Annotated in this window: 55 protein-coding genes (1 of these 55 running past the window's edge); 33 read left to right on the top strand and 22 right to left on the bottom strand. The window is 60.2% G+C overall.

Going from position 1 to position 56,270, the window contains the following annotated elements:
• Positions 1–551, top strand: partial view of a M48 family metalloprotease gene (locus tag QP884_RS08630; protein WP_284821721.1) — the 3' portion only. The gene continues 67 nt to the left of window position 1, outside the view; the window shows 551 of its 618 coding nt (coding positions 68–618); its start codon lies beyond the left edge, outside the window; its stop codon occupies positions 549–551.
• A 173-nt stretch (positions 552–724) separates the two neighbouring features.
• Positions 725–2,119 (top strand): GntP family permease, encoded by a 1,395-nt coding sequence (locus tag QP884_RS08625; protein WP_284821720.1) that lies wholly within the window; start codon positions 725–727, stop codon positions 2,117–2,119.
• On the opposite strand, the gene QP884_RS08620 is transcribed toward QP884_RS08625, so the two are convergent.
• Entirely contained in the window at positions 2,116–2,625 is a 510-nt protein-coding gene (locus tag QP884_RS08620; RefSeq protein ID WP_284821719.1) for a gluconokinase, read from the bottom strand. The two genes, QP884_RS08625 and QP884_RS08620, sit on opposite strands and share 4 nt — an antisense overlap.
• A gap of 133 nt (positions 2,626–2,758) precedes the next feature.
• Between QP884_RS08620 and QP884_RS08615 the strand changes: the two genes are divergently transcribed.
• Positions 2,759–5,341: an AAA family ATPase gene (locus QP884_RS08615; RefSeq protein ID WP_284821718.1), complete on the top strand. Its 2,583-nt coding sequence runs from the start codon at positions 2,759–2,761 to the stop codon at positions 5,339–5,341.
• The gene (locus tag QP884_RS08610; protein WP_350309248.1) at positions 5,325–6,446 is read left to right on the top strand and encodes a 5-methylcytosine restriction system specificity protein McrC; all 1,122 of its coding nucleotides are present in this window, start codon (positions 5,325–5,327) and stop codon (positions 6,444–6,446) included. Before QP884_RS08615 ends, QP884_RS08610 begins: the two co-directional genes overlap by 17 nt.
• Before the next feature lie 142 nt (positions 6,447–6,588).
• Here the strand turns inward: QP884_RS08610 and QP884_RS08605 are convergent, their stop codons facing one another.
• The 3 genes from QP884_RS08605 to QP884_RS08595 all read right to left on the bottom strand — a co-directional run bounded on the left by QP884_RS08605 (position 6,589) and on the right by QP884_RS08595 (position 9,324).
• On the bottom strand, positions 6,589–7,530 hold the full coding sequence (locus QP884_RS08605) for a nucleoside hydrolase (protein WP_284821716.1): 942 nt from the start codon (positions 7,528–7,530) through the stop codon (positions 6,589–6,591).
• A 9-nt stretch (positions 7,531–7,539) separates the two neighbouring features.
• Positions 7,540–8,964: an MFS transporter gene (locus QP884_RS08600; RefSeq protein WP_239229089.1), complete on the bottom strand. Its 1,425-nt coding sequence runs from the start codon at positions 8,962–8,964 to the stop codon at positions 7,540–7,542.
• A 141-nt stretch (positions 8,965–9,105) separates the two neighbouring features.
• A complete protein-coding gene (locus QP884_RS08595; RefSeq protein WP_284821715.1) occupies positions 9,106–9,324 on the bottom strand; it encodes a hypothetical protein in 219 nt (72 codons plus the stop codon).
• Between the two features lie 466 nt (positions 9,325–9,790).
• Here QP884_RS08595 and QP884_RS08590 point away from each other — a divergent pair, with 466 nt between their 5' ends.
• The 3 genes from QP884_RS08590 (at position 9,791) to QP884_RS08580 (ending at position 13,597) form a co-directional block, all read left to right on the top strand.
• Positions 9,791–11,341 carry an alkaline phosphatase D family protein gene (locus tag QP884_RS08590; protein ID WP_284821714.1) on the top strand — a complete coding sequence of 517 codons (1,551 nt, stop codon included), beginning with the start codon at positions 9,791–9,793 and terminating at the stop codon, positions 11,339–11,341.
• Positions 11,342–11,362: 21 nt separating this feature from the next.
• Positions 11,363–12,268 carry a polysaccharide lyase family protein gene (locus QP884_RS08585; RefSeq protein WP_284821713.1) on the top strand — a complete coding sequence of 302 codons (906 nt, stop codon included), beginning with the start codon at positions 11,363–11,365 and terminating at the stop codon, positions 12,266–12,268.
• 135 nt (positions 12,269–12,403) lie between these two features.
• Positions 12,404–13,597, top strand: coding sequence for an amidase (locus tag QP884_RS08580; RefSeq protein ID WP_284821712.1), 1,194 nt, complete (start codon positions 12,404–12,406; stop codon positions 13,595–13,597).
• Here the strand turns inward: QP884_RS08580 and QP884_RS08575 are convergent.
• A complete protein-coding gene (locus tag QP884_RS08575) occupies positions 13,594–14,103 on the bottom strand; it encodes a 2'-5' RNA ligase family protein (protein WP_284821711.1) in 510 nt (169 codons plus the stop codon). The two genes, QP884_RS08580 and QP884_RS08575, sit on opposite strands and share 4 nt — an antisense overlap.
• A 104-nt stretch (positions 14,104–14,207) precedes the next feature.
• Here QP884_RS08575 and QP884_RS08570 point away from each other — a divergent pair, with 104 nt between their 5' ends.
• The 6 genes from QP884_RS08570 to QP884_RS08545 all read left to right on the top strand — a co-directional run bounded on the left by QP884_RS08570 (position 14,208) and on the right by QP884_RS08545 (position 22,216).
• Positions 14,208–16,106, top strand: coding sequence for a fructose-specific PTS transporter subunit EIIC (locus QP884_RS08570; protein WP_284821710.1), 1,899 nt, complete (start codon positions 14,208–14,210; stop codon positions 16,104–16,106).
• A 529-nt stretch (positions 16,107–16,635) separates the two neighbouring features.
• Positions 16,636–17,208, top strand: coding sequence for a CAP domain-containing protein (locus QP884_RS08565; protein WP_284821709.1), 573 nt, complete (start codon positions 16,636–16,638; stop codon positions 17,206–17,208).
• Between the two features lie 212 nt (positions 17,209–17,420).
• Positions 17,421–18,182, top strand: a complete 762-nt coding sequence (locus tag QP884_RS08560; RefSeq protein WP_239234953.1) for a LamB/YcsF family protein — start codon at positions 17,421–17,423, stop codon at positions 18,180–18,182.
• Entirely contained in the window at positions 18,182–19,756 is a 1,575-nt protein-coding gene (locus tag QP884_RS08555; protein ID WP_284821708.1) for a 5-oxoprolinase/urea amidolyase family protein, read from the top strand. Before QP884_RS08560 ends, QP884_RS08555 begins: the two co-directional genes overlap by 1 nt.
• A complete protein-coding gene (locus QP884_RS08550; protein ID WP_284821707.1) occupies positions 19,746–21,527 on the top strand; it encodes an acetyl/propionyl/methylcrotonyl-CoA carboxylase subunit alpha in 1,782 nt (593 codons plus the stop codon). Before QP884_RS08555 ends, QP884_RS08550 begins: the two co-directional genes overlap by 11 nt.
• Positions 21,528–21,595: 68 nt before the next feature.
• On the top strand, positions 21,596–22,216 hold the full coding sequence (locus QP884_RS08545) for a GntR family transcriptional regulator (protein WP_284821706.1): 621 nt from the start codon (positions 21,596–21,598) through the stop codon (positions 22,214–22,216).
• On the opposite strand, the gene QP884_RS08540 is transcribed toward QP884_RS08545, so the two are convergent.
• The 3 genes from QP884_RS08540 to QP884_RS08530 form a co-directional block, all read right to left on the bottom strand.
• A complete protein-coding gene (locus tag QP884_RS08540) occupies positions 22,213–22,983 on the bottom strand; it encodes a putative hydro-lyase (protein WP_284821705.1) in 771 nt (256 codons plus the stop codon). The two genes, QP884_RS08545 and QP884_RS08540, sit on opposite strands and share 4 nt — an antisense overlap.
• Positions 22,983–24,146, bottom strand: a complete 1,164-nt coding sequence (locus tag QP884_RS08535; RefSeq protein WP_284821752.1) for an NRAMP family divalent metal transporter — start codon at positions 24,144–24,146, stop codon at positions 22,983–22,985. The genes QP884_RS08540 and QP884_RS08535 overlap by 1 nt, the downstream gene beginning before the upstream one ends.
• A gap of 187 nt (positions 24,147–24,333) precedes the next feature.
• Complete coding sequence (locus QP884_RS08530; protein WP_284821704.1) at positions 24,334–25,236, bottom strand: DUF559 domain-containing protein; 903 nt, start codon at positions 25,234–25,236, stop codon at positions 24,334–24,336.
• A gap of 251 nt (positions 25,237–25,487) precedes the next feature.
• Here QP884_RS08530 and QP884_RS08525 point away from each other — a divergent pair, with 251 nt between their 5' ends.
• Positions 25,488–26,531, top strand: a complete 1,044-nt coding sequence (locus QP884_RS08525; RefSeq protein ID WP_284821703.1) for an RNase H family protein — start codon at positions 25,488–25,490, stop codon at positions 26,529–26,531.
• Positions 26,532–26,683: 152 nt separating this feature from the next.
• Here QP884_RS08525 and galK read toward each other — a convergent pair whose 3' ends face one another.
• The 6 genes from galK to QP884_RS08495 all read right to left on the bottom strand — a co-directional run bounded on the left by galK (position 26,684) and on the right by QP884_RS08495 (position 32,422).
• The gene (galK, locus tag QP884_RS08520; RefSeq protein WP_284821702.1) at positions 26,684–27,883 is read right to left on the bottom strand and encodes a galactokinase; all 1,200 of its coding nucleotides are present in this window, start codon (positions 27,881–27,883) and stop codon (positions 26,684–26,686) included.
• Positions 27,876–28,970 (bottom strand): galactose-1-phosphate uridylyltransferase, encoded by a 1,095-nt coding sequence (galT, locus tag QP884_RS08515; protein WP_284821701.1) that lies wholly within the window; start codon positions 28,968–28,970, stop codon positions 27,876–27,878. Before galT ends, galK begins: the two co-directional genes overlap by 8 nt.
• Positions 28,970–29,212, bottom strand: a complete 243-nt coding sequence (locus tag QP884_RS08510; RefSeq protein WP_005322508.1) for a hypothetical protein — start codon at positions 29,210–29,212, stop codon at positions 28,970–28,972. The genes galT and QP884_RS08510 overlap by 1 nt, the downstream gene beginning before the upstream one ends.
• A 10-nt stretch (positions 29,213–29,222) precedes the next feature.
• Positions 29,223–30,872 carry a sodium:solute symporter family protein gene (locus QP884_RS08505; RefSeq protein ID WP_284821700.1) on the bottom strand — a complete coding sequence of 550 codons (1,650 nt, stop codon included), beginning with the start codon at positions 30,870–30,872 and terminating at the stop codon, positions 29,223–29,225.
• A gap of 11 nt (positions 30,873–30,883) precedes the next feature.
• The gene (locus tag QP884_RS08500) at positions 30,884–31,783 is read right to left on the bottom strand and encodes an aldose epimerase (protein ID WP_284821699.1); all 900 of its coding nucleotides are present in this window, start codon (positions 31,781–31,783) and stop codon (positions 30,884–30,886) included.
• Positions 31,784–31,978: 195 nt separating this feature from the next.
• A complete protein-coding gene (locus tag QP884_RS08495; protein ID WP_284821698.1) occupies positions 31,979–32,422 on the bottom strand; it encodes a YdcF family protein in 444 nt (147 codons plus the stop codon).
• 130 nt (positions 32,423–32,552) lie between these two features.
• Between QP884_RS08495 and QP884_RS08490 the strand changes: the two genes are divergently transcribed.
• The 7 genes from QP884_RS08490 (at position 32,553) to QP884_RS08460 (ending at position 38,803) form a co-directional block, all read left to right on the top strand.
• Complete coding sequence (locus QP884_RS08490; RefSeq protein ID WP_225745864.1) at positions 32,553–33,542, top strand: LacI family DNA-binding transcriptional regulator; 990 nt, start codon at positions 32,553–32,555, stop codon at positions 33,540–33,542.
• Positions 33,539–35,083, top strand: a complete 1,545-nt coding sequence (locus tag QP884_RS08485; protein ID WP_284821697.1) for a sugar ABC transporter ATP-binding protein — start codon at positions 33,539–33,541, stop codon at positions 35,081–35,083. Before QP884_RS08490 ends, QP884_RS08485 begins: the two co-directional genes overlap by 4 nt.
• Positions 35,080–36,021: an ABC transporter permease gene (locus tag QP884_RS08480; protein ID WP_150851164.1), complete on the top strand. Its 942-nt coding sequence runs from the start codon at positions 35,080–35,082 to the stop codon at positions 36,019–36,021. Before QP884_RS08485 ends, QP884_RS08480 begins: the two co-directional genes overlap by 4 nt.
• A 12-nt stretch (positions 36,022–36,033) precedes the next feature.
• The gene (locus QP884_RS08475; protein ID WP_284821696.1) at positions 36,034–36,948 is read left to right on the top strand and encodes a substrate-binding domain-containing protein; all 915 of its coding nucleotides are present in this window, start codon (positions 36,034–36,036) and stop codon (positions 36,946–36,948) included.
• Complete coding sequence (locus tag QP884_RS08470; protein ID WP_284821695.1) at positions 36,945–37,853, top strand: ribokinase; 909 nt, start codon at positions 36,945–36,947, stop codon at positions 37,851–37,853. Before QP884_RS08475 ends, QP884_RS08470 begins: the two co-directional genes overlap by 4 nt.
• Complete coding sequence (gene rbsD, locus QP884_RS08465; RefSeq protein ID WP_204610011.1) at positions 37,846–38,220, top strand: D-ribose pyranase; 375 nt, start codon at positions 37,846–37,848, stop codon at positions 38,218–38,220. The genes QP884_RS08470 and rbsD overlap by 8 nt, the downstream gene beginning before the upstream one ends.
• Positions 38,221–38,551: 331 nt before the next feature.
• Positions 38,552–38,803, top strand: coding sequence for a type II toxin-antitoxin system Phd/YefM family antitoxin (locus QP884_RS08460; RefSeq protein ID WP_040424847.1), 252 nt, complete (start codon positions 38,552–38,554; stop codon positions 38,801–38,803).
• Here the strand turns inward: QP884_RS08460 and QP884_RS08455 are convergent.
• From QP884_RS08455 to QP884_RS08445, 3 genes are all read right to left on the bottom strand, one after another.
• Entirely contained in the window at positions 38,800–39,354 is a 555-nt protein-coding gene (locus QP884_RS08455; RefSeq protein ID WP_284821694.1) for an endonuclease domain-containing protein, read from the bottom strand. The genes QP884_RS08460 and QP884_RS08455 overlap by 4 nt on opposite strands.
• Before the next feature lie 566 nt (positions 39,355–39,920).
• Complete coding sequence (purE, locus tag QP884_RS08450) at positions 39,921–40,421, bottom strand: 5-(carboxyamino)imidazole ribonucleotide mutase (RefSeq protein WP_284821693.1); 501 nt, start codon at positions 40,419–40,421, stop codon at positions 39,921–39,923.
• 24 nt (positions 40,422–40,445) lie between these two features.
• Complete coding sequence (locus QP884_RS08445) at positions 40,446–41,561, bottom strand: 5-(carboxyamino)imidazole ribonucleotide synthase (protein ID WP_284821751.1); 1,116 nt, start codon at positions 41,559–41,561, stop codon at positions 40,446–40,448.
• A 79-nt stretch (positions 41,562–41,640) separates the two neighbouring features.
• Between QP884_RS08445 and budA the strand changes: the two genes are divergently transcribed.
• The gene (gene budA / locus QP884_RS08440) at positions 41,641–42,372 is read left to right on the top strand and encodes an acetolactate decarboxylase (RefSeq protein WP_204610019.1); all 732 of its coding nucleotides are present in this window, start codon (positions 41,641–41,643) and stop codon (positions 42,370–42,372) included.
• Here the strand turns inward: budA and QP884_RS08435 are convergent.
• Positions 42,350–42,790: a hypothetical protein gene (locus QP884_RS08435; RefSeq protein ID WP_049378610.1), complete on the bottom strand. Its 441-nt coding sequence runs from the start codon at positions 42,788–42,790 to the stop codon at positions 42,350–42,352. The genes budA and QP884_RS08435 overlap by 23 nt on opposite strands.
• A 24-nt stretch (positions 42,791–42,814) precedes the next feature.
• Positions 42,815–43,684 (bottom strand): biotin--[acetyl-CoA-carboxylase] ligase, encoded by an 870-nt coding sequence (locus QP884_RS08430; RefSeq protein WP_225745872.1) that lies wholly within the window; start codon positions 43,682–43,684, stop codon positions 42,815–42,817.
• Between the two features lie 44 nt (positions 43,685–43,728).
• Here QP884_RS08430 and QP884_RS08425 point away from each other — a divergent pair, with 44 nt between their 5' ends.
• The 6 genes from QP884_RS08425 to treS all read left to right on the top strand — a co-directional run bounded on the left by QP884_RS08425 (position 43,729) and on the right by treS (position 49,758).
• On the top strand, positions 43,729–44,721 hold the full coding sequence (locus QP884_RS08425; protein WP_284821692.1) for an ABC transporter ATP-binding protein: 993 nt from the start codon (positions 43,729–43,731) through the stop codon (positions 44,719–44,721).
• Between the two features lie 166 nt (positions 44,722–44,887).
• Positions 44,888–46,138 carry an ABC transporter substrate-binding protein gene (locus QP884_RS08420; RefSeq protein WP_284821691.1) on the top strand — a complete coding sequence of 417 codons (1,251 nt, stop codon included), beginning with the start codon at positions 44,888–44,890 and terminating at the stop codon, positions 46,136–46,138.
• Between the two features lie 122 nt (positions 46,139–46,260).
• Entirely contained in the window at positions 46,261–47,265 is a 1,005-nt protein-coding gene (locus QP884_RS08415) for a carbohydrate ABC transporter permease (RefSeq protein WP_434736460.1), read from the top strand.
• Positions 47,265–48,086: a carbohydrate ABC transporter permease gene (locus QP884_RS08410; protein ID WP_086587903.1), complete on the top strand. Its 822-nt coding sequence runs from the start codon at positions 47,265–47,267 to the stop codon at positions 48,084–48,086. Before QP884_RS08415 ends, QP884_RS08410 begins: the two co-directional genes overlap by 1 nt.
• Positions 48,086–48,271: a hypothetical protein gene (locus QP884_RS08405; protein WP_284821690.1), complete on the top strand. Its 186-nt coding sequence runs from the start codon at positions 48,086–48,088 to the stop codon at positions 48,269–48,271. The genes QP884_RS08410 and QP884_RS08405 overlap by 1 nt, the downstream gene beginning before the upstream one ends.
• Complete coding sequence (treS, locus tag QP884_RS08400) at positions 48,268–49,758, top strand: maltose alpha-D-glucosyltransferase (protein ID WP_284766793.1); 1,491 nt, start codon at positions 48,268–48,270, stop codon at positions 49,756–49,758. Before QP884_RS08405 ends, treS begins: the two co-directional genes overlap by 4 nt.
• A gap of 112 nt (positions 49,759–49,870) precedes the next feature.
• On the opposite strand, the gene QP884_RS08395 is transcribed toward treS, so the two are convergent.
• Genes QP884_RS08395 through QP884_RS08385 form a run of 3 tightly spaced genes read right to left on the bottom strand, consistent with a single transcriptional unit; the run spans position 49,871 to position 52,326 of the window.
• Positions 49,871–50,449, bottom strand: coding sequence for a hypothetical protein (locus QP884_RS08395; RefSeq protein WP_005326721.1), 579 nt, complete (start codon positions 50,447–50,449; stop codon positions 49,871–49,873).
• A 2-nt stretch (positions 50,450–50,451) separates the two neighbouring features.
• Positions 50,452–51,024 carry a hypothetical protein gene (locus QP884_RS08390; RefSeq protein WP_198492602.1) on the bottom strand — a complete coding sequence of 191 codons (573 nt, stop codon included), beginning with the start codon at positions 51,022–51,024 and terminating at the stop codon, positions 50,452–50,454.
• A gap of 33 nt (positions 51,025–51,057) precedes the next feature.
• The gene (locus QP884_RS08385) at positions 51,058–52,326 is read right to left on the bottom strand and encodes a hypothetical protein (RefSeq protein ID WP_284821689.1); all 1,269 of its coding nucleotides are present in this window, start codon (positions 52,324–52,326) and stop codon (positions 51,058–51,060) included.
• A gap of 349 nt (positions 52,327–52,675) precedes the next feature.
• Here QP884_RS08385 and QP884_RS08380 point away from each other — a divergent pair, with 349 nt between their 5' ends.
• Genes QP884_RS08380 through QP884_RS08360 form a run of 5 tightly spaced genes read left to right on the top strand, consistent with a single transcriptional unit; the run spans position 52,676 to position 56,145 of the window.
• Positions 52,676–54,136, top strand: a complete 1,461-nt coding sequence (locus QP884_RS08380) for an acyl-CoA carboxylase subunit beta (RefSeq protein WP_284821688.1) — start codon at positions 52,676–52,678, stop codon at positions 54,134–54,136.
• An 8-nt stretch (positions 54,137–54,144) separates the two neighbouring features.
• Positions 54,145–54,354, top strand: coding sequence for an acyl-CoA carboxylase subunit epsilon (locus tag QP884_RS08375; protein ID WP_239280347.1), 210 nt, complete (start codon positions 54,145–54,147; stop codon positions 54,352–54,354).
• Positions 54,354–54,941, top strand: a complete 588-nt coding sequence (locus QP884_RS08370; RefSeq protein ID WP_284821687.1) for a Maf family protein — start codon at positions 54,354–54,356, stop codon at positions 54,939–54,941. Before QP884_RS08375 ends, QP884_RS08370 begins: the two co-directional genes overlap by 1 nt.
• 31 nt (positions 54,942–54,972) lie before the next feature.
• Positions 54,973–55,389: a DUF3151 domain-containing protein gene (locus QP884_RS08365; RefSeq protein ID WP_284821686.1), complete on the top strand. Its 417-nt coding sequence runs from the start codon at positions 54,973–54,975 to the stop codon at positions 55,387–55,389.
• Positions 55,390–55,404: 15 nt separating this feature from the next.
• The gene (locus QP884_RS08360) at positions 55,405–56,145 is read left to right on the top strand and encodes a hypothetical protein (protein WP_284821685.1); all 741 of its coding nucleotides are present in this window, start codon (positions 55,405–55,407) and stop codon (positions 56,143–56,145) included.
• Positions 56,146–56,270: the final 125 nt, after the last annotated feature.

The raw sequence follows: 56,270 nt of genomic DNA, 5'->3' as shown, positions 1-56,270 counted from the left end.
CACCGGCCGCTAGCGCTAAGAGCGACCCAGTTCGCTCCCTCATCTCCCCGAGCACCTGCAAGACCATCACCAAGCTGGCTAACGATGGCAAGCCGGTCCCGGATCCCTCCATCCTCCACGATGAGGACTCCGTAAAGCCCTACTTCCAGGACGGCGTACTGGAGTACAAGGTGGTCGGCGACTTCCCGTACCGCAAGCAGCTGGATGCCGCGGTAGCCGAGTGGAACAAGGCTCTCAAGGGCAAGGCTTCCCTGAAGGAAGTAAAGCCTTCCGAGGCTGACGATGACACCGTCGCCATCATCTACAAGCCGGACCCGAACGGCTACGTGCAGGGTGCCGCTTACCCGGACCACAAGATGGTCTTCATCAAGATTCCTAATGCCCAATACCCAGAGGCAGTCCAGGGCACCATCGCCCACGAGCTGGGCCACATGATGGGCGCGGGCCACTCCTGCGCCGGCGCGCTCATGGCCGGCGCCAACCAGAACCCTATCTCCTACCACGTGACCCCGCTGGATGCGGCGGCTGTCATCCAAGGCCAGTTCGACTAAACTGCCTGCACCCTCCCCTAGGTTCCTGCACCGGCGCCTAGGGGATTTTTATATACCCAGCCCCATCGGGGGTGTCGGCTGGGTCGCATTTGGAGGAAGGGGGCGTCGGCAAACGGGGCGGCTGCTAACGTTTCCGTTATTCAAAGGTTTGCATTAGAAAAGGAGCCCGCTTTATGGATACGTGGGAACCCACCCTGTCGACCGGCCCGCTGCTAGGCATTGCGGTGGCCGCCATCGCCGTGATTTTGGTGCTGGTCATCTATTTCAAGCTCCACGCTTTTCTCACCCTGCTGGTGGTCTCGGCGCTTACGGCGCTGGCCGCGGGCATTCCACTTGAGGGCATTGTGCCCACCATGACCGAAAGCTTTAGCTCCACTCTGGGCTCGGTGGCGTTGCTGGTGGGACTGGGCGCCATGATTGGCCGGTTGGTGGAAGCCTCCGGTGGCGCTAAATCGCTTGCCGACGCCATGGTTCACCGCTTCGGCGAGTCCAAAGCACCCCTTGCGTTGGGCTTGGCATCGCTGATCATGGGCTTTCCTATCTTCTTCGACGCCGGCCTGATTGTGATGCTGCCGGTGATCTTCGCCGTTGCTCGCCGTTTGGACGGCCCCGTCCTTGCCTTTGGTCTGCCGGCCGCCGGTGCGTTTTCTGTCATGCACGTGTACCTGCCGCCGCACCCAGGCCCTGTGGCGGCGAGCGAGTTCTACGGCGCTGACCTCGGCCTCGTCCTCCTCGTTGGTCTGCTGCTTGCGCTGCCTACTTGGTACATTTCCGGCTACCGCTTCGGCCTGCTTTCCGGCAAGAGATTCCCCCTCAAGGTTACTGATGCCATCGCCGGCCCGGTGCTTTCTGAGGAAGAACAGCCGCTTAAGCCGGCCTCTGCCCCAACGGTGATTGCCCTCCTGCTCATCCCGATGGTGCTCATCTTCTTCAACACCGGCCTCAATGCCTTGGCATCCTATGGCACCATCGATGCCGACGCCGCGTGGGTACGGTTCTTTGTCATGCTCGGCCAGACGCCTATCGCACTGCTCATCACCGTGCTCATTGCACTCGTGGTCCTGGGCCTGCGCCGCGGCGTGGAAAAGACCGCGCTGGAAAAGCTCATCGATTCCTCGCTTGGCCCCATCTGTTCCGTCGTGCTCATCACCGGTGCCGGCGGCATGTTTGGTGGCGTTCTGCGCACCTCCGGCATTGGCGACGCCCTGGCCGATTCGCTTTCCGGCCTCGGCATCCCCGTTATCCTTGCCTGCTACCTCATCGCCGTGGCGCTGCGCCTGGCCCAAGGCTCGGCGACCGTTGCGCTCACCACCGCTGCCGCCCTCATGGTTCCCGCCGTGGAGGCCGGCGGCTTCAACGAGCTACAGCTCGCCCTCATCGTCGTGGCCACCGCCGCCGGTTCCGTCTTCGGCTCTCACGTCAACGACTCCGGCTTCTGGCTCGTCGGCCGCCTGATGGGCATGGACACGGTCACCACCCTGAAGACCTGGACGGTCAACCAAATTCTGATTTCCGTCATCGGCTTTGCCTTGGTCTTGGTGCTCTACGGTGTAGCAGCGCTCTTTTAAGCACCAGCCTTAATCCAGGCCGCTGCCTCCTGGGCGATCTCCTCGACTGGCCGCGTCACCTCAAAGACGCGGCCAGTTTCGTCTTCTTCCAGCGGCTCCAAGGTATCGAACTGCGACTGCAAGAGCGATGCTGGCATAAAGTGCCCCGGCCGGTGCTGCATCCGCTCATGCAGCACATCAAAGTCGCCATGCACGTGAACGAACACCACGGCTGGACAGTACTCGCGAATCAAATCCCGGTACTTGCGCTTCAGCGCGCTGCAACCCACCATCGCACCTTCTGGCCTATCCGCCAGCCACTGACCAATCTGCTTCAACCACGGCTCCCGGTCCGCATCATTGAGCGGAGTACCCGCAGCCATCTTGTCGATATTGGCCTTGGGGTGCATATCATCGCCATCGCGGTACTCCAGACCTACCAACGGCGACAACGCCTCCCCCACCGTTGTCTTCCCCGAGCCGGATACTCCCATCACTACGATGTGGCGGAAACTGTGGTGGTTCATGGTGGCTCCTTGGGTTGGGGTTGTTCACTTCTAATTTTAGGCAGCCCAAATCTTCAGAGATGGACAAGTCTCAAATAGAGAGCTGTCCTACTATCATTGAAATTCCCCTACTCGAATTTCTAAGGATGCACTGATGACTACCCCGCAGCAATCTTTTTCTTGGAGAACCGTTCTTCCCGTCGTCTTAGAAACGATGCGGGGTACGTCAGTAGTCGCTTACCCTGAACTATTCGAACACGTTCAAGAAATTGCTGAAGTGGACTTTCCAGGACAAGCTCACCGCCAGCTCAAGAGCAGATCCGTTGTGGAGGACCGGACACGATGGGCAGTGTTCAATGCAAGAAAAATAGGTTTTGTCAGTTCCTCTAAACCGGGGTCCTTTTCCTTGACTGCCGAGGGCGCCACTTGGCTTGCTTCCAACCCATACCCTTTAGGAAAACATCAGATCCGAGAAATCGACGAGCTTATTTCCAAAGCGCATAAGCAACGAGAAGTCGATTCGGGCCCGCAAGAGGAACTTCCTGAAGAATCTAGTGCGGACTTTTTCTGGGTGCTACGCGCAGGCCGCAAAGGTGAACGAGAAAAGGAAGCCCTAGAGTCAAACTTAGGCATTCCCGGTATGGACTATGGCCCAGAGGTGAATAAGCAAACTACCTTAGACTCCATCAAGGCCTCGATGGTGCGAGAGCACCCAGATCTCAAAGCACAAACATCCACAAGCTACGCTTCTCAACTCAACCGGTTTAAGAACCAAATGCAGGTAGGCGACCTGGTTCTGATGCCGAGCAAGTTGCACAAAGGGCGAGTTTATTTTGGCTATGTCTCCGGCGATTACGAGTACCGCCCTCATGAGCCAAAAGAGATGCGGCACGTCCGACCGATCAACTGGTCAAGCGATTTCTTCAATCGCGATGACCTAGGAATAGACCTCCAACGATCTCTAACTTCACTGCTTACTATCTGCCAAGTTTCTCGGAACCATGCCTTTGACCGAGTAGAGTCCGTCATCCAAGGCATGGGAGATCCTGACTTTTCCTCTGAAACTCCATTGTCACCGTCGTTTGACTGGCCGGAATTTTTCGCAGAACTCGCCACCAAACTTCTTGCCTTCAAAAACAACCGCGCGGAGCTACTCGAAAAACTAAAAGAGACTGCTGAAATCTCAGGACGCCCGCTCCGGTTCAAGCACCTATGGAAATGGCACATAGATGATGAAGAAGTGCCCGCTACTGATATGGATCCTTTTACCATCCTCGGTGTTGCTAACCGGCAAATTTCGGCATCTAATAAGGTGGCAATTTGCCAAGCCTTTAAAACCGTCTTCGGAATTGAAGCCCCAGCACCAACGGATTTTTCGGGACTGCCCCAACTCAACAACTTACGCTCGTGCTTTGCTACGAAGCCGTCAGATGTTATTAATCTAAGTTTTTGGGAGAATAGCTGGAGCCTTTTCGCTTCGGCCCTCGCGGTGAGCCAATCGGATACGCCCGAAAATCGAGCTCAGTTTATACACGATTTCGACGTGATGACCAAAGACCGCCAGATCACGGCATACACCATGGCATTGTTCTGGGCACGTCCCCGCTATTTCCTCACTTTCGATTCAGTCATCACCAAGTATCTTGCCCAAGACTCCGCGCTTGGAATCAATATTCAGAAAAATGTTTCGACGGGTAAAGATTATTTGCTTACACTCGATGAAATCCGAGATTGGCTTACTACTGCCGAGATCGAACCGGCTAATTTTCCCCAATTGTCTTACGAAGCATGGGTTTTCAACCAAGAACCAACCGATGCTACTGCCCAAACCGTAGAGTCTTCGTCGGAAGAAGACATCTATACCATTTCTGCAATTATCGAAGACGGATGCTTTATCCCGAAAGACGATCTCGAACTAATGCTGGAACGCCTGAAGGAAAAGAAAAACCTGATTCTTCAAGGCCCGCCGGGTACGGGAAAGACTTGGCTTGCACGTCGCTTGGCATATATCTTGTGCAAGTCAGACGCAGAAGATGTAGTCACCTCCGTCCAATTCCACCCTTCTACTTCTTATGAAGACTTCGTTCAGGGCTTTCGTCCCAGCAGTAGCGGGAAGCTTGAACTAAAAGATGGCCCATTCCTCCAAGCAGTGGAAAAAGCTAAGGAGGACTCCAATCCACACGTAGTGGTGATTGAAGAGATCAACCGCGGCAATCCAGCGCAGATTTTTGGTGAGATGCTTACCCTCTTGGAAGCTGACAAAAGAAACCCTGAAAATGCGCTTACCACGCTTTATAGCAAAGAAGGAGAAGCAGTTTTCCTTCCCGATAACTTTTACGTCATCGGCACGATGAACCAAGCAGACAGGTCCCTTGCCATGGTAGATATGGCTTTACGTCGTAGGTTCGCTTTCATTAATCTCGTACCGCAGTTGGGATCCACTTGGCGGAATTTTTGTGTTTCCAACCGTAATCGCAATGACGAGGCTCTCAGTGAAATCGCGCGAAGGATCGAAAAGGTCAATCAATTGATCCGAGACGATTTCAATCTCGGTGATGACTACCTAATCGGACACAGCTTTGTTACTCCACGCCGAAAGCTTGCAGACAGTTCCTTCGATGCAACTATGGAATGGTTTGACCAGGTAGTAGCCTCGGATCTCAAGCCGCTCATAGCAGAGTATTGGTTCGACAATCCTGCGAAGCGAGAGCAGGCCCTCGATGTCCTCAACGGATAGTTCCCCTCAACCGGAAGACATATACGTTTCTATTCGAAGTGTATGGATGCTCCAGCTATACGCCTCGCAGTCTTTTATTGATGGGCATATATCCAACGCTTCGGTGGAAGACGCGGGTGTTGAGCTTCCAGAGCTGATCGGAACGATGCTGTGTGACGCTGTAGAAAGGCGTTTTCGGAGAGAATTGAGCATTGGTTTCACCCTTACCGAACGAAATATAACTCGGGTGCGAGGCCGAATTGACATGTACGAAACCACTCGCCACCAACTCCTTGAAAAGGGACTCATTGCCTGTGAGTTCAATGAACTCACCATCAATAGCAAAGTTAACCAATTCCTTAAGTACGCCCTCGAATATGCAGCACAAATGCTCTTAGACGTAAGCAGTTGCGATGCTGCGCACCGGTGCAAGGTGCTTGCTCGAAGACTTACTCAAATGGGAGTTTCCAAGCCGAAATCGACAGCCTTCCCTCGTGGAAGGCTCTCTCCTGCAGATAAGAAACCAGTTGCAGTAGCCAGACTGCTTTTGGAATTAGCCGTGCCCGCGCGTGGGGATGACGCCCATACTCGATTCAGCAGAAAGCACCTCACGCAACACGAGCTCCGAAAGCTTTTCGAAAAGGCTCTATTTGGTCTGTTTCAATACCACCTCAGCCCTATCGGTTGGAAAGTAAGCAGCGGAGAATGGTTGCACTGGGATGCTCAACAAACGCCCAGACAATTACCGAGTATGCAGACAGATATCATTCTGCGATCACCAGAAGGTGAAATTACAGTTATTGATGCCAAGTTCACGAATATGTTTATTGAGAATCGCGTAGGAAACGAATCCTTGAAGAGCCCGCACCTTTATCAGCTTTACGCCTACTTACGTAGCCAAGAAGCGCTCGGCGGAGAATGGAAAACCGCAAAGGGCATCATGCTCTACGCTTCTTCGGGTCGAAACTTACAGGATGAGACGATTTCATTCCTCCTCGACGGACACCCAGTAGCTTTCGCTAGCATCAGTCTCGAAACCTCAATTCGTGAGTTTCGCCAGGAAGCGCTTCACCTTGTGGCCCCGAGTCTCGAATTCCTTGGATTAGAACCACACGAAACTCCATAATGGCTTCCCAAAGACACAAGCCAAGGAGAGGTGAATCATTGGAGTACAAAGCAGCCACGTTGTGGCCCCAACCTGGTGGTTCAGGAGCCATAACGTGGCTGAAAGTTGGGTTCCCGCGCGGCGGAGGCGAGAAAAAGGCGGCCTAGGCGAGGTTTTTGAGGGCGTCGGTGACAAGGCGCCAGAAGCCGGCGTGGTCGAGGGTGGTGGCGACTTGGGTGTGGCAGGAGGCGTCGGCAGGCTCGCGCAAATCGGTGACGGTCATGCCGGTGGTCAGTGCACCAGCGAGCTCGACGTGGACGGGGGCCTTGCGGGTCTGGACGATGTCCGGATCGATGAGGTAGGCGATGGTGCACGGGTCGTGGACTGGTGGGTTATCAAAGCCCTGGTTGGCCTGGTAGGCCTTGCGGAAGAAACCGAAAAGGCCCACGACGAACTCCGAGACGGGAGTATTTAGCGCCTTGATCTCGGCTTCGACCTCTGGGGTGGCAAGCGCCTGGTGGGTGAGATCGAGGCCCACCATGGTGACGGGCCAGGGCTCTTCGAAGACGATGTGGGCGGCCTCAGGATCGATCTTGATATTGAATTCGGCGACTGGGGACCAATTGCCCTCGTGATAGCCACCGCCCATGAGTACTACTTCCTTGACGCGCTCGACGATGCGCGGCTCTTTGCGCGCGGCCATCGCGATATTGGTAAGCGGGCCGGTGGGCACCAGGGTGATGGTGCCGGGCTCATGGGACATGACGGTGTCGATGATGAAGTCGATAGCGTGGGCGTCGGCAAGCGCGGTGCTTGGCTCCGGAAGTTGGACGCCCTCGACGTCCATGCCGGTGGAGCCGTGGATGGCCTCGGCAACCTCGACCGGGCGCACGAGCGGGCGATCGCAGCCTGCGTACACCGGAACCTCCGGGTGGCCGACGATTTCCTTGACCACCAGGGCATTGTGGGAGACCTTATCCAAGGTCTGATTGCCGCCAACGGTGGTAATGCCCAGTAAGTCAATGGTGGGGTTGCCCAAAGCTAGAAGCAAGGCCACTGCATCATCGTGGCCGGGGTCGCAGTCCAGAATGATTTTTCGCGTCATGCCACGAGCCTACTTTCGGGCGTTGACGGCCGCCACGGTGTCATCGATGGACTCCGGGCGAGGAATGAGGAAGGACAGGGCAAGGGCCGCAAGCAGAATAATGACGCCGGCGATCATGCCCGCGCGGTAGCCGTGCTCGAAGGAACCAGAAACCGCAAACAACACGGCGAAGGACAGACCCGCGCCGAGGTTGAAGGCGCCGGCGTTCATGCCGGGCAGGTAGCCCTGGTTATCGGCCGGCGAAAGCACAATGCCCAGGCCGTTGAGCATGATATTGGCAATGCCGGCGTAGGTTACGCCCAAGAAAATGGAGACGAAGAGCAGGGTCCATGCGTTCGGGGCGCCGACCACGAAGATGGAAATAATCAGGCCGACGACGGTGCCAATGAGGCCGGTTTGCAGGACGTACTTATAGCCCAGCTTGGAGGCCATCCAACCGGCAATCGGGCCAAAGACCAGGCCGGCGAGAGCGTACGGGGTCAGGGTGACCCAGGAAATGGTGCTGGCGGAAATGCCGGCGCCGGCGTCTGGGTCTTGGCCGAGGTTCGGAATGAGGCCGTTCATTACGGCGAAGACGCCGGTCATGGTAAGCAGCGTGGTAGAAAGCAGTGCCCAGGTGCGGCGCTGCTTAAGGTAAGCCACCGGCACGAGCGGGTCGGCGACCTTCTTCTCCACATTCCAGAAGGCCCAGAAGCCGGCGGCACCGATAAGAAGAAGGATAATGACGAGGAACCAATTGGCCTCGGCAAGTTTGCCGGCCTCGTTGAATGCGGTGAGAACGCAACCCAGCGCCACGGCCAGGGGCAGCACACCCGCCCAGTCCATGCGCGGGGTTTCGGTGGCCGTGGATTCCTTGGTAAATACCTGCACTGCTACTACCGCGATGGCACAGAGTACTGCCATGGTCCAAAAGACCGAGCGGTAGCCAAAGTTGCCCGCCAGCCAGCCGCCGGCCAGGGCATCCACGCCCGCAATACCACCATTTACCGAGGTCACAATGCCCAGCAGCAGTGCGTATTGCTTCTCATTGAGCACCTGCTGGCGCAGCATGATGAGGCAGAGAGGGACGGTCGGCCCGGCCACGCCCTGGATGATGCGGCCGATGAGCAGCACGGCGACGTTGGGCGCGACGGCGGAAGCCACGCAGCCCAGCGCAGCAACCGCCATCATGCCGACGAGGACCTTCCTACGACCGATAAGGTCGCCCCAGCGCGGTAGGAAGAGCGAGAACAATGCCGCGGCCGTAAAGAAGGCCGTCTGCGTTAGGCCAATCTGTGCGGTGGTGGCACTCAGCTCATCCTCCATCGTCGCCAAGGCAGGCGAAAGCATCGACGCATTGAGCTGGAAGGCAAACACTGCCGTAAGCAGTGCGAACATCAATGGAATATAGGAGCTGGGCTGGAGCTTTGGCGGCTCGGAGGTGGTGGAAGTCATGGCTTTAAATGTAGTTGATGAATCCTGCGCTCCATAGTGGGAAGCATGCCTCAACTTCCTTGGTGTTGCGCAGGACACCCCACTTAGCGCCACCAGCTATTTTCTCATTGTCTACTATCCATAGATTATGAAGATTCTCTCCTACATCGCCGCTGTCGCAACGGTGATACTTTCTTTAGCTTCCTGTTCCTCTCCGGAGTCACAGCCGGAAGAAACGACGACGCCTAGCACCTCAAGCACGGCCGATAGTTCTACTATCAGCTCTAGTTCCACAAGTTCTGCCCCGGAAACGACCTCTTCGGAGCCACAGCCGACATCGGAAGCTGAGCCTTCGCTTGCCGACGCTCCCCTAACGAACACCGCCGAATCCACCGCAGAACCCACCCTTACCGAGTGCGTCTATGGCGGCGGTAGCTGGACCACCAACGGCTGGTACAGCGATGGAACTATCCGTTGGGCGCAAGAATGTCAGAACCTCCACGACGAGCAGATGTCAAAGTACCCCTACCGGTGCCCGCAAACGGATCACTACGTCTCCGATCCATCTCAGTGTTCCTCCCCGGCGGGCAGCGGGAACGGGGGTTCAGATTCGGATTTGCCCGCAGCGATGACACGAACCGGCGAGGTGGAAGAAGAGCACATGCGAGCACATAAATGGTGGGCGGATTGCGTGAACGCAAACTCCCCGGAGTACTGCCGAGAGAACGATCCATGGCAGCGAGGTGGTTACTGACGTTCTCTTACTATTGCCGCAGAATTAACCAGCGATTCACTGCGGCTATTTAGGCTGGAAAAGTTCCTTATAGACCTTTTAACGGAGCTTTGTATGCCTTATTCAAAAAGTCTTTCTTCTTTTAATCGTCGTAATTTCCTGCAGATTGCTGGTGTTTCGGCCGCAGCAGTGGCTGCGGGAATTAATGCACCGACCAAGGCGAGTGCACAGTCGAGTCTGAGTTCATGGGGATCGTCGCAAGGCGGTGAACTGCCGCAGGATTCGGAGCTTTTTGGCCTAGGTGTAGCGGCGGGCACGCCGCGGCACGATTCGATGATCTTGTGGACGCGCCTGGCCCCTGAACCGCTGGCCGAGGATGGCCACGGTGGCATGACCGACGGCGATGTTCGCGTGGGGTGGGAAGTTGCGAAGGATGAGGGGTTTGGGGACGTCGTCAAGCAAGGCGAAGCACTAGCCCAACGCGAGCTGGCGCACTCGGTGCACCCGCAAGTAACTGGGCTGGAGCCCGCCACTGAGTATTTTTACCGCTTCCGCGTGGATGGCAAGGTGAGCCCAGTAGGTCGGTTTAAGACTCTGCCCGCGCCCGACGCAAAGGTGGATAATTTCACCTTCACCGTAGCTTCCTGCCAGGCGTGGTACCACGGCTATTTCACCCCGTGGAAACACATTGCGCAGGAACCGGACCTGGATATGACGATTTTCGTGGGCGACTACATCTACGAATACGGCATTGTGGAAGGCGATAATCTCTGGCGCCAAGGCGCAAGCGTGCCTGATGTTTTCAAGGCCAAGGTGGAGACGCTGGAACAGTATCGCCTGCGCTACTCGCTCTTTAAGTCCGATGAGCACCTGCAGGCCGCTCACGCACGCGCCGCGATGGCGATTGTGTGGGATGACCACGAAGTAGAAAATAACTACGCCGGTAATTGGTCCGAGATTGGCACCAAAGCCGAGCACTTCCTTTACCAGCGCGCGGCTGCTTACCGTGCCTTTTACGAGAATCTGCCGGTTGCCCCGCCCGCGCTTCCCGAAGGCCCCAATAACCGCATCTATGATTCCTTCGACGTGGGCACGCTAATGCGTTTCAATCTGGTCGATACCCGCCAATACCGCGAAGAATCCGCAGAAGACGCCAGCATCTTGGGCGCGGAGCAGGAGCAGTGGCTCAACGATAAGCTCGCCACTTCCCCGGCACAGTGGAACGTGGTGGTCAACAGCGTTGTCGTCGTACCGATCGCCGATAGCACCGACCAGTGGGACGGCTTCCCCGCGGCGCGCCGCCAGCTTATCGAATCCCTATCCAACGTCAGCGACCCGATTGTTTTCACCGGCGATATTCATCAGCACTGTGCTGCTGAAATCCAATCCGAATCCGGCCAGCCTGTAGGCGTGGAATTGGTTGCTACTTCCATTGCTTCCGATGGCGATGGCTTCGCCGGCTCCAAGAGCACCGAGTGGCTGGAAAAGCCATATGTGAAGGCCATGGATAAGCGTCGTGGCTATATCAAGGTGCGCGCTTCCCGCGAACACCTCGATTCCGAATTCGTCGTCGTGCCCTGGATCGAGCGCGATGATACCGCCCCGCGTGAGACTGCTTTCTCCTTCCGCACCAATGCCGGCGAGCACACGCTGCGCTCCCTCTAAACCCCGAAAGGACAATTCATCATGGGACTTTTTAGCTCGCTTTCCTCTTCTTCCTCTCGCCGCGGTTCTTCCCGCAAGAGTTCTTCTGACCAGGATTCCTCTGCCCCAGCTCCTGGTGCGGTTGCTGCTCCGCCAGCCGCAACCGGTGTTCAGGCAGAGCCGCAGCTCATGGAAAATTACGTCACCTGGGAGCCTGCCTCCTGGGACGTCGTTTTGGATCACTACCGCGTCATTGGCACTGATCCCAATGGTGTAGACGTGTTGTTGGGCAAGACCATCTTTCCCTTCTTCCGCCACTCCCGGCGCGATGTTGCCGGTGAAAAGTGGTCTTATTATGTCAAGGTGGTTGATGCTGCCGGTGCTGAGTCCTCTCCTTCTGGCAAGGCGACGTTTACCTCCCTGCCTTCGGTCACTGCTGGCACAGCGCTAGCTACGATTGGTTCCTTTGACCGAAAGGGCACGGAGTTTCAGTACTCTCCAAAGGACTACAAGAAAATCGTCACCGCGCACCCAGACCAGACAATCACTGTTGGACCGGATGCTACGCCTGCCGACGTCCCCTATCTCCTCCCCGGCCCCGGGGATAAGTGGGCGGGAAGCAAGGCCTACACGCTGAAGTGGACGGTGAAATTGGATAAGCCCACCGGGAAGGCGGCACTGGCGCTATGGCTCATTGACACCACCAAGCTCGGCGGCATTCTCGACGTCACTGTTAATGACTTCCATAAACAAGTAGAGCTCCCACAGGGCGCAACGAAGGGATCACGCCAAGGCGATGCCAGCGGGGACCCGACCCCGCTGCGCCCCGCAGCAATCGAGTTTGATCTCGCCGAAGATACCCTAAAGGAAGGAGAAAACCAGCTGGTTTTCACTCTCCGCGAAGGAGGCTGGCTTGCGTGGGATGCACTGGGGATTTTTGTTAAGTGACACCACGCAGGCGGTGTTTTGCCTAGACTTGGAAAATTGTTCACCAGTTTCTGATGTACGGTAGTAACATCTGCATACTCTATCTACCCCGCTAGCATCGCTAGTCTCCGATGCTGAAAGGACTTAGCTCCCCTTATGCCTACTGTCTCTGATCGTCTAAACCGTGCCCAGCAGAATCATAATGCGGTGATTACCATCATCCCGTTTGATGAACACGCGGTGGATCTTTCGCCGACCCTCAAGGGGCTGCCGGTGGCGTTCAAGGACATTGTGGATGTGGCGTACGTACCAACCACCTGTGGCTCCAAGGTCAAAGCTGTCTGCACACCTGTGAAAGACGCGCCGGTGGTACAGCGTCTCACGGCCCAGGGCGCGCTGCCGGTGGCGAAGGCGAACCTGCAGGAGTTTTCCTATGGCATTTTGGGCGATGCCTCCGCGTACGGACGCGTTATCAACCCGCGCGATCCCGAAGTATGCGGCGGTGGGTCTAGCTCCGGGTCCGCCGCTTTAGTGGCGTGCGGTGCGCTCGACCTGACAGTTGGTTCCGATAGCGCTGGCTCGGTGCGCGTACCGGCCGCCTGCCAGGGCGTTTTGGGCTTTAAGCCCACCTTCGGGCTGATTCCGGTAGAAGGGGTCTTCCCCTTTGCCCCCAGCTTCGATTGCATTGGTTTCTTTGCCAGCTCCGTTGACCTAATTGAGCAGGCTTTTATCGCCACTGCGGATGAGGAACCGGCCACGGCGCAGGACATTTCATCTATTGATGTCACCGCGCTTAAGGCCAAAGGCGAACGCTTTGCTGAGCTCTTGGCGAAGCTGGAAACCTCGGACTTTGCACTCAGCGAGGGCGTAGATTTGGAAGAAACCATCGCCGCTACGGCCAAGCTCTATGAGCCGATGCGCCTGAAGGAAGTCTATGACGTCCACCGGCCGTTGCTGGATCAGCGCGATAAGTACCAAGACGTTATCTTGCAGCGCGTTCTGGGTGGAGAAGATATCAGCCAGGAAAACTATGACGCGGCTGCACAGGGCGTAGAGAAGCTGCGCGAGGAAGCACTTGCTCTGCTTGGCGACGCCTCCATTATCCTCACCCCTACCCTCGACTCCGGCCCCCTCAAGTGGTCCGATATCACCCCAGACAATACCGCAGAATCGGCCGCGAGCCTGCGGCGTTGGACCGAGCCGTTCAATGTGCTCGGATGGCCAGCTATTACCGTGCCGCTACGCGGCGAAGAGGAAGAAGGAGTGGGTGATGCGGTGCAGGTCGTCGGCAAGCCGGGCGAAGACCTGACCGTCCTGCGCGTTGCCCGCGCGCTGCAGGCCTTGCTCTAAGTCCCTGCTAGAAGGGTCTTTTCCTGCGTGCGCGGCCGCCAAAAGGCAGCCTCGACGGCGGTAAGTTCCTTGAAGTGCGCTGAGGTGAGCTCGTTCATCGCTTGGATATAGCCGGGGACCTCCTCGCGCGGCAGGCGCAAGCCCATGGTCAGGTGCGGGGTCCAGCGCGACCCTCGCCCGTCTGGGTTGGCGGCACTGATTTTTCTCGCAGCAATTTCTAGCTCATCAGTGGTCTCAAGGAGCCAGGCCACGGTCTGCTTGCGCTTGGTGCCAAAAATGACGTTTCCTACCCGGCGAAAATCTGCGGGGATGACTGCCGGCAGCAGCTGGGCCGCCAAGTCCACCACCTCCGGCTGCATTTCCGGGGAGAAAGTGATCGTGATGTGCGGGCGTTGCTGCTGGATTGGAAAGCCGCGCTCAGCAAGACCGGCAAAAATGTCGCGCACCTGATCTTCCTGCTTTTTCGGCAGGTAGAGCAAGATATTATCCGGCGATGCTTTACTCACGAGCGAGCGTTCCCTTTCTATAGCGGAGTGCCTCCAGCGTACCGGCCATCGAGTAGGCAACCTCCTCTTGTGTCAACGCAAACGATTGCCGTTTAATGAGAGTCATGAGCACTACAGAGTCATCGCCCCTCATCCTCGCCATCACGGCGTGTCCGACGGGCATCGCGCATACCTATATGGCGGCCGAGAACCTCGAGGCCGCAGCCCAAGAGCTGGGTTACCGCATCAAGATTGAAACTCATGGTTCCATCGGCGTCGAGGGAACCTTTAGCAAGCAAGACATCGACGAAGCCGACGCCATTGTCATTGGTGCCGATACGGTCATTTCCAAGGACCGCTTCCACGGCAAGCGTCTCGAGGCCACCGGCGTGGACGAGGCCATCAAACACCCAAAGGAACTGCTCAGCAGGTCCTTGAGTGCCTCGCGCTGGGAGGGCTCTTCCGAGAAGACGGAGGAAGAGACGCCTCGGAAAAATAGCGTAGGCCAAACCTTGTACAAGGCACTGATGAACGGCGTCTCGCACATGATCCCATTCGTGGTCACCGGTGGCCTGCTCATTGCGGTGGCACTGTCCATCGGCGGCACGCCCACGCCTGAGGGCATGGCAATTCCGGAAGATAGCTTCTGGAACACAGTCAATGAGCTCGGCGCTTTGGCGTTCTCTTTGATGGTTCCGGTGCTCTCTGGCTACATCGCGGTAGGCATCGCGGACCGACCAGGCCTCGCGCCTGGCCTTATTACCGGACTCATCGCCACCACCGGCTCGCTTTACGGTTCTGAGGCAGGTGCCGGATTCTTGGGCGGCATTGTCACCGGTATTTTGTCCGGCTATGTGGCTCTTGCCATTAAGAAGATTCCGGTGCACAAGTTCATCGCACCGATTTGGCCCATCATCGTTATCCCGATTTTCACCACGCTCATCGTGGGGCTCATCTTCATCTTGCTCATTGGTGCGCCGGTCTCGGCCGCGTTCGAGGCAATGACCAACTATCTCGCTGGAATGCAAGGCTCCTCCGTCATCGTGCTGGGCCTTATCCTGGGCGCCATGATCGCCTTCGATATGGGTGGCCCCTTCAATAAAACGGCCTTCCTCTTCGGCGGCGGTATGATCGCGGCCGGCAATGCGGCGCCGATGGGCATGGCGGCATGTGCGATTGCCGTACCTCCCCTCGCCGTGGGCGTAGCTACGCTCCTGCGCCGCCGCTGGTTTACCAAGGCCGAAAATGATGCGGGCATCGCCGCGTTGTTCATGGGATTCTTCGGCATCACCGAAGGCGCCATCCCGCTCGCGGCTGCACGCCCACTACAGGTCATCCCCGCCAATGTTGCCGGTGGTGCCGTAGCCGGCGCGCTCGCCGGTCTTTTCGGTGCACAAGACCACGTCATGCACGGCGGCCCGATCGTCGCGGTGCTCGGCGCGGTAGATAACGTCGTTGGCTTCTTTATCGCCATGCTTGCCGGCATCGCTGTCTGTGCTGGCCTTATTCTCCTGCTAGTGGGATTGACGCAGCGCAAGGATAAGCCGCTTGTTGCTGTCGATACGATTAGCCTCGATAAAGACCTGGGTTCTTCTAGCGAAGAGGTCATTCGCTCCATGGTGAAGCTTACTTCCTCCCGCATGTCCGATATGGAGGCGGTAGCTGGGGCTGCCTTAAAGCGCGAGTCAACCCGTTCTACCGGGGTAGGCCACGGCGTGGCCATTCCACACGCACGCTCGGCCGGCGTGAAAGTGCCCACCCTTGCCTTTGCGCGCCTACCCGAAGGTATTACATGGGGAGAAGGCGAGGAACCGACTAACCTTGCCTTCCTTATCGCTGTACCTGATAATGCCGGCAAGCAACACCTCAAACTACTCTCCAAGCTGGCGCGCAGCATTATGAAGGAAGACTTCCGCAACCAGCTTTATGGCGCACAAACCCGCAAGGAAGCAGCCGAGATCATTTCCTCGGCTCTTTCTCCTGCCCCAGCTTCTCAAGGGACAGAAACGCCCGCAAAGGCATAATACTTTGCTCAATGTGGCGCTCGGCGATTCATCGCCGGGCGCTTTTTTATTCTTTCTAAACCCCGTTCACCGAGCGCACAACGACGCCGAGAAACAACTGCCGGGCAACACCCATAGAAGCAAAGGACAGGTAGAGGTTAAGCAACCCAGTAAATCTCACGATCTTTATAGGTTCTACCAAGAAACGGACGAGTTTGCCTATGCCTGACTTAAAACTCCACCCTCATGACTCAAGTACGTACTGCTTCTCCGAGAATCTAAGATACTGACTAGAAACCACCCCCGTTGGGGAGGAGAAATACGCAACCGACTGAGGGATTTCAGGAGTTTCCTAACTCAGTTCGAGAAATAACTAAGAAGTAATTAGTTATACGGAACATCAACTTCAAATATTCTAATAATTGCTGTTCAAGTCGATTTTATCCGCTGGAATTGATTAACTTTTCAACAAAGGGGAACGGATTTTTCTGTTGATTCTCCCAGTTTCCCGCCTGATTCTCCGCCAGGTTACAGAAGAAAGGTTCCGCTCATGTTCACCCCTACTATTCGCTTCTCCACCAAAAAATTTGTAGCCCCTGCCCTTGCAGCAGCCATCGCTGTGGGATTTTTCGTTGCACCTGCTGAAGCCTCCAGCTCCCTAAGTTCCTCGGGCAACTTTAATGGCGCGAACCTTCCGGTGCCGACGCTAAACCTTCCCGCCGCGCCGGCCACAGCAGCAAAGCCCGCCGCCCCGGCTTCCAATCGCGTGCAGAGCATCATCAACCACACCAACGAATACCGCCAGGCGCACGGCCTGCGCCCGGTTCGCGCTAATGCCGCACTCAATGGGCTGGCTCAAGATTGGGCCGACCAGCTGGTGCGCGCGGATAAGCTCAGCCACCGCCCACAGCACTGGAACCACTATCCTGCCAATATCCCAGCTGGTGGCGAGAATGTCCTGCAGGCGTGGAGCGACTATTCCGATGCCCTCCTGGTCAAGCTTTGGTACGAATCCCCGGGTCACCGCAAGATTATGCTGGACCCACGCGCCAAGACCATCGGAGTCGGCGTTGCCATTAACTCTGAAGGCAAGCTCTACGCTGTCCAAAACTACGGCCGCTAAAGATTGCACAAGCTAGAACCTTCGGACCCTTGGGCTCTAGCAGGCCACGCCGCCTCCTCCCGGACCTCGTACCCGGGGCGGGGCGGTTTTCTCGTGCCTGGGTGGGGGTGCGCACGCGGGTAAATGAAACGTAACCGCCTTCACAAATGGCAGTGGCGAGGGTTACACTAAAGGGCATTCGAATTGTTCAACAATCTTAAGGACGGTGTTGAATGTCCTCGCTCCATATCGATCTCAATGCGGATTTGGGAGAAACCACTGCGGGCAATCCGGTCGCAGATGACGCGGCGATGCTGGAAATGGTGTCCTCCGCAAACGTGGCTACCGGCTTCCATGCGGGCGACCCACACTCGATTGCCGGCACGCTCAAGGCGGCAGCAGAAGCAGGCGTGACCGTAGGCGCGCACGTGGGTTATAACGACGCCGCAGGTTTCGGCCGCCGTTTTATCGATTACAACCCAGATGAGCTTGCAGACGAGGTGACCTACCAAATTGGCGCGCTCGACGCTTTGGCCCGTGCCAATGGCACCAAGGTCTCCTATGTGAAGCCGCACGGTGCGATGTATAACGCAATCGTGAAAGATGAGGCACAGGCAGAAGCCGTCATCAAGGGCATTAAGGCCTTTGGGGACTTGCCGGTGATGCTGCTGCCAGGGGGTGTAGCGGTGGACGTCGCCAAGCGCAGCGGGCTTACCGTCATCCGTGAGGCCTTTGCGGACCGCAACTACAACCCCGATGGCACGCTGGTCTCGCGCAAGGAGGCCAATGCGGTGCTGGGCAGCGCCGATGAGGTGGTGCAGCGAGTACTTGAGGTGGCGCAGACCGGGTCGATTACGGCCGTGGATGGCACGAAGCTCGAGGTGGATGCGCAATCCGTATGCACCCACGGCGATTCGCCCGGCGCGGTGAAGCTGCTGCGCGGCGTGGTTGAACGCCTGCGGGAAGAAGGCATCGAGATTCGGAGCTTTATCTAATGCACATTAATTTTGTGGGCACGCGCGCGTTGCTCATTGACCTGGATGGATTGAACCAGGTCATGGATTGGCACGCGGCGCTTTCTGCCAAGCCTTTGAAGAATCAGGTGGACTGCATCGCGGCCGCCACCACCCTGCTGCTCACGTTTGAAGCGCCGGATTCGGCGCGCGATGCAGCGGAATTCCTGCAGGATTTCTCCCCTGCCGCCGCGACGGCTGCGGAGGCCCGAACGGTAGAAATCGATGTGCTCTATGACGGCGAGGATGTGGACGAGGCCGCGGACCTGCTGGGCCTTTCGCGCGAAGCGCTCATTAACTGGCATACCTCTACCGAGTGGACCGCGGCATTCGGTGGCTTTGCCCCTGGCTTTACCTACTGTGCGCCGTCGGAGCCCTCCCAGGCGCGAGCCGTGCCCCGCCGCTCCAGTCCCCGTACCGCGGTGCCGGCCGGCGCCGTAGGTATCGCGGGCGAGTTTTCCGCGGTGTACCCGCGCGTTTCCCCGGGCGGCTGGCAGTTGCTGGGTACCACCAATACGCCGATGTGGGATTCCAATGCTAACCCGCCGGCTTTGGTGCAGCCCGGTGACCGCGTGCGCTATCGCAGCGTGGATAAGCTGCCGGAGCTTGTTGATCACTCTGCCCGCTCGAAGCGCGCCCCTGCCCGCTTGCCGCGCATGGAGGTTATCGATGCCGGCCTGCTTACCCTCTACCAGGACTTGGGCCGCCCAGGTGTGGGCGATCTCGGCGTGACCCCCTCCGGTGCTGCCGACCGCGCCGCGGCCGCGACCGCCAACGTGGCCGTGGGCAACCCGCGCGGGGCAACGGTGCTGGAAAATATCGGCGGCATTAAGCTCCACGCGCTCACCGATACCGTCATTTGCGTCACCGGCGCGACCGCGCGTGTGCGCCTCGGCGAGATGCCGGTTCACCTTGCTCGCCCCGTGCTGGTCACGGCCGGGCAAACCGTCACGGTAGACCCCGCAACGGTGGGCATGCGCAATTATGTGGCCATCCGCGGCGGCATCATCGCCGAATCCGAGCTCGGCTCCGCGGCCACCGACGTCCTTTCTGGCCTGGGCCCGGACCCGGTCACCACCGGCGATGTCATCGGCGTGCTGCCGCGCTCTACCGGCATGACCGACGCCCAGCTGGTTAACCCACTGCGCGTGCGCGAAAGCTCCGACGGCAAAACTCGCGCCACCTTGCGCTGCGTGCTCGGACCGCGCGATGACTGGTTTGGCGATAATGTTTCCGCCTTCCTGGATACCGAATGGACCGTCACCTCGGATTCCAACCGCGTGGGTCTGCGCCTCGATGGCGAAGAACCGATTGAACGCGTCAAGGACGGCGAGCTCCCTTCCGAGGGCATGGTCGCCGGCTCCATCCAAATTCCGCCCAATGGCAAGCCCGTGGTCTTCCTCCGTGATCACGCCGTGACCGGCGGTTACCCCGTCATCGCCACCGTATTGGAAGAAGATATCGATATTGCCGCGCAGCTGCCACCCGGCGCGCGCGTGAACTTTGAACTCGTAGCACCCCAAGCCTTGAACACTGGAGAACAGAATGCAGATTAAGACCGTCCTCATTGCTAACCGCGGCGAGATTGCCGTGCGTATCGCCCGCGTCGCCCGCGACCTGGGCATTAAATCCATCGCCATTTATTCCGAAGCAGACGCTGGCGCCCTGCATACCCAGGTAGCGGATGAAGCCTATGCTCTGCCGGGCAATACCGCAGCCGATACCTACATGAACGTGCCCGCGCTGCTTGATATCGCGGTGCGCGCCGGTGCCGATGCCATCCACCCGGGCTACGGCTTCTTGTCCGAGAACGCCGACTTTGCCCGCACGGTTACCGAGGCCGGCATGATCTGGATTGGCCCGTCGCCGGAGTCCATCGAGTTGCTCGGCGACAAGATCGCTGCGCGCCGCGTGGCCGAGGAAGTTGGCGCGCCGCTGGCACCGGGTACCTCCGATCCCATCGATGACTGGCAGGAGGCCCGCGCCTTCGCCGAAGAGCACGGCCTGCCCATTGCCATCAAGGCCGCTTATGGCGGCGGCGGACGCGGCTTGAAGGTCGTGGACAATATGGAAGAGATTGAGGGCGCGTTCAACTCCGCTGGGCGCGAGGCCATGGAGGCTTTCGGCCGAGCGGAGTGTTACGTGGAGAAGTTCCTCACCCACCCGCGCCACGTCGAGGCCCAGGTGCTGGCCGATACGCACGGCAATGTGCGCGTGCTCGGCACCCGCGATTGCTCCACCCAGCGCCGCTTCCAAAAGCTCATTGAGGAGGCTCCGGCGCCCGCGCTTTCCGACGCCCAACGCAACGGCATCATCGAAGGCGCGCGCTCCATTTGCTCCAAGGTGGGCTACACCGGCGCCGGCACCGTGGAATACATCGTTTCCGAGGACGGCACCATTTCCTTCCTCGAGGTCAATACTCGTGTGCAGGTCGAGCACCCAGTTACCGAGGTAGTCACCGGCACCGATATCATCGCCGAGCAGTTCCGCATCGCGGCCGGCGAGCCACTGTCTTTCGATGAGGATCCGCAGTCCCACGGTCACGCTTTTGAGTTCCGAATCAATGCCGAGGACATCCTCAATGGCTTCGCCCCGTGCCCCGGCACCATCGTCTCCTTCGAGCCGCCGACCGGCCCGGGCATCCGCGTTGATTCCGCTGTGCGCTCTGGCTCCATCATCCCGCCGTACTATGACTCCCTGATTGCCAAGCTGGTGGTGTGGGGCCCGACCCGCGAAATCGCCCTGGCCCGCGCCCGCTTTGCCCTGCGCGAGTTCACCGTCACCGGCGTGCGCACCGTGCTGCCGTTCCACCGCGACATGATGGATGAGCCTGCACTCATCGGCACCGCCGCCCCAGCAGACGATGCCGCTGCCGCCGGCGCCTCCGAGATCGGTGTGTTTACGGACTGGGTGGATCACAACTACCGCCCGTCTGCCGCCAACCAGGTGGAAAAGGTCGAGGCTATCTACACCCAGCGCCGCACTGTGGCCGTAGAAATCGACGGCAAGCTGGTCAACGTCGGCGTCCCCGTGGACTTCCTCGCCGCGCCGGGCGCCGGCTCGGCCGGTGGTTCTGCCTCCACCGCGCCGTCTTCGGCCGGTGCACAGTCCACCGATGACAATGCGGTCACCTCCCCGTTCGAGGCCAACCTCGTGGCCTGGAACGTTGCGGACGGCGATACCGTGGCCGAGGGCGATGCCATCGCCACCGTCGAGGCCATGAAGATGGAATCGGCCATCAAGGCTCCGCGCGGCGGCACCATCAAGCTCCTTGCCGCAGAAGGTGACCGTCTGGATTCCTCCAAGGTCATCGCGACCATCGATTAGCGCTCACACCATCGTTATGTACCTCATTTTCAATGTGAGGTGCATAACTTTTTAGTACAGTTGTGGTCATGCTTTCCCAGTCTGTCGCCTCCGAGCTGCGCGAGGCCATCTCCGCCGGCGAGTTTCAGCCGGGCGAGCAGCTCAGCGAGGTCAAGGCGGCCGAGCGCTTTCACTGCTCGCGCAATACCCTCCGCGAGTCTTTCACTAGGCTTGCCGCGGAGCGCATTGTCGAGCGCATCCCCAATCGCGGCGTCTTCCTCGCCACGCCCGACGCAGACTATATCCGCGACCTCTTTGCCGCCCGCGCGGCCATCGAGCCCGCAGCAGTGCGGTGGGGCGCTTTTGCCGACGCCCCCTCGCTCGTCACCCTCACCTCCTCCGCCTTCGACTACGCGGCACGCGGCGAGCACCAGGAAGTCTCCGCCATCAACCAGCGCTTCCACCGCACGCTGGTCGCCGCGCTGGGCTCGCCTACGCTCAATGATCAGATGGATAACCTTCTCGCCCGCATGCGGCTCACTTTCCTGCTGGCCATCCCGCGCTACCCGCAGCTACATGCGGACCACATTCAAGGAAATATCACCTTGGCCACGCTCATCGCGGATGGAAAACGCCACGAGGCCGCCACGCTTGCACATGACAGCCTCATGAATACCTGCGAGAAAATCCTCGCCGTGCTGGACGATTAAGGAATAAGGAAGTCTTGATCGCGGGCGTTGGTCACGAGCATCTGGCCCGGCGCGTGCGTAATAGCTAAGCGCGGCTTAGATTCCATCACGATGGCCTGCGGGGTCACACCACAGGCCCAAAAGACCGGCAGGCAGCCCTCTGGCACTTCGCCTGGATCACCAAAGTCCGGGCGGTTCAAATCCTCAATGCCAATGGCCGCCGGGTCACCCACGTGGACCGGGGCGCCGTGGACCGATGGGTAGCGGGAGGTAATCCGCACGGCATCGGAGACCTGCGCAGCCGGAATCGGGCGCATGGAGACCACCATGGGGCCGGAAAAGATACCGGCCGGGGTGGTGGGAATCGTGGTTTTAAACATCGGCACGTTGCGCTGCTGAGCAATGTGCGCGACCTCAATGCCGTTATCCTGCAGCGCAGTCTCGAAGGTAAAAGAGCAACCGATAAGGAAGCTGACCATGTCTGGGGTGTAGTACGAGGTGGCGTCGGCAAGCGTGGCTGTATGCTCGCCGTTTTCAAAGACGCGGTAGGCCGGAATATCGGTGCGGATGTCCCCACCCGGCAGCAGCTCGGAGGTGTGCTGACCCTCTTCCAGCACGCCCACAATCGGGCATGGCTTGGGATTTCGCTGGGCAAAGAGCAAGAAATCAAACGCGTATTCCTGCGGCACGGCCAGCAGGTTAGCCTGCATGAAGCCGCGGGCATGCCCGGCGATGGTGGCCATGTCATGGCTGCGCGCATACTCGCGCACCTGCTCCGGGGTCTGCATTATGCCCACAGCTCGGTAATGCCGGAGAAAGCATTGAAGCCGATGAAGATGGTGAGTACCCACGCCAGGACGCCGATAATCAGCAACCACTTGGGATACTTATAGCCCTGTAGGAGGTCGCGGCGGAACCAGGCTACCCACATCACGAGGGCGAAACCGATGGGCAGGATCAGGCCATTGATGGCGCCGGCGAAGATGAGCAACTTCTGCGGCGCGGAGTTGATAACCACGAAGACCACCGTGCACACCGCAATGAAGATGATGGTGAGGATATTGCGGGTGCGCGTCGAGGTATCCTGGGAGGTCACGAAGGATACCGAGGTATAGGCGGCGCCGATAACCGAGGACAAACCGGCCGCGAAGAGGACCACGCCGAAGGCGCGCAGGCCAAACTCGCCGGCGGCATTGTAGAAGGCATCGGCCGCGGTGTTGTCGTCCGAGAGCGCCACGCCGGTGGCTACCACACCGAGAACCGCCAAGAAGAGGAGCATGCGCATGATGCCGGTGACCACGATGCCGCTTACCGAGGTATAGGTAATGTTCTTGACGTTTTCCACGCCGGTGTGGCCGGAATCGATGAGGCGGTGCGCGCCAGCAAAGGTGATATAGCCGCCCACGGTGCCGCCGATGATGGTGGTGATGACGAAGAAATCGATTTCGCCCGGCGCGACGGCATTCTTGAGCGCCTCGCCCACCGGTGGCTGGCTGACCACAGCAACGTAGAGCATAAGCAAGATCATGACCGCGCCCAGGACCGCGACGAGACGGTCAAGCGCCATGCCCGCCTTCTTGGAGAGGAAGATGAAGATCGCGATGGCTGCCGCAATGACGCCGCCGATGCGCGAATCGATGCCCAGCATCGCGTTAATGCCCAGGCCAGATCCGGCGATATTGCCGATATTAAAGACCGCGCCACCGATGAAGACGAATACGGCAAGCACCCAGCCCAGGCCAGGGAGCACGGTATTGCCCAAGGTATTGGCGCGCATGCCGGTCACGCAGAGAACTCGCCACACATTGAGCTGGATGGCGATATCAACGAGGATGGACAGCATAATCGCAAACGCGAAGGATGCGCCCATCTGCACGGTAAAGACCGAGGTCTGGGTCAAAAATCCCGGACCGATGGCGGAGGTGGCCATAAGGAACATGGCACCAGCCATGGCGCCGAGGCCCTTAGGCGGGGTCTTGTCCCCCGCCTGCGCCGGAGTGGCGTGTGATGTCTCAGCACTCACTAGATTCCACCTTTCGTGATGCAGGTCGCATTAATTTGTGATGCGCATCATCTTAAAGGTTGCTATGCCTTTTGTTCAACAACTTTTATGCGTTGTGGGGTGGCGCGGGGGTGATCTAGGCTACTTTACTGCCGCGTTTTCCCAGGTGGCTAGCGATTATCCGCAAAGCCTCGTCCGGCGCTTTCATATCGCTGGGGCCAAAGCGCAGCACCACGTATCCGCGGTTTTCTAGCGCTCGCTGCCTCTTTATCTGCTGCTTGACCACGTGGGCGGGTGCCTCGCCATAGGTGCCGTCATACTTGGCATCGCCATCGACCTCGAGCACCAGCCAGCCATCGAGGCAGAGATCCGCCCGATATTTCCCGAGCAACGGTTTCTGCGGCTCAATTTTCGCCTGCGGGAAACGCTCAATAATGAGGGCTCGCAGATAGGACTCATAGGGCGATTCCGATCCGCCATACGCGTGCTCGATAACCTTACGCATGGCTGCTTGTCTCCTCGTGCGCCGCATCTTTGCTAGTTCTTCGTGCAAGTCATATGTGGTGACGTCGTGTTGTCTGAGGGCAGAATCGGTAGCTACCAGGCCATCTGGGAATCCGTGTAGCCGGGCGATTTCGAGGCAGGTGCGGGCAGGATTCGTGGCGCGCACACCCGCTATCGACACCGTGGATTCTTGGAGGGACTTTACCCGGCGGTACCGGTAGCCTTTCGCGGTGAGTCTGCGTGGGGGAACGCTTCCCGAAGGCACCGCTAACTCCACCTCCTCCCCTTCCCTAGAAATCACCCACATTCCCCATAGCCGCGCGGCCGATTTGCTGATGAGGACGGCGCGGTGGGTGCTCCACCCGGCAGCGACTACTTTGGCGAATTGTTGTTTATGGCGCACCCATTGCCTCCAGGTGGCTGTGGGAACGGCGATCCAGGGCGCTATCTGGGTGAGCTCACCGCGCTGGAGGGCTAAATGGTGCGGACTTTCGGCTCCGGCGTAACGAAGGTTGATGAAGTGATCTGTAATCATGGTTTCATCCTCGCGGCTGGCGGGGCGGGGCGCGCTTCATGAGGCTCAGGAAGGTGAATTTCCGAGGACCTTGAGTGAGGGGCGGAACTTTAGGTCCAAGGTGATCGGGCCGAATTGAGGGCGTTGAGGCTGAATTGAAGGCGGGTTGCGCTCAGATCGGCTCGATCACATTCGACCTAAGGAGAAGTAGTTCAAAGCGGCGGTGTGGGGGATAAGTCAGCAGCGCGGTTGACCGTGCTTTACTAGAGATAATGGAACCCATCGAGCTCTCAGAACTAACCGGTACGCAATCGCGTACCTACGGCACCCGCAAGATCACCTCGGACATGGTCTCGGCACCAATCCATGTTGCGGTCGCGCTCTGGGACGAGCGTTGGGATTCCGCCCCCAACGGCACCATCGAAGGCTGGGTCATCGCGGTCAATACCAAGCAGACGCGTTTTGTGCGCCGCGGCCAAACGAAGAAGGGCGATATCGTCGATATCGCCGTGCGCGAGGTCAAACGCGCGCTCAAGGGACTCGACGGACGAGTGTGGATTGTCACTGGTCGCAGGCAGAATGCGTTGCGAGCGGCACTCACGGCTGACGGTTTCACGGTGACGGGAAGCTTTGCGGGAGAAAATAGGGCTTCGAAAAGCGCGAGCTCTGTGCGCAGAAAACAAGCCGGCCTGACCGCCCGGAAGGCCCGCAAGATGGGTGAGGCGCCGAAAAAGAAGCAAGCGACACAGGTAGAGACGCCGAAAGCACACTGGTGGCCGAACTTCTCGCGCGCCTCCTCGTGGGCCGAGGGCGACGTGGTGCGCATAGCCACCGATGCTTCCTCGGATACCGTATTCAAGGGGTCGATGTGCTTCGTTGCGGGAAACGGCGACTACCGATTGCGAACTCGAGAAACCAAGGCGAGCACCGATGAGCTCGAACTCGAAGCACTGACGCTCGCGCTGAAATACCTGCTCAAGGTGGGTGCGCGCAAGGCGGTCATTGAGTCCGATTCCGTAGCCGCTTTGGAGGCGGTCGAGCAGATTGTGCATAAGCGCGGCTCTAAAGCATCGCGGCCGGGGCGCACGTGGCGAGGGGTGTCTTCAGGTGCGCGGTCGCGATTCCAGCAAGCTTGGGGCGATATCCAAGGCCAATGCGAGGTCGACATTCGCCGTGTGCTCGGGCATGCGGGCGATCCGCTGAATCGGGCGGCCGACCAGATTGCGTACATGGGGTTGCGCGCGATTGCGCATCCGATGAAGCAGTCTCGCGAGACGCTGTGCGAGGGGATTCAGAAAGCTCTCTCGGCGTTGTGAGCCGAACGCTTTGGGCCTTGGGGGCAGGCTTAGGACTGATCTGATCAGGCCGAATTGAGGGAGTTAAGGCCGATCTGAGGCGGCCCAGTCTTCAGATCAGCCTGATCAGTATGGACCTAACGACGAGAGGCGCGCTGGGAAGGAGGCGGAGCTTAAGCCAAGCGGCGGGCGCCGTCTCCCGGGCGGGCCACCAAGAAGGTGGGTTCTGGGAAGCCGCGGGATGCTGCAGCATCGTAAATGGCCTGGGCGGTGGACTCCACGGCGGAGCGCGGGATGAGCGCGATGACGGCGCCGCCGAAGCCGCCGCCAGTCATGCGGGCACCGAGTTCACCGGCCGCTGAGAAGGCGGAGTCGAGTTCCGGAGTGGTGACTTCGTAAAGGTCGCGCAGGGAAATGTGGCTTTCGCGCATGAGGCGGCGGAACTCTGCCGGGTCGGACGAGTTGAGCGCGGTGGCGGCGGCCAGGGTGCGGTCGGTTTCGTCCACCACGTGGCGCACGCGACGGCGGTAGAGTTCAGCCTCCTGGGGGTTGACGGTCGCGGCGAAGGCGACGGCATCTGGGATTTCGCGGATGGAGCGGCCGGCGGCAGCCTGGACGGCGTCGATGATGCCGCGGCGGGAGGCGTATTGGCCGTCGGAAAGCGTGTGCGGCGCATTGGTGTCCGCGATGAGCAGCACCATGTCCTGGGCCTCGATATTAAACGGCACGCGCTCGACGGCGCCGGTGGAAAAGTCCAGGAATAGCGCCTTGCCGCGCTGGCCGAACAGGCTGGCATTCTGGTCCAAGCCGCCGGTAGAGGCGCCAACCACTTCGTTCTCGGCGCGGATGCAAGCCTGGGCTAGCTGCGCGCGGGCGGCGTCATCGGGGGCGTTGCCGTGGCAGAGCTCGTAGGCGGCCACTGCCACGGAGCACTCAAGGGCGGCGGAGCTGGACAGGCCAGAGCCGACGGGGACATCAGAGACGATGGCAATATCGAGGCCGGTGCAGGTCAGGACATCCGCCGCAGTGGCGGCCCAGATGGTGCCGACAACGTAGCCGGACCAGTTGGAAGGGTGTCCGGGGCGGACTTCGGAGAGTGGGAGGCTGGCCTGGGCAACGCTGCCGTCGTATTCGGAGGCTATCCGGAGAAGGCCATCGGTGCGGGGCGCGACGGCGACGGCGGTGTTTTGTTCCAGCGCAAAGGGGATGGAGGCGCCGCCGGCGTAATCGATGTGCTCGCCGATGAGGTTGACGCGGCCGGGAGCAGCCCACACGCCGGCGGGCTCGGACGCGTCCGAGAAGGCAGCGGCGAAGAGGTCGCGGGCTGCGGCGACAAGCTCCGCATCGCTGCGGGTGTCAATCCAGTTAAGCATCCCAGATCTCCTTAAAGCGGGCGGCGATGCGCTCCGGGGTGGTGTCATTGATCCACACGGCCTGCGAGGACTCGGAACCGGCGAGGTACTTCATGCGGCCGGGCGAGCGCATGAGCGAAAAGAGCTGCAGGTGCATGCGGATGCCGGGGCGCAGTGCCTCGTCCACCGGCGCTTGGGTCCAGCCGGCGATATACGGGGTCTTGTCCACGCCATCGAAGAAGCGGTCCACGGCGGAGTACAGCTTCTTGAGGAGGGGCGCGAGGTCGGCGCGTTGGGCGTCGGAAAGCGCGGCAAAATCGGGGACTTCCTCGTTGGGCAGGACCATGGCTTCCAGCGGCCATTTGGCGGCGGCGGGAACGAAGACGGTGAAGTGCTCGGTTTCAGCGATGATGCGGGTGCCGGCGGCGCGCTCGCGATCGAGGAGCTCATGGAAGAGATCGCCGTCATAGGTGCGGGCGGATTCCACGATGGAGCGCAGGCGCGGGGAAAGGAACGGATAAGAGTAGATCTGGCCGTGCGGGTGTTGGAGGGTCACGCCGATTTCCTCGCCGCGGTTTTCAAAGGGGAATACCTGCTCCACGCCGTCGATCTGGGATAGCGCGGCGGTGCGGTGAGCCCAGGCCTCGATGACGGTGCGGATGCGCGATTCCGGCAGGTCCTTGAAGGATAGGGCTGGGTCCTCGGTAAAGCAGACCACCTCGCAGCGGGCGCGGGCGGGAAGGCGCGGCACCATGCCGAGCAGGTTATCCTCCTCCGGATGCTCGATGTCCGCGGTGGTGGCAAAGGACGGGAAGCGATTTTCAAAGACCACCACGTCATAGCTGGGGCTGGGGATCTCCGTGGGGAGCTGGCCTTCGCGCGTGGGCGCCAGCGGGTTTTCGTTGGCCGGTGGCAAGAAGGTGCGGTTCATGCGGTGGGCGGCAAAGGCCACCCAATCCCCCGTTAGGGGATCCCGGCGCATTTCGGAAGCGGGGGCGACGGTGGGGATGTCGCGGGCGTCGACAAGCACGCGGTCGGGGTGGGGCTGGTCGTCGAAGTAGAGGATCTCGCGGCCGTCGGCAAGCGTGGCAGAGGTAATCTCAACCATTAGTTTTCTCCTGGGATGGTGATGGGCTTCAGGCGTGCCCACAGCACAAAGGCGGCGGCCACGGCCAGCAAAGCAAGGCTTGCCCATAGGTTATCGCTGGCGTTCTTAGCCTGCCCGGTATCCGGGTTGATGCCTGGGTCAAGGAAGAAATAGCAGCCGAGCAAAATCAGGCCGTAGAGGCCGAGGAGTGCGGCGATGACGTTGCGCAGGTCGAATGCACCCGCGCGCTTTTTCTCAGACATGTTGGGCTCCTTAGGCGAAGATGACGTTGAGGGCTACGGCCATCACCAGGCAAATGATGCCCAGCGGGACGGTCTGCTGGTACCACGGCAGGGACTTTTCGGTGTAGTCCTCAAAGTGGTCCTTGGGGGTCACGGAAGAGACGAAGCCAACCAGCTCGCTATCCGGCTTGGGCTGGGTGAACAGGGTGACCACGATGGATACCAGGATATCCACCACGAAGGCCACGCCAGCCGCCACGAAGGCCGTGCCCTGGCCTGGCAGGTTGATGAGGTCTGTGAAGGACGCGACGTACCAGAAGGCAATGGCAGAACCGGTACCGGCCACCAGCCCCGACCAACCGGCGTGCGGGGTCATGCGCTTCCAGAACATGCCCAGAATGAAGGTGGCAAACAGCGGCGCATTAAAGAAGCCAAACAGGGTTTGCAGGTAGTCCATGATATTGCCAAAGTTCTGCGCCAGCAGCGCAGTGAAGATGGCAATAGCGGTGGCGATAATCGTGGCGATGCGGCCGAACTTCAGGTAGTAGTCATCCTCGCGGTCCTTGACCACGTAGGTCTGCCAGATGTCATAGGAGATGACGGTATTAAAGGCCGAGATATTCGCGGCCATGCCGGCCATGAAGGAAGCGAGCAGGCCGGCAATCGCCACGCCCAGCAGGCCATTGGGCAAAAGGTCGCGCATGAGCAGCAAGATGGCGTCGTTGGGCTCCGCGCGCTCCTCTATCAAATCGGCCACGGATACGGAGGCGACCATGCCCGGAATGACCACGAGGAAGGGCACGAACATCTTGGGGAAGGCGCCGATAATCGGGGTCTTGCGGGCGGCCGAAATGGAATCGGAGGCCATGGCGCGCTGTACCTCGACAAAGTTGGTGGTCCAGTAACCGAAGGAAAGCACGAAGCCGAGGCCCAGCACGATGCCGATGACGGACCACACTGGGTTCTCAAAGCCGGAGATGTCCGTGCCCGGCCACGTGTGGAAGTGCGATTCTTGGGCCACCGCGTCCTTCAGCCCGTTCCAACCGCCAACGCGGTTCAAACCAATGATGGTCAGCGGGGCGAGTGCGGCGACGATGACGAAGAACTGGAGGACCTCGTTATAAATGGCGGCCGAAAGGCCACCCAGGGTGATATAGGACAGCACGATGAGGCCGGCCACGAGCAGCGATACCCACATCTGCCAGCCCAGCAAGGCTTCGACGATGGTGGCCAGCAAGTACAGGTTCACGCCGGCAATCAGCAGCTGGGCCACGGCGAAAGAAATCGCATTGACCAGGTGCGCGGCATTGCCAAAGCGCTTGCGCATAAACTCCGGCACCGAGCGCACCTTGGAGCCGTAGTAGAACGGCATCATCACAATGCCCAAAAAGACCATGGCCGGGATGGCGCCGATCCAGAAGTAGTGCATGGTTTGGAAGCCATACTCCACACCGTTGGCGGACATACCGATGATTTCCACCGCACCTAGGTTGGCCGAGACGAAGGCCAGGCCGGTCACCCAGGCGGGCAGTCCCCGGCCGGAGAGGAAGAAGTCGATGGAGCTAGACACTCGGGCCTTGGCGGCCCAGCCGATGCCTAGTACGAAGAGGAAGTAGATGGCTACCAAGAAGTAGTCCACCCAGGAGGCATCGAGCCTCAATACGGATTCAGCAGTCTCCATGGCTGACCTTTCTAGTTATTGTTCTCTGCTGCAAGGCGCAGCGTGAATCTCTGCGGGTTCTGAGCGCTCAGGCGCACGAGGTCTTCCCCGCTGCGCAGCGCATTCGGCGGCGCGCTCATCGGCTCCACGGCCAATGCCTTGCCGGGGCCGCCTGCCCGTGGGAAATCGGCCGGGGTAAACATCTGCACCCAGTTCAGGCCTTCGCCCATCTCCAGGCGCACACCCTTTCCACCGGCCGAATACACGGCCGTCAGTGGGCCTTCGCCGTGGAAGCAATCGTCCCAGTCCACCTCGGCGATGGGCTGATTAACAATGCGCACCTGCTCCGTCTTTCCCGTAGGCAGGTTGCGGGCGCCTAGCAGGTAGCGCTTGCCGACGTCCACACTGAGCACCGCTTCCTCCGCCCCTGCCCCTTGTGGGGAGAGGTAGAGGTGCAGCCCATAGGCGAAGGGAACCTCGCCGGGTTCCGCGGTGCGGGCGGTGAGCTGGTGGTGCAATCCCTGCTCATCGAGGGCGTAGGTGGCCTCTAGTTGAATCGCCCACGGCCAGCCCTGGCGCGGCTCAATATCAAAGGCAAGAGCCACCCGGTGGTTCGAGCGTTCCGTGACGCGCCACCAATCCACCGCGAATCCATGGATGGCGTTATTGCGCTCCGGCTCCGTGATCTCTAGCTGGTGGGCGGTCCCCTGCCATTCAAACCAGCCATCCTCGGTGCGATTCGGCCACGGCGCCAGCACCACTCCGGCCATCAGTGGCGGCTTGCTTTCGTAGCTTTCTACCAAGGGTGCGCCGCGATAGGTCAGCGCCTTGAGTGCACCGCCAAATAGACCGATCTCAGCCGCATAATCGCCGTGGGCAAGTGCGACGCTGGGGTAGTCAGCGTCAGGGCCAGCCGCTGCTCCACTGGTCATAACAAAGACCTTTCTGGCTATAACTTTCGTTGGATTTAGCCTAGGAGTACGGCAAAGCACAGGTCAATCGTTTGCATAACCGCCCGCGAATACCTTCTATTTCAGCTGCTCATCGCAGTAGAGTTAACCGCTTGTTAACCTCTTTCGGGGCTGGAGGCACCTATGGGCCGCGGGCCGCTGCACCGGGCAGGAGCGCTATCCCCGCATCCGTCGCCACACTATGCGCGCCGCGGAGTGTGGCGTGGCTAGGACTTCGCGCAGGTAATTGCGCGGCATCAACCGCCACGGGGTGCGCGCGGGATGCAGGCGCACGGCAATGCCGAGGTGCCAGGCCCACAGCGCCGTGCGCAGGACATGAAAATCATTGGTCACCACGTGCAATACAGCATCCGGGACCAAGCGGTGGGCATTCTCTAGATTTTCATTAGTGCTCGTTGCTTCCGGTTCCACCACCACCCGCTCGGCCGGCACACCGCGCTCGATGAGGTATGTAGCCATGGGCCCCGCCTCACCATGACCGGAGACAATAATCTGCTGACCGCTATAGAGCGCCAACGCCTTGTCGAGGCGCGAGCGCAGCATAGCGCCGGGATAGCCGTGGGTTACGCGGGAGCCCAAAACAAGGAGCGGGTCAGACATGGATACCAGCATAGACTCGCCCACCCTTGACAGAAAGACGGAAATAGCCGTACCTTTAACTCAAATGTGCAATCGATTGCACCCAGGAGGGCCGGAAGCCGGCTCACACGCCCAAACCAAGGAGGACAGCATGGCCGGAACCACCCTCAAGGACGTGGCCGCTGCTGCTGGAGTATCCATTTCCACCGCGTCCCGTTCACTCTCGGGCAACCCAGCCATCTCGGAGTCCACGCGCCAACGCGTCAAGGACACGGCCATCAAGCTCAACTATAGGCCCAATGCCCAAGCACGAGCTTTGCGCAGCTCCCGATCTAACGCCATCGGCTTGGTCATCCCCAGCCTAGACAATGCCTACTTTGCCGCAATGGCCGCAGCCATTGAAGAAGCCGCCGATAAGCAGGGGCTTGCCACGATGATTACCAGTTGCGGCGAGGATCCGCAGCGCTTAGTCAAAGCCCTCGATGCCCTGATGGAACGCCAGGTAGACGGCATTATCGCGGTACCTCTCGAAGGCGCCGAAGAAGCGCTCGAGCAGGCGCGCGCTTACCGCCCGCTCGTACTCATTGACCGCGCCCTGGGTCAGATTCCAGCAGTGCTATCAGACCCCCACACGGGTATGAAGCAAGCCGTGGAACAGCTTAAGGAGAAGGGGCACACGCACATCGGCTACCTTTCCGGGCCGCAGGAAACTTCCACCGGCCGCCAGCGCCTGCAGGCTTTCAAGACCGCCACCCGCGGCATGCCTACCCATATCCACCACGGCAGCTACCGCCACCGCGAGGGCTATAAAGGAGCCCTCGCACTCCTACAAGAAGGCGTCACCGCGCTCATTGCCGGCGATTCCATGATGACGGCCGGCGCGCTGGAGGCTTGCCATAATGCGGGCAAGCGCATCGGAGAAGAAATCGCGCTCGTCGGCTTCGATGACTTCATCTACCTGCGCTTCCAACCCTCCCCTATCTCGGTGGTTGACCAGGATGTTGCCAGAATGGGCGAGACCGCCACGGCCAAGCTCATCGCGGCCATCAATGATAAGCACCAACCGGAAGGCGAGGTGCTAGAAACCCGCTATATCCCACGCATGTCCACCGCCCACCAACTTGATGGAGCCACGCCATGAGTGACTGCGTTTTGCGCCTGGATAATGTCACCAAATCCTTTGGCCCGGTAGAGGTCATTAAGGGGGTAGACCTCACCGTCCGCCGCGGCCAAGTGCAGGCCTTGCTGGGTGAAAATGGCGCCGGCAAATCCACTCTCATCAAGATGATTGCCGGTGTACACGCGCCAGATTCCGGCCGCATCCTGGTAGATGGCACAGAGGTAAAAATCCCAGATACCAAGGCCTCTGAGGCACTGGGCATCGCCACCATTCACCAAGAGCTCAACCTTGTGCCCACCATGTCCGTGGCCGAGAACATCATGCTTGGGCGCACCCCACGCCGCTTTGGGTTGGTCAATCGCAAGCACCTCAGGGCACAGGCACAAGCGGCACTGCACCTTATCGGCTTGGACGTGGACCTAGACATGCCGGTGGGCGAGCTAGGCGTGGCCAAGCAGCAGCTCGTGGAAATCGCCAAGGCGCTGTCCATGAACGCGCGCATTCTCATCTTGGATGAGCCCACTGCCGCGCTCACCGGCAAGGAAGTTGATGCACTCTTTGCCGTGCTCGAAGAACTCAAGGCCAAGGGCGTGGCCATGGTCTTTATCAGCCACCACCTGGAGGAGCTGGCGCGCATTGCAGAAACCATCAGCGTGCTGCGCGATGGCTCCTTCATCGCCGAGGTCCCAGCCAATACGGACGAAGACGAGCTGGTGCGCCTCATGGTCGGCCGCGAGATTGAAAACCAATACCCGCGCGAGGTTCCTCCTGAGCGCGGTGAGGCCCTGCTGGAGGTCTCCGAGCTGACTGCCGACGGCGCCTTTCACGACGTCACCTTCACCGTCCATGCCGGCGAAGTCGTCGGCCTCGCCGGGCTCGTGGGAGCCGGCCGCACCGAAATCATTCGCGCCATCGCGGGCGCCGACCCCTACGATTCCGGCACCATCCGTGTCGGCGGCACGCAGCTGCGCGGCGGCGATATTCGTGCCGCCATCCGCGCCGGCGTGGGCCATATCCCCGAAGACCGTAAGTCCCAAGCGCTAGTTCTCGATGCCTCCGTGGGCGATAACCTCGGATTCGCCACCCTCTACCCCACCGCTAAGGTGGGGCTGGCAGACCGCAGCGGTCAACGCCGCCGCGCCGGTGACGTAGCGGAGAAGCTGCGCATTCGCATGGCCGATCTCTCCCAGCCCATCCGGAACCTATCCGGCGGCAACCAACAAAAGGCGGTCTTTGGCCGCTGGGTACTGGCCGGTTCCAAAGTCCTCCTCCTCGATGAGCCCACCCGCGGCGTCGACGTCGGCGCCAAGGTGGAGATTTATAACATCATCAATGAGGTCACCGCGGCCGGCGGCGCTGTGCTCATGGCCTCCTCCGATCTGCCTGAGGTGCTCGGCATGTCCGACCGCATCCTCGTCATGTCCGGCGGCCAACTCGCCGGCCAGCTACCCAAGGACTCCACCCAAGACGAGGTCATGGCCTTTGCCGTATCCAATGTGACCTCTTCTACCTCTGCCTCTGCTGCCGCGCCTGCCGGCACTAACCCCAAGGATGAAGCATGACCAAGAATCGAGTAGTTAACTGGGCGATGAATAATGGCGCGCTCGTCGGCCTCATTGCCCTGTGCATCGCGCTGTTTATCGCTACGCCGTACTTCCTTACCGTGGCGAACCTGCTCAATATCGGCATCCAGGCCGCCACGGTAGCCATCTTGGCCTTCGGCATGACCTTTGTCATCGTCACCGCCGGCATCGACCTCTCGGTGGGCTCGGTCGCCGCGCTCGGCGCCATGGTCTCTGCCTATATGTTCTCCACCGCGGGACTGCCTGGCTGGCTCACCCTGCTTCTCGGCCTGATCGTGGGTGCGCTGGCCGGCGCCATCTGCGGCATGGCCACCGCGTGGGGCAAGATCCCCTCTTTCATTGCGACGCTGGCCATGATGTCCATCGCCCGCGGCCTCACCCTGGTCATTTCCCAGGGCTCGCCTATTGAAACTGCCCCGTCCGTCAATGCCTTTGGCGGCGATATCGCCGGCTTCCCCGTGCCCATCATCATGATGGTCATCGCCGGGCTCATCTGTTGGTTCATCTTGGAGCGCACGGTGCTCGGCCGTTCCATGTACGCCATCGGCGGCAACCTGGAGGCCGCCCGCCTCTCGGGCCTGCCGGTCAAGCGCATCCAGATCGCCGTCTTCGCACTCTCCGGGTTCTTCGCCGCCTGGGCCGGCATGGTCATGGCCGGCCGCCTCGAATCCGCACAGCCGCAGGCCGGCACCGGCTATGAGCTCGATGCCATCGCGGCCGTCGTCATCGGCGGCGCCTCGCTCTCCGGCGGCCAAGGCAAGGCCACCGGCACCCTGGTCGGCGCGATTCTCTTGGCCGTCATCCGCAATGGTTTGAACCTGCTCAACGTCTCCTCCTTCTGGCAGCAGATCGTCATCGGCCTGGTCATCGCGCTGGCCGTCGGCTTCGACGTCATCCGCAATAAGACGGCCAACTAAGGAGCACCCGCCATGAAAAAGCTCATCGCCACCCTCCTCGTACCGGCCCTCGCGTTAGGCCTTGCCTCCTGCAACCGCTCGGAAGAAGACCGCAACCGCATCACGCTAGCGCTCTCCACGCAAACCAACCCCTTCTTCGTCGAACTGCGCCACGGCGCACAAGATAAGGCCAAGGAACTCGGCGTTCCGCTAGATATCCAAGACGCTTCCGATGACCCTGCCCAGCAGGTCAATCAGCTGGGCAATGCCACCTCCATGGGCGCCAAGGTCGTCGTGGTCAACCCCACTGATTCCGATGCCGTTGCCCCGGCCGTGCGCGGCATCAAAAATGACGGCGTGCCCGTCATCGGCGTGGATCGCGATGTCAACGGCGTAGAGCTGGATTCCATGGTGGCCTCCGATAACGTCGCCGGCGGCGCGCAGGCTGCGGATAAGCTTGCTGAGGCCATCGGGGGAAAGGGCGATATCCTCATCCTCCAAGGCACCGCTGGCACTTCGGCCTCGCGGGAGCGCGGCAAGGGCTTTGAAGAGCAGATTGCGAAGTACGGGGACATTCGGGTCGTCGGCAAGCAATCGGCGAATTTCGACCGCACGGAAGGCCTCAACGTCGCCACCAACCTGCTGCAGGCCAACCCGGATATCAAGGCCATCTTTGCAGAGAACGATGAAATGGCGCTCGGCGCGGTCGAAGCTTTGGGCTCGCGCGCTGGATCCGAGGTCAAGGTGGTGGCATTTGACGGCACCTTCGATGGCCTCAAGGCGGTCAAAGATGGCAAGCTGGAAGCTACCATCGCCCAGCAGCCCGCAGAGCTCGGTGCCCGCGCCATCGAACAAGCCGCAGCGCTCCTGCACGGTGGCGCGGCGGAGAAGAACGTCCCCGTCGAGGTCATCACCGTCACCCGCGACAATGTGGAGGATTTCCAATGAGCAAGCTAACCGTCGTCGGTTCCATCAATGCCGATCTCATCGTGCACGCCGAGCGCCACCCGCAGCCCGGCGAGACCCTGCTGGGCTCTGGCGGCGATATCTTGGCCGGGGGCAAGGGCGCTAACCAGGCAGTCGCGGCCGCGCAGCTGGGCGCCACCGTGGCCTTCGTGGGCGCGGTCGGCTCCGATCCCTATGCCGAGCCCGCCATGCACTACATGCGCACCTCCGGCATCGATCTGAGCGCAGTGGAGCAGGCCGATACCAACACCGGCCTGGCCGTCATTACCGTCTCGGCCGATGGCGAGAACACCATCGTCATCTCCCCCGGTGCCAACGCGCTTGTCGACGCCCCCTTTGTCTCCTCCCGCGCCTCCACCATCGCCGATGCCGACGTGGTCCTCCTCCAGGGCGAAATCCCCGCCTCCGGTTTCCAGGCCGCGGTCGAGGCGGCCCAGGGCCGAGTGGTGGTTAACCTCGCGCCCGTGGTCGCGGTCGACCGCGACTCGCTCCTGCAAGCCGATCCTTTGCTGGCCAATGAACATGAAGCAGGGCTCATCCTGGACCAGCTCGGACTACCTGCAGAGGGCGCCCCGCGCGAGCTCGCCCACCGCCTGGTAGAGGCCGGTTTCCGCTCTGTCGTTCTCACCCTTGGCGCCCACGGCGCCTACGTGGCCACCCCGGAGGGCGGCACGGATATCCCCACCCCGCGCGTGACCGCCGTGGATACCACAGGCGCCGGCGATGCCTTCGCGGGTGCCTTCTGCGCCCAGCTCCTCACCGGTGCCTCGCTTGTCGATGCCGCTACTTTCGCCGCCCGCGTCGGAGCCTTCGCCGCCACCGGCAACGGCGCACAGCCGTCCTACCCCACCACCGAATCGACCCTGCCGGAGGTCACCGATGCGTAAATCCGGCCTGCTCAATCCCGCGCTCACCAGCGCCGTCGCCCGCCTCGGGCACACCGATACCTTCGTTATCGCCGATTGCGGCCTGCCCATCCCCCGCGAAGTGCCTGTCATCGACCTCACGCTAACCTTTGGCATCCCCACCTTTGCCGATACCCTGGCGGCCCTCCTCGATGAGGTCGTGGTCGAAGCCGCCACCATCGCCGATACCACCCCGCCCGAGGTGCGCTCCCTGCTTCCCGCAGTACCCCTTACCGAGGTCTCCCACGACGACCTCAAGCGCGAGGTCGCCCGCGCGTCCTTCGTCGTGCGCACCGGGTCCACCACGCCGTTTGCCAATGTCATCCTGCGCTCCGGCGTGCCTTTCTAGCGCTTATAAACGCTTCCGCGTGCCCCTACGGTAAACACTTCCACCAGCACTTCTTGCTCCTCAACGGAGTACAGCACGCGGTAATTCCCACCCTTATTCTTCGGCCACTCCTGCCGGACAAAGCGATAGATCCCGGTGGATATGGGTCTTTAGCCAGTCCACCGATCGCGCGCTTAATCCGTTGATATTGCTTTCGGTTTCCCTGATGGATTTTTTGTAACTCTCGCTTAGCCTGCCGCGTAAACGCGATGTTGTAGTCCATGACCTCTTAAAAAGTTGTACTCTTTGCTAACTTAGTACTAGTAGTACTTTGATGTATTAGGAGCTTTCATTGTCTTTGCCACTTTCCGAACTCCGCACCCGCTTAGGCCAGGTCATTGACCAAGCCCACTACGCAGGAACCCGCACCGTTGTCACCCGCAACGGTAAGGAAGCCGCAGTTATCATTTCGCCTCAAGAACTAGCTTTCCTTGACCGCCTCGAAGCCGCCGCAGATGCTGAAGCCCTCCGCCAAGCCCGCGCCGCCGATACCGGCGAACGCTTCTCTTTTGAGCAGGTCACGGAAGAAATTGAAGGGCGCTAGCCGTAAATTGGCTCGGCTGCATACCCGGCTAAAAGCCAATGCCAACGCCACACGGATTCGTGAGCAAGAGAGCCGAAATTCGTTCGCCCCTCATGAGCCTCAGAAATCTGCTGAACCACATCCACCAAGTGATGCTTAACGCAGCTGCCTGAATAGCGAAGAACGGTATACCCTCTTAGCGCCGCATCATTTCCCTTCCAGCGGTCTTTAACAAAGGTCCCCAAATCCTCCGCCTTATGGAAATCATAGCCATCGATTTCAACGGCGACCTTCCCTACAACGATGTCCCAAAGATAGGGACCTATCTGGTGGTTTACCTGAACCTTCTTCCCTCGACGCTGAAGCGCGCGGACTACTTTCCTTTCTGCTTCGCTATCGGCTCCTACCGCAGATTTGTTCACTAATTCCCGAACCCGAGCTGGTACCCGCGCGATACATCCGAGGTCTTTTTCTAAGACTTGCTTACCGCGCCTGTTTTGATACCGCGTTTCAAGCATCGTTACTGCTTGATCATCATCCACCGCAGCCGCCGCTAGCAGGGGATTTTGCACAGGGATACCTTCAAACGTAAATCTGGTTTCCGCCGAGTTCGCTCGACTTCAAACCACTGCGAACCACTCACGACATGCCTGTAGGCAAATTTCAGAGGAAAGGTCATCTTCTTCTTGGAGTACAGCTGCACCGCAGAGCTTCCTGCAAGCATGATTCCAGGCCACCGCTTGTGCAGGATGCGAGCTACCTCCATGGGAGTCGGTTCCCGCCACGTATAGATCCCCCGGCCGATTCGGATGATCTTTCCATTCGCTACATGAGTTTGCAGCTCTCCCCTGCTTAGGCCTGAAACCAGTACTTCTTCCATGCTTCCCCCCTTTGAGCACTATTCCCCTGTCCGAAAGCTTAGAGCACGCTTCCTCACGCCGCAGGCTACAACGATGCACAGCAAGCACGTTTTACCCTTTTCCTCCGCGAATTTTGCCCAATCGTGCTTGTTTTGCATGTTGGCAAGGGGCGACGAGAACTTCGCTAGAGCTTAGTAGACAAAACAAGCACGTTCTGCCGAAAAACTACGTGGTTTTGGCTAAAACGTGCTTGTTTTGTTTGGCCTTAGACCGGAGAGCTACTCCCCCAGCAACTTGTCGCGCAGGTTCTTGTCCTTCTGCTCGACTTCCTTGGCCATCTGCTTTTGGTAGTCCACCATCTTGTCTTGGATGGCGGGGTCGCCAGCGCCGAGGATGCGGGCGGCGAGCAGGCCGGCGTTCTTCGCACCGCCGATGGAGACGGTGGCTACCGGCACGCCGCTGGGCATCTGCACGATGGACAGGAGGGAGTCGAGGCCATCGAGATCCTTTAGTGCGCGGGGGATACCGATGACCGGCAGCGGCGTAGCCGCGGCGACCATGCCGGGAAGGTGCGCGGCACCGCCGGCGCAAGCGATAATCGCCTTCAACCCGCGGGTATGGGCTTCCTTGGCATAGGCCAGCATCTTTTCCGGGGTGCGGTGGGCGCTGACCACGCCGACCTCGAAGGGGATGCCAAAGTCCGCGAGGACCTGAGCGGCGGGTTCAACGGTGGGCCAATCGGAATCGGAGCCCATGATGATGCCTACGTGCGGTTGCATAGTGTCCTTTCTACAGGCAGGAATTTAAGCCCATTCGGCGTGCACGAGGAAGTGCGCGGCCTGGCGGGCGATGGTCAGGGTCTCGTCGGTATCTTCACCGGTGACGTTGACGTGGCCAATCTTGCGGCCAGGGCGGTGATCCTTGCCGTAGAGGTGAATCTTGGCCTGCGGGTAGCGCTGCATTACTTCACGGACGCGCTCCGGCATGGGCATGGCGGGATCTTCGTCGGCGCCCAAGACATTGGCCATCACGGTGACGGGTGCAAGCGCGTCGACTGCGCCCAAGGGGAGGTCGAGCACGGCGCGCAGGTGCTGCTCAAATTGGGAGGTCACGCAGCCATCCTGGGTCCAGTGGCCGGTGTTATGCGGGCGCATGGCCAGTTCGTTGACGGAGATATCCTCGCTTTCGGGGCCGTCGAAGGCAAAGAGCTCGACGGCCAGCACGCCGGTCACGCCGAGGGACTCGGCGATGGTCAGACCCAACTCGGAAGCGCGCTGGGAAAGTTCCGGTGTAAGGCCAGGGGCGGGGGCAATGGCCTCGGCGCAGATGCCGTTTTCCTGGCGGGACTGGGTAATCGGCCACACCTTGGCCTCGCCGGAAGGACGGCGGGCGACCAAGATGGAAAGCTCGCGGGTAAGTTCCACTTTTTCCTCTGCCATCAGCGGGGTTCCGGCCTCAAGCAGCTCGGAGACCAGCTCAAAGCAATTATCGGCGGTGGGGAACCATACGCCCTTGCCGTCGTAACCGCCGCGGCGGGCCTTGAGGCACACGCGGCCATCGACGGCGTCGAAAAAGGCGCGGGCATCGGCCACCGAGTCGATGGCGGCAAAGCGCGGCACGGGAGCGCCCAGCGCAGCGAGCTTTTCGCGCATCTTGAGCTTATCTTGCGCATAAATGAGGGCGGTGGGCTGTGGCTGGACGTTAAATCCGGCGTCGATAAGCGCGGCGGAGTGCTCGTTGGGCACATGCTCATGCTCGAAGGTTATGGCATCCGCGCCCTCTGCCACGCCGCGCAGCTCCTCTAAGGAGGTGTAATCCCCCAGCACCACGTCCGGGGTGACCTGCGCGGCGGAGGAATCCGGCTTGCTAGCCAGAATCCGCAGGTGAATATCGAGTTCCGCGGCGGCCGGCTGCATCATGCGAGCCAGCTGGCCGTCGCCACACACAGTTACAATAGGCTTTAAGTCACTCACGTTCCCCAATACTAGCCTGGATACTATGTTCACTCGTCATACCATCTTCCAAAATTCCCTCATGACCGCTTTGCTGGACGGCATTTATGACGGCGAAATGACCATTTCGGAACTGCTTGGTAAGGGCAATTTTGGCCTCGGCACCTTTGATGGCCTCGACGGAGAGATGATCATTTTGGATGGCACCTGCTACCAGCTGCGCGGCGATGGCTCCGCGCAGATTGCAGATCTAGACCAGCGCACCCCTTACGCGGTGGCCACGAACTTTGTCCCGCGCATTACTGCCGACGCCCCCGCGGGCCTGCGCCGCGATCAGCTCTCCGCGTTCATCGATAAGCTCGAGCCTTCCGCTAACTACATGTACGCGGTGCGCATCGTGGGCACGTTCAAGGAGGTAACCACCCGCACGGTGGTCAAGCAAGAAAAGCCCTACCCGCCAATGTCCGAGGCCGTTGGTGGCGATAAGGAGCTGCACTTTAAGGACGTCGAGGGCGTTATCGGCGGCTTCCGCACCCCCGTCTATGAAAAGGGAATCTCGGTACCGGGCTGCCACGTGCACTTTATCGACGCCGCCCGCACCTCCGGTGGCCACGTGCTGGACTACGTAGTGGATAAGGCAACGGTTGAGCTTTGCCCCGCCTCCGACCTAGAGCTGCGCCTGCCGCTGACGCAAGAATTCAGCCGAGCTAACCTCTCCCCTGAGGATCTGGATAGCCAGCTGCACACCACCGAGGTTAAAACCAAGGGCGATCATTAATAATCTCGGCCACGCGCTTGGGCTTGGCCACGTTGGGAAAATACATGGCCCGATCCCAGCCGTGAATTGCTAGGGATACCCCGCCCCGGCGCTTGCGGGCGCCGCGGATATCCTGCAGCGGAATCGAATCGATATTGCGGCCCTCGCGCGCGATGACGCGCCTATTAGTCACGATGAAGCGCTTGCGGCGGGCCTTATAAAGAGGAATGAGAAAGCGCCAGATTCCCAGCAGGGCCCATACCGCGACGAGGCCGTTGCGCAGCATCGGGTCTACTGCTTGGACATCGCACCAGCCGATGGCAATCCACAGCAGGCCGGTGATGAGGATGAGCTCGAGGAAGGGGAAAATCAGCGCGCGAAACGGCGCGGAGACATCCGCGCGCTTGACCTCACCTTGGCCCATCTTCATTAGTCCCATAGCTATGGATGCTACCTCGTGCATCTACTGCTGCGGTCGCAAGTGCGTAACATCGCCCGCAGAGTAGTACTCGCCGGCGACCATGATGCGGCCGTCCTCGCCGATTTCATCGACGTGCCCGGTGACATCGCCGGACGGGGTTTCTAGGCGCACCTCCTGGCCGAGCGAGGAGCAGACCGCACGGTAGTCACGCAAGAGCTGCGGATCTTGGTTCTCCCACTGCACGATGCGACGGCGCAGGTTCTTCAGCACGGTAATGGCCAGCTCGGTGCGGTCCGTGTCGCGGCCTTCGAGTGCAAGCGAGGTGGCCTTTTCAATCGGAAGATCCTCACGTGTCAGGGTGACATTGATGCCCATGCCCACGACGACGCGCGCGGATGGTGCGGCGCCGCCTACGGCCTTGTTGACTTCAGCCTTATTTACTTCGGCTTTATTAACCTCTGCCTTGTTGACTTCAGCCTTGCCTACCTCCACTTTGGTGAGCTCGGTCTTTGGCGCAGCCTTAAAGGCTTGGCCAACGGGACCGGCCTCGGCAAGGATGCCGCACAGCTTATTGCCGTCGATATGCACGTCGTTTGGCCACTTCAGCACGGTGCCCTCGATCGAATCGGTCACCGCGAGGCCAGCGGCCAGCGGCAGGGTGCCCAGGTGCTCGAGGGATTCCGGCAGCAAGAGCACGGAGAAGATGACCTGGGAGCCGGCCGGCGCGGTCCAAGTGCGGCCGAGGCGGCCCTTGCCGGAAAGTTGTTCGTCGGCAAGCAGCACGGTGCCATCCGCAACGTTGGTGGCCTGCATCAAATCGGTATTGGTGGAGCCGGTCTTTTCCACGAAATCGATGGTGGTGAAATCGTCCGCCAGCGCGGTGCGAATGCGTTCCAAATCAAGTGCAGTCATAAGCTTCAAGGATACCGGCCGCCAATGGTGCTAGTGTGTTGCGCATGGCAAAGGTCACTTTTGAAAAGGTCAACATCACCTACCCCGGCGCGAGCGCGCCCACGGTAAGAGACTTGGACCTCGATATCGCGGACGGCGAATTCCTAGTCCTCGTTGGCCCATCGGGCTGCGGCAAGTCCACCACGCTACGCGCACTAGCGGGCCTGGAACCTACATCCAGCGGCCGCATCACCATCGATGGCAAGGACGTGACCAACCTGGAACCAGGCGATCGCGATATCGCCATGGTCTTCCAGAACTATGCCCTCTACCCACACCTGACGGTGGAGGAAAACATGGGCTTTGCCCTGAAGCTGGCAAAGCTTCCCAAATCCGAGATCAAAGCCAAAGTGCACGAGGCGGCGGAAACGCTCGGCCTTACCGAGTATCTCAAGCGCAAGCCCAAGGATTTGTCCGGCGGTCAGCGCCAGCGCGTGGCTATGGGCCGGGCCATTGTCCGCGAGCCGAAGGCCTTCCTCATGGACGAGCCGCTGTCCAACCTGGATGCCAAGTTGCGCGTGCAGACCCGCGCGGAGTTGGCCAGCCTCCAGCAGCGCCTGGGCACGACGACGGTGTATGTCACCCACGACCAGGTGGAGGCTATGACCATGGGCGATCGCGTGGCGGTGCTCAAGGACGGCGAGCTGCAGCAGGTAGCCCCGCCGCGGGAGCTTTACGACGCCCCCGCGAACGAATTCGTTGCCGGATTCATCGGCTCGCCGGCGATGAATATCTTTGATTACAACGGTTCCCGCGTGGGCGTGCGCCCGGAAAAGATGTTCATCAATAAGGGCCCAGTGGGGTTCCAGGGCGTCGTAGACATCGTGGAAGAGCTGGGCGCGGAGTCTTATGTCTACGTCACCGTGGGTGACAAGCGCCTGGTCGCCCGGGCCGAAGGTACTCCGCCGCAGCGCGGCGAGGAGGCCGTGCTGACCTTCAATCCACGCGAGGCGCACCGCTTCGATCCGGAAACGGGCCGCCGCATCGCGCAGGACTAGTTCTAGCGGAGGCTAGGCTGTGGGTGGCAGGGACGCAGGTACGCGTCCCCGCCACCCACAGCCCCTTTTCTACCCCCGTTTAGAGTTAAATAGGTCAAAATTATCCACCTTTTGGTGTCCGTATTTTAGGTTTAAAGAACCGAAAGTTTTCCGAAAGGTGAATTCCATGAAGAAATTTCTGCTTCGCACCACCGTTGCGACAACCGCAGTTTTGGCACTGGCCGGCTGCTCTTCTTCCTCTTCCGATTCCGCCGAGGGCGGTTCTTCTGAGGGCGGCGCGGATGCGCGCGGCCCCATCACTTTTGCCATGGGCAAAAATGACACCGACAAGGTGACCCCCATCATCGACAAGTGGAACGAGCAGCACCCAGACGAGAAGGTCACCCTCAAGGAGCTGGCCGGCGAGGCCGACGCCCAGCGCGAAACCTTGGTGCAGTCCCTGCAGGCGGGCAGCGATGACTACGATGTCATGGCGCTTGACGTGGTGTGGACCGCGGAGTTCGCCGCCAACCAGTGGCTCCAGCCGCTCAATGGTGACTTTGAAACCGATACGGATGAGCTTTTGCCGGCCACCGTGGAGTCTGCCACCTATAACGATGTGCTCTACGCGCTGCCGCAAAACACCAACGGACAGCTGCTTTTCCGCAACACCGAGCTCGCAGATAAGGCACCGGAGAAGTTCGCGGACCTTAAGTCCGCGTGCAAGGCACTGGACAAGGGCAAGGACTGCCTGACCACCCAGTTCAAGCAGTACGAGGGCTTGGCACTCAACACCGCCGACTTTATGGAAGGTTGGGGTGGTTCTGTCCTGGATAAGGACGGCAACGTCACCGTTGATTCCAAGGAGGCCAAGGACGGCCTGCAGGCCATGGTGGATGCCTACAAGGAGGAGACCATTTCCAAGGACTCCACCGCCGCCACCGAGGAAGAAACCAATATGGCCTTTACAGAGGGCAAGACCGCCTTCGCCATGAACTGGCCGTATATGTACTCCAACGCGGTGGATGCCGGTGTTGACGTCGAGGTGCAGGCCCCGCTGGGCAAGGACGGCGTAGGCGTGTCCACGCTGGGCGGCTATAACAACGGCATCAATATCAACTCCAAGAATAAGGGCACTGCGCTCGACTTCATGAAGTTCATCATCAACGAGGACAACCAGAAGTCCTTTGCGGAGCAGTCCTTCCCGCCGGTCTTGGCTTCCATCTACGATGACCCGCAGCTGCAGCAGGAATTCCCGTACCTGCCGGCACTCAAGGAATCTCTGGAGAACGCGGCACCGCGCCCGGTGTCCCCGTTCTACTCGGCAATTTCCAAGGCCATCCAAGACAATGCCTACGCTGCATTGACGGATGGCAAGTCGGTAGATGATGCCACCGCCGATATGAAGGCGGCCATCGAATCGGCTTCCCAGGGCTAAACGCCCAATCCGGGTGAGGTAGGCGGACACCCCGCCGCCTCACCCTTTGTGGTTTTCACTCCCCTAATGGGGATAGAATCTAGCCAATACTTAGCATTTCTTGAACAGAAAGGCGGTCCAGCGTGGCTATAGCTTCGCCGACTGCGTCCAAGGGGGCGCCGAAGGGGGCGTCGGCAAGCGCGCCGAAGCCCCAGCGCAAGAATTATGGGCGCGTGGCCGGGCTGATTGCTCCGGCGCTCATCGTGCTCGCCGTCATTATCGGCTACCCCATCATCCGCGCTATTTTCCTGTCCTTCCAAGGCAATAGGCAGCTCAACCCGCAAACGGGGCTTTTTGAGGAAGGCGGCTTTGCCGGGCTGGAAAATTATCTGTACTGGATTAATAACCGGTGTGTTTCCGGCACTGGTCAGATTTCTACCTGCCCGCCGGGCGTTATAGCCACGGACTTTTGGCCGGCGGTAAAGATCACGCTCTTTTTCACCATCGTTACCGTGCTGCTGGAGACCATCCTGGGCATGTTGATGGCTCTCATCATGAATGGTGAGTACCGCGGCCGCGGCCTGGTGCGCGCTGCGGTACTTATCCCCTGGGCCATTCCTACGGCCGTGACGGCCAAGCTATGGCAGTTCATGTTCGCCCCCGATGGCATCGTTAATTCGCTGCTTGGTGCGAACATTGCTTGGACCACGGACCCGTTCTACGCTCGCCTGGCTGTCATCATCGCGGATGTATGGAAGACAGCACCATTCATGGCGTTGCTCATCCTGGCCGGCCTGCAGATGATCCCGAAGGACGTCTACGATGCCGCTCGCGTGGACGGCGCCAACCGTATTCAGGCCTTCTTCCGCATCACGCTCCCGCTGGTGCGCCCGGCGCTCATGGTGGCTGTGCTCTTCCGTACCCTGGATGCGCTGCGCATGTATGACCTACCGGTCATCATGATTTCTAGCTCCTCCAACTCCCCCACCGCGACCATTTCCCAGCTGGTGGTAGAGGATATGCGCCAAGGAAACTTCAACTCCGCCTCCGCGCTCTCCACCCTTATTTTCCTTCTCATTTTCGTCGTCGCCTTTATCCTCATCCGCTTCCTTGGCGCGGATGTCTCCGGCAGGAAGGCAGCTAAATAATGCGTAAATTCGGACACTACGCCGGCATCGTCTTCATCATGTTCTGGGGTCTGGCGCCCTTTTACTGGATGCTGGTGACGGCGCTGCGGGATCAGCGTTTCACCTTCGATACCACTCCGTGGCCCACCCACGTCACGCTGGATAATTTCCGCGATGCCTTGGCTACCGATAAGGGAAATGACTTCTTGGCCGCGCTCGGTAACTCGCTGCTTATCTCCCTGGTTACCACCGCGGTGGCCGTGCTCATCGGCGTCTTTACCGCCTATGCGCTCTCCCGGTACGACTTCCCGGGCAAGGGAATCGTCACCGGCATTATCCTGGCCGCCTCCATGTTCCCAGCCATTGCCTTGGTCACCCCACTCTTCCAGCTTTTTGGCAACCTAGAGTGGATTGGCACCTACCGCGCGATGATCATCCCCAATATTTCCTTCGCACTTCCGCTGACGGTCTATACCCTGCTGAGCTTCTTCCGCCAGCTGCCCTGGGAACTAGAGGAAGCAGCCCGGGTGGATGGTGCCTCGCGCTCCCAAGCCTTCCGCCTCGTACTTCTGCCGCTTGCGGCGCCGGCGCTATTTACCACCGCGATCATCGCCTTTATCACCACGTGGAATGAGTTCATGCTGGCCAAGCAGCTGTCCACCACCGATACCGAACCGGTGACCGTAGCCATTGCACGCTTTTCCGGCCCCTCCGCCTTCGAGTACCCCTATGCCGCCACCATGGCCGCCGGCGCGTTGGTGACCATCCCATTGGTCATCATGGTGCTCATCTTCCAGCACCGCATCGTCGCCGGCCTGACCGCGGGCGGTGTTAAGGCCTAATGCGCCGGGCCATGCTGTGGGATACCGCCTTAGGCTTCCTCGGTTTCTTTAGCCTCCTCGCGGTTATCCAAGCTGTACTCAATCTCTTCCACGACTCCCCCGCCGTCTGGCCCGGCCTCCTGGCCGGCGCCCTGTGCCTCCTTACCTATCTGACCTGGCGGGCGAAAAGAAAGGACCTTTCATGAGCTGGTACCACAATGCCGTCTTCTACCAGGCCCTCGTCGGATCCTTCAAGGCCGATGGAGAAAAGGGTGTAGGCACGCTGCGCGGGGTCATCGATAAGCTGGATTACCTCCAGTGGCTCGGCGTGGACTGCCTGTGGCTCTCGCCGTTTTATGCCAGCCCCTTGCGCGATGATGGCTACGACATCGCCGACTACTACTCCATCCATCCGGATTACGGCACGATGGAGGACTTTGAAGAGCTCATTGCGCAGCTGCACCGCCGCGGCATGCGCATTATGACGGATTTGGCACTCAATCACACCAGCTCCGACCACCCGTGGTTCCAGGCCTCCCGCACGGATCCCACCGGCCCCTATGGCGATTTCTATGTTTGGGGCGATGACCCGGAGCGCTACCCCGAAATCCGTGTCATTTTCACCGACGTGGAAACATCCAATTGGACCTGGGATGACCAGCGCGGCCAGTACTACTTCCACCGCTTCTACTCCCACCAGCCGGATTTGAACTACGATAACCCGGCCGTCCAGGAGGAGGTGTTCAAGATTTTGTCCTTCTGGATGGACAAGGGGTTGGACGGCCTGCGCCTTGATGCCATTGCTTACCTCTTTGAACGCGATGGTGTAGGCGGCGAGTCCCTGCCGGAGACCATCGAGTTTGTGGAGAAGATTCGCTCCTTCATGGACACCCACTACCCAGATGCGGTGCTCATCGCGGAGGCCAATCAGCCTCCGGCCGAGACCATGCAGTTCTATGGCAAGGGCGAGCGCTTCCACATGGTCTTCAACTTCCCGGTTATGCCGCGGTTGTACCAAGCATTGGCGCTTGCCGACGCCACCCCGGTCTACTCCATCCTCGATGAGCTGCCCGCCCTGCCGGATGGCTGCCAGTGGGGTACCTTCCTGCGCAACCACGATGAGCTCACCCTGGAGATGGTGGACGATGACGTGCGCGAGCTGATGTATGAAGCTTTCCTCCCCGATGATGAAATGCGCGCCCATGTGGGCATTGCCCGCCGGCTGATGCCGCTGATGAACGGCGATCGCCGCAAGGTGGAGCTCATGTTCTCGCTGCTGATGACCCTGCCGGGCGCACCGTTTATCTACTACGGCGATGAGATCGGCATGCTCGATGACACCACGCTCCCGGACCGCTATGCGGTGCGCACCCCGATGCAGTGGGACGATTCCGAGCACTCTGGTTTCAGTACCAACGCACCTTCCCGCCTTCCGGTTGTGGGAGGTACCTCCGTGGCCGCCCAGCTTGATGACGCCACCTCGTTGCTCAACACCGTCCGCTCCATGATTGCCGAGCGCCATGCCCATCCGGATCTCGGCACCGCTCCGTGCGAGCCGGTCGAGACGGGCGAGGAAGCCGTCCTTGGCTACCAGCGCGGCGATCTGCTGTGCCTGCACAACTTCAGCGATCGGTCCATCGATCTGGGACCAGTAGAGCTTGGACCGTACGGCTACGCCTGGCTGCCGGCCTAAGCCTTAGAGCGCAGCTGCAGCCTCCTCTCCTACCGCCGCACTGCGCAACCCACAGAGAAAAGCGCCCCGTCGGTCCTTATGGACCGAGAGGGCGCTTAATAGTTGTGGTGGCCTAGTTCCACTCAGGCGCGTCTTCGAGGCGCAGCTCGGAGTAGCGCGCTTCTGGCACAGAAGCCGAGTATGGCTTGCCCTGGGCTTCCCACTGCTGGTCAGAGTTGCAGCGCACATCCTGACCGTCAGTGTCGAGCATGGTAAAGCCCCACACCAGCTTGCCCTGCGAGTTCGCAGGCAAGGTGTACGGGCCAACCACCTGGTTTAGCTTCCAGTGCTGCTCGCTGACGTAGTTGAAGCCATAGGTCTTGGTCAGCACCTTGGCCAGCTCGCCGGTGCCCTCAACGGATCCGGAGACCTCGATGGTCTGGGTGCGAGCCTGGGTAACGGTGTGCTTGACCGGTACTTCCTCGGCGTTGCGGTTTGCCACGCTGGTGGCGTCGGTCTGCTTGAACCAGCGGCGCTTTGCGGTGACGTAGGTGCCGTTTTCACCTGGCGTCGAGCAATGCGTGCCCGGCTTATAGTCGTCATTCCAGCGCTGGGGCAGCTCAAAGTCCCCACCGAAATCAGCGGCGTGGGCAACAGGAGCGGCCACCAGGCTCAGCGCCGCGAGGGCGCTAGCGATGGACGTCTTGCTCACTTTTAGCCCCAATCGTTGTTATCGCGGGTGGAGACCTCGATGTGGCGCTCCTTCGGCAGGGTGGCGGTAAAGGTGCCGCCGTTGGCCTGCCACTTGTGGTCGGAGCCGCACACGGTCTTCTGGCCCTCGAAGTCGGAGACAACCCAGCCGGCGCGCAGGACGGCGGTCTTGCCCGGAGCAATGTTGTACGGGCCAACCTGCTCGCCTACCTCGTAGGACTGGCTATCGGTGTAGCTGGAGGAGAAGGTGAAGTTGATGAGGTCCATCAGCTTGAAGTCAATACCTGCGGACACATTCCAGGTCTTGGTCTTGGTCTCGGTGATGGAACGGGTTACCGGCAACGGCTCATCGTTGTAGTTGGACACGGTCCAGGAACCGGCAGAGCCATCGAAGTAGGTGCGCTTGATGTCAACGGTCTGGCCGGTGTCGCCCGGGTTGGAGCAACGCTCACCGATGGTGGTCGGGTTGGCCGGGCCGAGGTCGCGCTGCGGCAGAGCGTTAGCGGCCGGAGCGAAGATGAGGCCGGAAGCAACGGCAAGAGCCGCGGTGGTAGAAGCAATCTTGGACTTGAACATGGAATTTTCTCCTTGCGTAGATGAGGGTGGTGTTTAGTAGATGGTCTGGGTAGGAACCGGCAGGTCGCGGAATTCGTCCGGAGTGACGTCCTCGGTGCGGGTATTGCCGTCCTTATCGGTGATCTTGGCCTCGGCCCAGAAGCCGCTCGGGGCGGAGGTCTGCTTGTAGTTAGAGGTGAGGTCGTAGTTTCCGCTCTTGCCGCAGTGAATCTCGCGGTAGTTGATGCGGGTCATGGTGGTGCCATACTCCACGCGCACGCGCTCGCCTGGTTTAAGGTCGACGTGCTTGAGCTCGGTACCGACCGGCATGTAGGCGCGCTTTACGGCACCGACGGACTCCAGCCAGCCCTTCGGAATATCGCCGCGGTTGCCCTGCCAGTTGGTGTACGGGGCGTGCTCGGCGCCAACGACGAAGTCGGTTACCGGTGCAAACTCGTAGTCACCCTTGGACCAATTGAGGAAGTCCGTGGAGTAACCAGCCTTGCGGTAGGTCGGCTTTACCGCGGTGATGTCCAGCGGGTACCAGGAGGTATCGCCGGCTTCACACTTATCGCCTTCCTTAGGCCAGGAGGGATCGCGCTGCAGATCCGCAGAAGGCTGCATGATCTCATCCTTCTTCGGATCGGCGATCTTCTCTAGGCTCGGGCCAGATACGGAGGTGTAGTTGCCCTCGATCGGCTTGGAGTTTGCACCCGGGGAACGGGATGGAATTTCCATGGCCAGATCGGACACGGAGCCGTCCGCCTTGATGATGTAGGCGAAGGCATAGCGCTCGGCCGGGCCCTTACCGCGGATGACGTTAGAGCCTGGGATGTTTTCCAAGCGGTCATCGTTGCATCCTACGAACATGGAGATGAAGTCCTTTTCAATGACGCCGTATTCGACGCGGAAGGACTCACCCGGCTTCAGCTTCACTGGGCCGAAGGTTTCTTTATCGCGCCAGCCGTTGGTCATCTTCAGACCGATATCGGACTTAGCGGTGGTGTCCCAACCGGAAGGCAGCTTGGCCTTGGAATTGGCTTCAATCTCGTGATTGGTACCAGTTTCTACCTCGGCGGTGTAGGGCACTTCTTGGTTGGTGGTGTTTTTAAACTGCAGGGTGCCGTCGCTCATGTAGCGGCGGCCGGTTTCCGCAAAGCGCCATTCGCGCTCTGCATTTTCGCCGGCGGCACTGCAGCTCTTGTAGAGGTTGGAAATGGGATATGCCTGCGGCATCGGGGGGACATCTCCCGCGTGTGCCACTGGCGTGAAGAGAGCCGCTACGGCGAGCGGTGCGAGCAAACGCAGTCCCTTTTTAATCACCAGAAGACCGTCCTTAATAGATCGTTAAAAATCAGGGAAACATTCATGAAGACTCAGGCAATCATAAGGGCTTAAAGGACGCACATCAATAGTTGAATGAAATTCTTCCTACTACTTTTACCTGCCTTGAGGTGCAATAATGGGCGCTCACCTGCCCAGCACCGTTAAATGTTTACAGGAGACACCACCCCCAAATTAGGGCCCTTCAACCTAATACCACCCAAGAAATTCCCAGGTTCCATGCACTGCCCACACTGTAGCGGCATTTACCACACGATCGTTTTCCACTCCGCGTCCCCGCAGCGTTCCATTCCGCATTGACCGGGGTGCCCTAGTAGTGTGGGGGCCTATGACTGACCTAAAAACCACCGCCGGCAAGATCGAGGACCTGGACGCCAAGCTCGCCGAGTCCCGCGCGCCGCTGGGAGAAGGCGAGCCGGCCGCCCGCACCCGCGTGACGCAGCTGCTCGATGAGGGCTCCTTCGTGGAAACGGACGCGCTAGCCCGCCACCGCTCTACCGACTTCGGTCGCGAGCATGACCGCCCCTATACCGATGGCGTGGTCACCGGCTACGGCACTATCGACGGCCGCCGCGTGTGCGTCTTTAGCCAGGACGGCGAAATCTTCGACGGCACGATGGGTGAGGTTTATGCCGAAAAGCTCACCAAGGTATATGACCTCGCCATCAAGACCGGCGTGCCCATCATCGGCATCTATGAATCCACCGGCCCGCGTGTGCAAGAGGGCATCGTCACCATGGCCGGATACGCCCGCCTCATGGCGCGTGTCTCCCAGGCTTCGGGCCTCATCCCGCAGATTTCTGTTGTCGCGGGCAATACCAGCGGCATTGCGGCATTCGCGCCGACGTTTGCCGATGTCCTCGTAGTTACCCAAGGCACCGCCCTCCATCAGGCCGCCAGCCACGTGGCCGGCGCTGAGCCAGAGACCTTCGGCGGCGCCGCAGCCCACGCAGAGTCTGGCACCGCTCACCTGGTGGCCAGCGACGACAAGCAGGCTTTGTCCCTCGTGCGCGATGTTTTGGCCTACTTCCCCGCCAATAACCGCGCCGCGGCGCCGCGCGTGGATGCCGGTAGCGTCGCGGACTTTGATCTCAATAGCGTCATCCCAGATTCCGCCGCGCAGGCCTATGACATGTGCGAGGTCATCAAGGCTGTCGTCGATGAAGGCTCCTTCTTCGAGCTTTCTGCCGAGGCGGCACAAAACATCGTTACCGGCTTTGCCTACATCGATGGCCGCGCCGTCGGCATCGTTGCCAACCAGCCGCTGGCGCTGGCCGGCGCCCTGGACTCCGCCGCAGCCGAAAAGGCCGCACGATTCGTGCGTACCTGCGATGCCTTCAATACTCCCATCGTGGAATTCGTGGACTCCCCGGGCTTTGTGCCTACCCCGGAAGAGGAAAAGGCCGGACTGCTGCGCAGAGCGTCGAAGTTTGCCTATGCGCAGGCTGAAGCGAGCGTCGGAAAGCTCACTGTGATCACCCGCAAGGCCATTGGCCCGGCCTACGCATTTATGGGCGCCAAGGACCTCGGCGCGGACCTGGTCTACGCATGGCCCACCGCGGAAATTGCCGTCACCCAGGCCTCCCAAGCTTCCCTGGCCATTTATGGCTCGGAGGACAAGGAAGAGGAGATGGACGAGCTCTTCTTGCACCCGTATGCCGCAGCAGAGCGCGGGCTGGCCGATAATGTTATCGAGCCAACTGCAACCCGCCACTACCTGGTAGAAGGTCTACGCCTGTTAGAGCGCAAGGCCGTGGCCCAGGTACCGAAGAAGCACGGAACCGTTTAGGAGGGGAAATGTCTACGCCGGAAATCAAGGTAGTCAAGGGCAATCCCACCGAGGATGAGCTCGCGGCCCTGCGCACCGTATTGGCGCAGATGAGCGCCAAGCACTCGGGCGTTGCCGGAGAACGCAATGAATGGGGCAACCCGGCCGAGCGCTTCGAGCGCTTTGGCGCGCAGCGCGTCTACAACCCCTCCGCCTTCCATACCGTCCGGTACTTCTAATGCGGCTTATCCTCGCCTCCCAATCACCCTCGCGCGCGTCTATCCTGCGCGGCGCGGGCGTGGAGCCCGTTTTGGAACCGGCCGATGTTGATGAGCGCTCCCTCGAAGCCTCGCTCGCAGGCCACCCACCGACCGATATCGTGGCGGCCCTCGCCACCGCCAAGGCCGAAAAGGTGGCCGAGCGCTACCCCGCCGAGCCCGTGATCGGCGGCGATTCCATGCTGCTGCTCGACGGCGAGCTCCAAGGCAAGCCTCTTACCGAGGAAGCCACCATTGAGCGCTGGCACCAGCAAGCCGGCCGCACAGCCGAGCTGCTGACCGGCCACTGCCTCATCTTTGGCGATAAGCGCCACGTGGAAACGTCCACCACCACGGTGCACTTTGCCCAGGCCAGCAAGGCCGATATCGCAGCATATGCCCACTCCGGCGAGCCTCTCCACTGCGCCGGCGCCTTCACCTTGGAAGCCATGGGTGGCTGGTTCATTGACCGCATCGAGGGCGATCCTTCCTCCGTTATCGGGCTATCGCTGCCGGTGGTGCGCCGCGCGCTCTATGCCTTTGAGCTGAACGTCTCCGATTTCTGGTAGCAGCGCGCCGGCGTCGCTACAGTGGGGTGGCATGGAAATGAAAGACATGCTTGCCCCGAAACCCATTGAGCTGCCGGCTGATCCCGGCGCAGAGTCCACCTCGGATCTCGCCGCCGGCATTGTTGCCCACCCCGATTCCCCGCTGCTGTGGGCACTCCTAGCGGAGCAGGAGCTCAAGGAGCAGGAAGGCTCCGAGCCGTCCGCTTTCATCACCGCCTACGCCTACGCGCGCACCGGCTACCACCGCAGCCTCGACCGCCTGCGTGGCAATGGTTGGAAGGGTTGGGGCCCTATCCCCTTCTCCCATGAACCGAACCAGGGAGTCCTGCGCGCCATCGCCGCGCTCGGCCACGCCGCCAAGGCCATCGGCGAGGACGACGAATACGACCGCATCCGCCAGATGCTTTCCGACGCCGACCCGGACTCCGTCGCCACCCTCCTCGACTAATCCTGGAGTTCCCGCATGCCTGCCGTGACACCACGCTGCCTACGCCGCTTCTCCGCCGTCGCATTACTCACCGCTGCCGTGCCGCTCGCGCTGAGCGCCTGCGGTACTCAGGAGGATTCTTCTTCCTCCCCAGAGCCGGTCTTTTCCAGCCAAGCACCTGCCGAGGATGAATCCTCCGGCGGGGAGGATGCGGATTCCGCTGCAGCACCCTCCCCGTCCGAGTCCACCGACGGGGGCGATGAAGCGACCACGCAGCAGCAGGAAAAGAGCGAGGACGCCGAGTGCACGGAGCTGCCCAACGATCCGCGCAAGGTCTACGCCTCTGGCACGGCTCCCGGGCGCATGCCCGCCGATGATGGCAGCGATTTCAATTACTGGATCGCCGATATCGACAACTCCTATGACCCGTGCGCCACGATTAGCTGGATCATCTTCCGCGGCTCAATGGGCGACTTGAACGGTCCGGCGGGCACCGGCGCCTCGATTGCTGATGGCATAGCTTTCTACATCAATGGTGCTCCGGCCAAGGACATGTCCATCTTCCACAAGGTAGAGAGCATCACCCCGGTCTCAGACAACGAGGTCGATTTCACGTGGGGAGAGCGCAGCCGCACCACCGCAGAGGGCATTACCGCCCACCACACCGTGCGCTTGCGGGCACAGGGCGATTCCCTCGAACCGGTATCCGGCGAAGTCGCGGAATTCAACAAGATGTGGGTTGACCTTCCCAGCTACCAGCTTGGCACCTACGACTAACTTTTAGGCCGGCACTTAACCGCCTATGCCGGCAATACAATGCGCCCCAGCGGTGAACTGGCCCCCGAAAGTTGGACTGGTTTAATTCTAGGCGGTTAGGGCTTCAAGGGTCTGATTTCGATATT

Origin of the sequence: Corynebacterium tuberculostearicum (assembly GCF_030229345.1) — a bacterium.
GTDB lineage: Bacteria > Actinomycetota > Actinomycetes > Mycobacteriales > Mycobacteriaceae > Corynebacterium > Corynebacterium tuberculostearicum_G.
This window is presented reverse-complemented; position numbering and strand designations above follow the sequence as displayed.

What these genes read in the sequence shown, in the direction of transcription:
- QP884_RS08480 (WP_150851164.1), top strand. Translation starts at nt 35,080, where the DNA reads ATGACCAAGAATCGAGTAGTTAACTGGGCGATGAATAATGGCGCGCTC.
- QP884_RS08570 (WP_284821710.1), top strand. Translation starts at nt 14,208, where the DNA reads ATGAGCACTACAGAGTCATCGCCCCTCATCCTCGCCATCACGGCGTGT.
- QP884_RS08605 (WP_284821716.1), bottom strand. Translation starts at nt 7,530, where the DNA reads ATGACGCGAAAAATCATTCTGGACTGCGACCCCGGCCACGATGATGCA.
- QP884_RS08375 (WP_239280347.1), top strand. Translation starts at nt 54,145, where the DNA reads ATGTCTACGCCGGAAATCAAGGTAGTCAAGGGCAATCCCACCGAGGAT.
- QP884_RS08620 (WP_284821719.1), bottom strand. Translation starts at nt 2,625, where the DNA reads ATGAACCACCACAGTTTCCGCCACATCGTAGTGATGGGAGTATCCGGC.
- QP884_RS08555 (WP_284821708.1), top strand. Translation starts at nt 18,182, where the DNA reads ATGCACATTAATTTTGTGGGCACGCGCGCGTTGCTCATTGACCTGGAT.
- QP884_RS08370 (WP_284821687.1), top strand. Translation starts at nt 54,354, where the DNA reads ATGCGGCTTATCCTCGCCTCCCAATCACCCTCGCGCGCGTCTATCCTG.
- QP884_RS08365 (WP_284821686.1), top strand. Translation starts at nt 54,973, where the DNA reads ATGGAAATGAAAGACATGCTTGCCCCGAAACCCATTGAGCTGCCGGCT.
- QP884_RS08610 (WP_350309248.1), top strand. Translation starts at nt 5,325, where the DNA reads ATGTCCTCAACGGATAGTTCCCCTCAACCGGAAGACATATACGTTTCT.
- QP884_RS08580 (WP_284821712.1), top strand. Translation starts at nt 12,404, where the DNA reads ATGCCTACTGTCTCTGATCGTCTAAACCGTGCCCAGCAGAATCATAAT.
- QP884_RS08445 (WP_284821751.1), bottom strand. Translation starts at nt 41,561, where the DNA reads ATGATGCAGCCGGCCGCCGCGGAACTCGATATTCACCTGCGGATTCTG.
- QP884_RS08490 (WP_225745864.1), top strand. Translation starts at nt 32,553, where the DNA reads ATGGCCGGAACCACCCTCAAGGACGTGGCCGCTGCTGCTGGAGTATCC.
- QP884_RS08495 (WP_284821698.1), bottom strand. Translation starts at nt 32,422, where the DNA reads ATGTCTGACCCGCTCCTTGTTTTGGGCTCCCGCGTAACCCACGGCTAT.
- rbsD (WP_204610011.1), top strand. Translation starts at nt 37,846, where the DNA reads ATGCGTAAATCCGGCCTGCTCAATCCCGCGCTCACCAGCGCCGTCGCC.
- QP884_RS08510 (WP_005322508.1), bottom strand. Translation starts at nt 29,212, where the DNA reads ATGTCTGAGAAAAAGCGCGCGGGTGCATTCGACCTGCGCAACGTCATC.
- QP884_RS08470 (WP_284821695.1), top strand. Translation starts at nt 36,945, where the DNA reads ATGAGCAAGCTAACCGTCGTCGGTTCCATCAATGCCGATCTCATCGTG.
- QP884_RS08425 (WP_284821692.1), top strand. Translation starts at nt 43,729, where the DNA reads ATGGCAAAGGTCACTTTTGAAAAGGTCAACATCACCTACCCCGGCGCG.
- QP884_RS08420 (WP_284821691.1), top strand. Translation starts at nt 44,888, where the DNA reads ATGAAGAAATTTCTGCTTCGCACCACCGTTGCGACAACCGCAGTTTTG.
- QP884_RS08405 (WP_284821690.1), top strand. Translation starts at nt 48,086, where the DNA reads ATGCGCCGGGCCATGCTGTGGGATACCGCCTTAGGCTTCCTCGGTTTC.
- budA (WP_204610019.1), top strand. Translation starts at nt 41,641, where the DNA reads ATGTTCACTCGTCATACCATCTTCCAAAATTCCCTCATGACCGCTTTG.
- purE (WP_284821693.1), bottom strand. Translation starts at nt 40,421, where the DNA reads ATGCAACCGCACGTAGGCATCATCATGGGCTCCGATTCCGATTGGCCC.
- QP884_RS08585 (WP_284821713.1), top strand. Translation starts at nt 11,363, where the DNA reads ATGGGACTTTTTAGCTCGCTTTCCTCTTCTTCCTCTCGCCGCGGTTCT.
- QP884_RS08550 (WP_284821707.1), top strand. Translation starts at nt 19,746, where the DNA reads ATGCAGATTAAGACCGTCCTCATTGCTAACCGCGGCGAGATTGCCGTG.
- QP884_RS08600 (WP_239229089.1), bottom strand. Translation starts at nt 8,964, where the DNA reads ATGACTTCCACCACCTCCGAGCCGCCAAAGCTCCAGCCCAGCTCCTAT.
- QP884_RS08625 (WP_284821720.1), top strand. Translation starts at nt 725, where the DNA reads ATGGATACGTGGGAACCCACCCTGTCGACCGGCCCGCTGCTAGGCATT.
- QP884_RS08535 (WP_284821752.1), bottom strand. Translation starts at nt 24,146, where the DNA reads ATGGCTGGTGCCATGTTCCTTATGGCCACCTCCGCCATCGGTCCGGGA.
- QP884_RS08380 (WP_284821688.1), top strand. Translation starts at nt 52,676, where the DNA reads ATGACTGACCTAAAAACCACCGCCGGCAAGATCGAGGACCTGGACGCC.
- QP884_RS08525 (WP_284821703.1), top strand. Translation starts at nt 25,488, where the DNA reads ATGGAACCCATCGAGCTCTCAGAACTAACCGGTACGCAATCGCGTACC.
- galT (WP_284821701.1), bottom strand. Translation starts at nt 28,970, where the DNA reads ATGGTTGAGATTACCTCTGCCACGCTTGCCGACGGCCGCGAGATCCTC.
- QP884_RS08615 (WP_284821718.1), top strand. Translation starts at nt 2,759, where the DNA reads ATGACTACCCCGCAGCAATCTTTTTCTTGGAGAACCGTTCTTCCCGTC.
- QP884_RS08560 (WP_239234953.1), top strand. Translation starts at nt 17,421, where the DNA reads ATGTCCTCGCTCCATATCGATCTCAATGCGGATTTGGGAGAAACCACT.
- QP884_RS08540 (WP_284821705.1), bottom strand. Translation starts at nt 22,983, where the DNA reads ATGCAGACCCCGGAGCAGGTGCGCGAGTATGCGCGCAGCCATGACATG.
- QP884_RS08390 (WP_198492602.1), bottom strand. Translation starts at nt 51,024, where the DNA reads ATGTTCAAGTCCAAGATTGCTTCTACCACCGCGGCTCTTGCCGTTGCT.
- QP884_RS08500 (WP_284821699.1), bottom strand. Translation starts at nt 31,783, where the DNA reads ATGACCAGTGGAGCAGCGGCTGGCCCTGACGCTGACTACCCCAGCGTC.
- QP884_RS08475 (WP_284821696.1), top strand. Translation starts at nt 36,034, where the DNA reads ATGAAAAAGCTCATCGCCACCCTCCTCGTACCGGCCCTCGCGTTAGGC.
- QP884_RS08505 (WP_284821700.1), bottom strand. Translation starts at nt 30,872, where the DNA reads ATGGAGACTGCTGAATCCGTATTGAGGCTCGATGCCTCCTGGGTGGAC.
- QP884_RS08590 (WP_284821714.1), top strand. Translation starts at nt 9,791, where the DNA reads ATGCCTTATTCAAAAAGTCTTTCTTCTTTTAATCGTCGTAATTTCCTG.
- QP884_RS08530 (WP_284821704.1), bottom strand. Translation starts at nt 25,236, where the DNA reads ATGATTACAGATCACTTCATCAACCTTCGTTACGCCGGAGCCGAAAGT.
- QP884_RS08360 (WP_284821685.1), top strand. Translation starts at nt 55,405, where the DNA reads ATGCCTGCCGTGACACCACGCTGCCTACGCCGCTTCTCCGCCGTCGCA.
- QP884_RS08435 (WP_049378610.1), bottom strand. Translation starts at nt 42,790, where the DNA reads ATGGGACTAATGAAGATGGGCCAAGGTGAGGTCAAGCGCGCGGATGTC.
- QP884_RS08545 (WP_284821706.1), top strand. Translation starts at nt 21,596, where the DNA reads ATGCTTTCCCAGTCTGTCGCCTCCGAGCTGCGCGAGGCCATCTCCGCC.
- QP884_RS08410 (WP_086587903.1), top strand. Translation starts at nt 47,265, where the DNA reads ATGCGTAAATTCGGACACTACGCCGGCATCGTCTTCATCATGTTCTGG.
- QP884_RS08565 (WP_284821709.1), top strand. Translation starts at nt 16,636, where the DNA reads ATGTTCACCCCTACTATTCGCTTCTCCACCAAAAAATTTGTAGCCCCT.
- treS (WP_284766793.1), top strand. Translation starts at nt 48,268, where the DNA reads ATGAGCTGGTACCACAATGCCGTCTTCTACCAGGCCCTCGTCGGATCC.
- QP884_RS08485 (WP_284821697.1), top strand. Translation starts at nt 33,539, where the DNA reads ATGAGTGACTGCGTTTTGCGCCTGGATAATGTCACCAAATCCTTTGGC.
- galK (WP_284821702.1), bottom strand. Translation starts at nt 27,883, where the DNA reads ATGCTTAACTGGATTGACACCCGCAGCGATGCGGAGCTTGTCGCCGCA.
- QP884_RS08430 (WP_225745872.1), bottom strand. Translation starts at nt 43,684, where the DNA reads ATGACTGCACTTGATTTGGAACGCATTCGCACCGCGCTGGCGGACGAT.